At 65.6% G+C, this 52,532-nt stretch carries 52 protein-coding genes and 1 tRNA gene; 16 read left to right on the top strand and 37 right to left on the bottom strand.

The annotated features are described in order from the left end of the window. Window positions 1-518 precede the first annotated feature (518 nt). From F3J18_RS13920 to F3J18_RS13935, 4 genes are all read left to right on the top strand, one after another. Window positions 519-1,736: a DUF2863 family protein gene (locus F3J18_RS13920; RefSeq protein WP_013698833.1), complete on the top strand. Its 1,218-nt coding sequence runs from the start codon at window positions 519-521 to the stop codon at window positions 1,734-1,736. Window positions 1,737-1,917: 181 nt separating this feature from the next. Further along, on the top strand, window positions 1,918-2,754 hold the full coding sequence (locus tag F3J18_RS13925; protein WP_025102299.1) for a response regulator transcription factor: 837 nt from the start codon (window positions 1,918-1,920) through the stop codon (window positions 2,752-2,754). Window positions 2,755-2,814: 60 nt separating this feature from the next. Further along, window positions 2,815-3,489, top strand: a complete 675-nt coding sequence (locus F3J18_RS13930; RefSeq protein ID WP_025102298.1) for an energy-coupling factor ABC transporter permease — start codon at window positions 2,815-2,817, stop codon at window positions 3,487-3,489. 165 nt (window positions 3,490-3,654) lie between these two features. Further along, window positions 3,655-4,275 carry a hypothetical protein gene (locus F3J18_RS13935; RefSeq protein WP_013698836.1) on the top strand — a complete coding sequence of 207 codons (621 nt, stop codon included), beginning with the start codon at window positions 3,655-3,657 and terminating at the stop codon, window positions 4,273-4,275. A gap of 109 nt (window positions 4,276-4,384) precedes the next feature. On the opposite strand, the gene F3J18_RS13940 is transcribed toward F3J18_RS13935, so the two are convergent. Beyond that, the gene (locus F3J18_RS13940) at window positions 4,385-5,536 is read right to left on the bottom strand and encodes a M14-type cytosolic carboxypeptidase (protein WP_013698837.1); all 1,152 of its coding nucleotides are present in this window, start codon (window positions 5,534-5,536) and stop codon (window positions 4,385-4,387) included. Window positions 5,537-5,605: 69 nt separating this feature from the next. Next, entirely contained in the window at window positions 5,606-6,388 is a 783-nt protein-coding gene (gene yaaA, locus F3J18_RS13945; protein ID WP_036049891.1) for a peroxide stress protein YaaA, read from the bottom strand. A 57-nt stretch (window positions 6,389-6,445) separates the two neighbouring features. On the opposite strand from yaaA, the gene F3J18_RS13950 reads away from it, so the two are divergent. Both F3J18_RS13950 and F3J18_RS13955 read left to right on the top strand, forming a co-directional pair. After that, window positions 6,446-6,946, top strand: coding sequence for a putative toxin-antitoxin system toxin component, PIN family (locus F3J18_RS13950; protein ID WP_166913141.1), 501 nt, complete (start codon window positions 6,446-6,448; stop codon window positions 6,944-6,946). Between the two features lie 59 nt (window positions 6,947-7,005). Next, on the top strand, window positions 7,006-8,178 hold the full coding sequence (locus F3J18_RS13955) for a pyridoxal phosphate-dependent aminotransferase (RefSeq protein ID WP_025102128.1): 1,173 nt from the start codon (window positions 7,006-7,008) through the stop codon (window positions 8,176-8,178). A 77-nt stretch (window positions 8,179-8,255) separates the two neighbouring features. On the opposite strand, the gene F3J18_RS13960 is transcribed toward F3J18_RS13955, so the two are convergent. Beyond that, window positions 8,256-8,909 (bottom strand): glutathione S-transferase, encoded by a 654-nt coding sequence (locus F3J18_RS13960; protein ID WP_166913142.1) that lies wholly within the window; start codon window positions 8,907-8,909, stop codon window positions 8,256-8,258. Between the two features lie 181 nt (window positions 8,910-9,090). On the opposite strand from F3J18_RS13960, the gene F3J18_RS13965 reads away from it, so the two are divergent. The 4 genes from F3J18_RS13965 (at window position 9,091) to F3J18_RS13980 (ending at window position 13,061) form a co-directional block, all read left to right on the top strand. Then, window positions 9,091-9,882, top strand: a complete 792-nt coding sequence (locus tag F3J18_RS13965) for an enoyl-CoA hydratase (RefSeq protein WP_025102126.1) — start codon at window positions 9,091-9,093, stop codon at window positions 9,880-9,882. Between the two features lie 7 nt (window positions 9,883-9,889). Next, the gene (locus F3J18_RS13970; protein WP_166913143.1) at window positions 9,890-10,612 is read left to right on the top strand and encodes a histidine phosphatase family protein; all 723 of its coding nucleotides are present in this window, start codon (window positions 9,890-9,892) and stop codon (window positions 10,610-10,612) included. A 26-nt stretch (window positions 10,613-10,638) separates the two neighbouring features. Continuing rightward, window positions 10,639-11,745: a phosphotransferase gene (locus F3J18_RS13975; protein ID WP_025102124.1), complete on the top strand. Its 1,107-nt coding sequence runs from the start codon at window positions 10,639-10,641 to the stop codon at window positions 11,743-11,745. Between the two features lie 95 nt (window positions 11,746-11,840). After that, entirely contained in the window at window positions 11,841-13,061 is a 1,221-nt protein-coding gene (locus F3J18_RS13980) for an acyl-CoA dehydrogenase family protein (protein ID WP_166913144.1), read from the top strand. An 87-nt stretch (window positions 13,062-13,148) separates the two neighbouring features. Here F3J18_RS13980 and F3J18_RS13985 read toward each other — a convergent pair whose 3' ends face one another. The 28 genes from F3J18_RS13985 to F3J18_RS14120 form a co-directional block, all read right to left on the bottom strand. Next, complete coding sequence (locus F3J18_RS13985; protein WP_025102122.1) at window positions 13,149-13,655, bottom strand: MaoC family dehydratase; 507 nt, start codon at window positions 13,653-13,655, stop codon at window positions 13,149-13,151. Further along, window positions 13,652-14,110, bottom strand: coding sequence for a MaoC family dehydratase (locus F3J18_RS13990; protein WP_017918096.1), 459 nt, complete (start codon window positions 14,108-14,110; stop codon window positions 13,652-13,654). Before F3J18_RS13990 ends, F3J18_RS13985 begins: the two co-directional genes overlap by 4 nt. 27 nt (window positions 14,111-14,137) lie before the next feature. Beyond that, a complete protein-coding gene (locus F3J18_RS13995) occupies window positions 14,138-15,271 on the bottom strand; it encodes an acyl-CoA dehydrogenase (protein ID WP_166913145.1) in 1,134 nt (377 codons plus the stop codon). A gap of 10 nt (window positions 15,272-15,281) precedes the next feature. Then, a complete protein-coding gene (locus tag F3J18_RS14000) occupies window positions 15,282-16,478 on the bottom strand; it encodes an acyl-CoA dehydrogenase family protein (RefSeq protein WP_025096457.1) in 1,197 nt (398 codons plus the stop codon). Between the two features lie 64 nt (window positions 16,479-16,542). Beyond that, window positions 16,543-16,971, bottom strand: coding sequence for a DUF1178 family protein (locus F3J18_RS14005; RefSeq protein WP_013698850.1), 429 nt, complete (start codon window positions 16,969-16,971; stop codon window positions 16,543-16,545). Window positions 16,972-17,176: 205 nt separating this feature from the next. Next, window positions 17,177-17,767: an NUDIX hydrolase gene (locus F3J18_RS14010; protein ID WP_025096458.1), complete on the bottom strand. Its 591-nt coding sequence runs from the start codon at window positions 17,765-17,767 to the stop codon at window positions 17,177-17,179. 37 nt (window positions 17,768-17,804) lie between these two features. After that, window positions 17,805-18,104: a DUF2818 family protein gene (locus tag F3J18_RS14015; protein WP_013698852.1), complete on the bottom strand. Its 300-nt coding sequence runs from the start codon at window positions 18,102-18,104 to the stop codon at window positions 17,805-17,807. Window position 18,105: 1 nt separating this feature from the next. Continuing rightward, window positions 18,106-19,563, bottom strand: a complete 1,458-nt coding sequence (gene nuoN, locus F3J18_RS14020; RefSeq protein WP_025096460.1) for an NADH-quinone oxidoreductase subunit NuoN — start codon at window positions 19,561-19,563, stop codon at window positions 18,106-18,108. Between the two features lie 39 nt (window positions 19,564-19,602). Further along, complete coding sequence (locus F3J18_RS14025) at window positions 19,603-21,096, bottom strand: NADH-quinone oxidoreductase subunit M (RefSeq protein ID WP_166913146.1); 1,494 nt, start codon at window positions 21,094-21,096, stop codon at window positions 19,603-19,605. 21 nt (window positions 21,097-21,117) lie between these two features. Beyond that, window positions 21,118-23,166 (bottom strand): NADH-quinone oxidoreductase subunit L, encoded by a 2,049-nt coding sequence (nuoL, locus tag F3J18_RS14030; RefSeq protein WP_166913147.1) that lies wholly within the window; start codon window positions 23,164-23,166, stop codon window positions 21,118-21,120. A 17-nt stretch (window positions 23,167-23,183) separates the two neighbouring features. After that, on the bottom strand, window positions 23,184-23,495 hold the full coding sequence (gene nuoK, locus F3J18_RS14035) for an NADH-quinone oxidoreductase subunit NuoK (RefSeq protein ID WP_013698856.1): 312 nt from the start codon (window positions 23,493-23,495) through the stop codon (window positions 23,184-23,186). Window positions 23,496-23,513: 18 nt separating this feature from the next. Beyond that, window positions 23,514-24,176 carry an NADH-quinone oxidoreductase subunit J gene (locus tag F3J18_RS14040; RefSeq protein ID WP_013698857.1) on the bottom strand — a complete coding sequence of 221 codons (663 nt, stop codon included), beginning with the start codon at window positions 24,174-24,176 and terminating at the stop codon, window positions 23,514-23,516. A 114-nt stretch (window positions 24,177-24,290) separates the two neighbouring features. Further along, window positions 24,291-24,779 (bottom strand): NADH-quinone oxidoreductase subunit NuoI, encoded by a 489-nt coding sequence (gene nuoI, locus F3J18_RS14045; RefSeq protein ID WP_013698858.1) that lies wholly within the window; start codon window positions 24,777-24,779, stop codon window positions 24,291-24,293. A gap of 16 nt (window positions 24,780-24,795) precedes the next feature. Next, window positions 24,796-25,860 carry an NADH-quinone oxidoreductase subunit NuoH gene (nuoH, locus tag F3J18_RS14050; protein ID WP_025096464.1) on the bottom strand — a complete coding sequence of 355 codons (1,065 nt, stop codon included), beginning with the start codon at window positions 25,858-25,860 and terminating at the stop codon, window positions 24,796-24,798. Further along, window positions 25,861-28,194: an NADH-quinone oxidoreductase subunit NuoG gene (gene nuoG, locus F3J18_RS14055; RefSeq protein ID WP_166913148.1), complete on the bottom strand. Its 2,334-nt coding sequence runs from the start codon at window positions 28,192-28,194 to the stop codon at window positions 25,861-25,863. Between the two features lie 82 nt (window positions 28,195-28,276). Continuing rightward, window positions 28,277-29,596, bottom strand: a complete 1,320-nt coding sequence (nuoF, locus tag F3J18_RS14060) for an NADH-quinone oxidoreductase subunit NuoF (RefSeq protein WP_013698861.1) — start codon at window positions 29,594-29,596, stop codon at window positions 28,277-28,279. Next, window positions 29,593-30,078, bottom strand: coding sequence for an NADH-quinone oxidoreductase subunit NuoE (gene nuoE, locus F3J18_RS14065; RefSeq protein ID WP_013698862.1), 486 nt, complete (start codon window positions 30,076-30,078; stop codon window positions 29,593-29,595). Before nuoE ends, nuoF begins: the two co-directional genes overlap by 4 nt. Before the next feature lie 165 nt (window positions 30,079-30,243). Next, a complete protein-coding gene (locus tag F3J18_RS14070; RefSeq protein ID WP_013698863.1) occupies window positions 30,244-31,497 on the bottom strand; it encodes an NADH-quinone oxidoreductase subunit D in 1,254 nt (417 codons plus the stop codon). A 9-nt stretch (window positions 31,498-31,506) separates the two neighbouring features. Next, a complete protein-coding gene (locus F3J18_RS14075) occupies window positions 31,507-32,109 on the bottom strand; it encodes an NADH-quinone oxidoreductase subunit C (RefSeq protein WP_025096466.1) in 603 nt (200 codons plus the stop codon). A gap of 19 nt (window positions 32,110-32,128) precedes the next feature. Continuing rightward, the gene (locus F3J18_RS14080; protein ID WP_013698865.1) at window positions 32,129-32,608 is read right to left on the bottom strand and encodes an NADH-quinone oxidoreductase subunit B; all 480 of its coding nucleotides are present in this window, start codon (window positions 32,606-32,608) and stop codon (window positions 32,129-32,131) included. A 66-nt stretch (window positions 32,609-32,674) separates the two neighbouring features. Then, window positions 32,675-33,034 carry an NADH-quinone oxidoreductase subunit A gene (locus F3J18_RS14085; protein ID WP_013698866.1) on the bottom strand — a complete coding sequence of 120 codons (360 nt, stop codon included), beginning with the start codon at window positions 33,032-33,034 and terminating at the stop codon, window positions 32,675-32,677. Between the two features lie 155 nt (window positions 33,035-33,189). Next, a tRNA-Leu gene (locus tag F3J18_RS14090) sits at window positions 33,190-33,274 on the bottom strand. 110 nt (window positions 33,275-33,384) lie between these two features. Beyond that, the gene (gene secG / locus F3J18_RS14095; protein ID WP_017918089.1) at window positions 33,385-33,774 is read right to left on the bottom strand and encodes a preprotein translocase subunit SecG; all 390 of its coding nucleotides are present in this window, start codon (window positions 33,772-33,774) and stop codon (window positions 33,385-33,387) included. A gap of 79 nt (window positions 33,775-33,853) precedes the next feature. Beyond that, window positions 33,854-34,609, bottom strand: coding sequence for a triose-phosphate isomerase (gene tpiA, locus F3J18_RS14100; protein ID WP_025096467.1), 756 nt, complete (start codon window positions 34,607-34,609; stop codon window positions 33,854-33,856). A gap of 153 nt (window positions 34,610-34,762) precedes the next feature. After that, complete coding sequence (locus F3J18_RS14105; protein WP_166913149.1) at window positions 34,763-35,782, bottom strand: NAD(P)H-quinone oxidoreductase; 1,020 nt, start codon at window positions 35,780-35,782, stop codon at window positions 34,763-34,765. Between the two features lie 110 nt (window positions 35,783-35,892). Beyond that, window positions 35,893-38,031, bottom strand: a complete 2,139-nt coding sequence (gene pnp / locus F3J18_RS14110) for a polyribonucleotide nucleotidyltransferase (protein ID WP_013698870.1) — start codon at window positions 38,029-38,031, stop codon at window positions 35,893-35,895. Window positions 38,032-38,341: 310 nt separating this feature from the next. Beyond that, a complete protein-coding gene (rpsO, locus tag F3J18_RS14115) occupies window positions 38,342-38,611 on the bottom strand; it encodes a 30S ribosomal protein S15 (RefSeq protein ID WP_013698871.1) in 270 nt (89 codons plus the stop codon). Window positions 38,612-38,750: 139 nt separating this feature from the next. Continuing rightward, a complete protein-coding gene (locus tag F3J18_RS14120; protein WP_166913150.1) occupies window positions 38,751-40,025 on the bottom strand; it encodes a branched-chain amino acid ABC transporter substrate-binding protein in 1,275 nt (424 codons plus the stop codon). Window positions 40,026-40,226: 201 nt separating this feature from the next. Here F3J18_RS14120 and F3J18_RS14125 point away from each other — a divergent pair, with 201 nt between their 5' ends. From F3J18_RS14125 to F3J18_RS14135, 3 genes are all read left to right on the top strand, one after another. Then, the gene (locus F3J18_RS14125) at window positions 40,227-40,727 is read left to right on the top strand and encodes a hypothetical protein (protein ID WP_025096470.1); all 501 of its coding nucleotides are present in this window, start codon (window positions 40,227-40,229) and stop codon (window positions 40,725-40,727) included. 399 nt (window positions 40,728-41,126) lie between these two features. Then, a complete protein-coding gene (locus tag F3J18_RS14130) occupies window positions 41,127-41,789 on the top strand; it encodes a carbonic anhydrase (protein WP_025096471.1) in 663 nt (220 codons plus the stop codon). A gap of 89 nt (window positions 41,790-41,878) precedes the next feature. After that, on the top strand, window positions 41,879-43,414 hold the full coding sequence (locus tag F3J18_RS14135) for a SulP family inorganic anion transporter (RefSeq protein WP_230686065.1): 1,536 nt from the start codon (window positions 41,879-41,881) through the stop codon (window positions 43,412-43,414). A gap of 94 nt (window positions 43,415-43,508) precedes the next feature. Here F3J18_RS14135 and F3J18_RS14140 read toward each other — a convergent pair whose 3' ends face one another. The 6 genes from F3J18_RS14140 to F3J18_RS14165 form a co-directional block, all read right to left on the bottom strand. Then, on the bottom strand, window positions 43,509-45,050 hold the full coding sequence (locus F3J18_RS14140; RefSeq protein ID WP_013698876.1) for a 2-isopropylmalate synthase: 1,542 nt from the start codon (window positions 45,048-45,050) through the stop codon (window positions 43,509-43,511). Between the two features lie 347 nt (window positions 45,051-45,397). Then, the gene (gene pssA, locus F3J18_RS14145; RefSeq protein ID WP_013698877.1) at window positions 45,398-46,267 is read right to left on the bottom strand and encodes a CDP-diacylglycerol--serine O-phosphatidyltransferase; all 870 of its coding nucleotides are present in this window, start codon (window positions 46,265-46,267) and stop codon (window positions 45,398-45,400) included. 15 nt (window positions 46,268-46,282) lie between these two features. Beyond that, window positions 46,283-46,927: a phosphatidylserine decarboxylase gene (locus F3J18_RS14150; RefSeq protein ID WP_013698878.1), complete on the bottom strand. Its 645-nt coding sequence runs from the start codon at window positions 46,925-46,927 to the stop codon at window positions 46,283-46,285. Between the two features lie 119 nt (window positions 46,928-47,046). Beyond that, window positions 47,047-48,063 carry a ketol-acid reductoisomerase gene (ilvC, locus tag F3J18_RS14155; protein ID WP_013698879.1) on the bottom strand — a complete coding sequence of 339 codons (1,017 nt, stop codon included), beginning with the start codon at window positions 48,061-48,063 and terminating at the stop codon, window positions 47,047-47,049. A 92-nt stretch (window positions 48,064-48,155) separates the two neighbouring features. Continuing rightward, complete coding sequence (gene ilvN / locus F3J18_RS14160; protein ID WP_013698880.1) at window positions 48,156-48,647, bottom strand: acetolactate synthase small subunit; 492 nt, start codon at window positions 48,645-48,647, stop codon at window positions 48,156-48,158. 118 nt (window positions 48,648-48,765) lie between these two features. Then, window positions 48,766-50,529 carry an acetolactate synthase 3 catalytic subunit gene (locus F3J18_RS14165; RefSeq protein WP_025096473.1) on the bottom strand — a complete coding sequence of 588 codons (1,764 nt, stop codon included), beginning with the start codon at window positions 50,527-50,529 and terminating at the stop codon, window positions 48,766-48,768. Between the two features lie 346 nt (window positions 50,530-50,875). On the opposite strand from F3J18_RS14165, the gene F3J18_RS14170 reads away from it, so the two are divergent. The 3 genes from F3J18_RS14170 to F3J18_RS14180 form a co-directional block, all read left to right on the top strand. Next, window positions 50,876-51,439, top strand: a complete 564-nt coding sequence (locus tag F3J18_RS14170) for an RNA polymerase sigma factor (protein ID WP_013698882.1) — start codon at window positions 50,876-50,878, stop codon at window positions 51,437-51,439. Beyond that, entirely contained in the window at window positions 51,436-51,861 is a 426-nt protein-coding gene (locus F3J18_RS14175) for a DUF3619 family protein (RefSeq protein WP_025096474.1), read from the top strand. Before F3J18_RS14170 ends, F3J18_RS14175 begins: the two co-directional genes overlap by 4 nt. 32 nt (window positions 51,862-51,893) lie before the next feature. Beyond that, the coding region (locus F3J18_RS14180; RefSeq protein ID WP_166913151.1) for a DUF3106 domain-containing protein at window positions 51,894-52,532 on the top strand (639 nt) is incomplete at its 3' end.

The following is a 52,532-nucleotide window of genomic DNA, read 5'->3' on the forward strand; positions in this document are numbered from 1 at the left end:
TGTGAGACTCTTGATACTTTTGCTGACCTGATCCGGAGATCAGGACCGCTTCCATCAAGCGTCCACACTTATCGGCTGTAGATTTTTAAAGAGCGTGTCTGCGAAGCAACTTGGTTTCTTCAGCAGCGCTGCGTTTTCAGCAGCAGAGAAGCGAGATTATGATCAACATTTCGCAGCGCGTCAACTACTTTTTTCAGCGCCGCGATCAACAGACTTCGTCGATCACTTCTCAGCCAAACGAATCAGCGGCCAACTGCTCAGGCGCTCGACTTGTCCAACCTTGCTTCTTCTTTCGTGCCGCGTTTCCGTTAGCGCGAAAGAGGCGTGATTCTAAGCAGGCTTTAGCCAGCGCGCAAGGGGGAATCGAACATATTTTTTCGCCTCTCTCTCACCTCCCCCTCTCCTCGCTTCGCCAGCACGTACCGGAATTCTCGTAGCCGTCCGGACGACCCGCTGCTCCGCGCGGGAACCGACTAAAATGGCAGGTTCAAAGCACCCACCTCTAACTATCCAGATCTATGCGCCAGCGAACCGCCAAACGCCTCCCCCCCGATGCCGACAAACTGGTCGGCCTGTCGCTCGCGCTGTTCGCATCCGGCAGCCGTGTCGAGGACCGGTTCTGGGAAGCGAAGCTCGACGCGCTGCTCACGAAGGTGATCCGCAACGGCAATCAGACGACCCTCGACGCCGCGCTCGACCATCTGCAACAGAATCATCCCGATGCCTATGGCGCGCTCGCCGACATGGCGGAGACCCACAGCGAATCGCTGCTCGTCGAACACGAGGGGCAGACGCACGAAGCGCTGCTCGTCGCCGTGCCGATTCTCGCCTGGACGCGCTACATGATTCCGTCCGGGACGCTCAAGGCCGAAATCGCCGAGGTCCTGCGCACCCACCTGCAGGCACATGTGCTCGCGGAACACACGCACGTCGCGCTCGCCCCCTTCCTCTACAGCATCGACCAATTGCCGCGCCATCACGTCGAGGCTTATCGCCTCACGCAGCAGCTCGCACAAGCCGCGCTCGGCGGCCAGGCGCCCCGCCTCAACTTCGGCGACCTGCCTGAAACCTCGCCGATCCTGGCCGACCCCCGCTTCCTGCTGGCCGTGGTCGCGACGCCGGCCGGCTCGCCGATGTTCCGCTGGCAGGAAGAAGAGCAAGGCGCGCGCATCGAACGCGGCCAGTGCCTCGAGCAATGGACCAGCCAGGGCGGCGGCAATCTGGCCAACGCGCTGCCGGGCTGCGAATTCGAATGCCTGCTGCCGGACGCCTATTACTCGGCATGCCGCGACGCCGACGAGCGCGTGCGCCCGCATACGGTTCGCACCGCCATCCGTTACCTGTTCGACACGATCGGCGCTGCCCCGCAGGAACTGCGGGCTGTCGTCGCAGGCTTCGGCGAGCGCCGCATCGACGAATACCGGATCGGCTTCACGCGACGCGGCAGCAACGACGTGATCTACGGCGTCGTGTGGCCGCTGTATGGACGCGAGAACGGCGACATCGCCGTGGAGGACACGATGGTCGATGCCGAGGCCCCGGTCGACGGCCCGATCGAGGAAATCGTCTCGCTGCTGAAGGATACGGGCGTGACCGACATCCGCCGTCACGCCGGCCGCTTCGAACCGGAATACTGCGACGATTGCGGCGTTCCGCTGTATGCCGACCCGCTCGGTGAAATCGTCCACGCCGAAATGCCGGAAGACGCCTCCCCCGCCCAGCCGCATTTCCATTGAGCCGGCACGCCGCCAGGCTGTTTCACAGCGACAAAGAGCCGCCCGCGAGGCGGCTCTTTTTTTTCACATACTTGCACCTCTTCCTATGACGTTCGGCTAGGCCGACGCGACGTAATCGTTTTGTCATCATGTTCGCGACGCTAATCGTCATCACGCTACAAACCAAACGAAGGAGGCAGCGATGAGATTCCTGGTGTTGAGTCCTGACGCGGAGCGCCGCGACGGCTTGAAGGCGTTGCTGCGGCAGATCGATCGGCACGGCGGCTACAACGATGCCAAGGATTGGCGGCAGGCCATGCGCGTCGTCAGGCAGCACAGCTTCGACATGATCATCGTCGACGCCCCGCACGGGCCTCGTCTCGGCGATCTGCGCGCGCTGTGCGAGGCCAGCGCGCCGACGCCCGTCGCGGTACTGGTCGACGATACGTCGGCCACGGCAGCCCAGGAACAGTTCGCGACCGGCGCGCAGGGCGTGGTTCCGCGCAGCATGGGCTCCCACCTCGTGATCCGGGCCTTCGAAATGGTGCTGCTGGGCGGTTACTACATACCGCCCGGTGCGCTCGATCTCATCGAAGCACGCCTGGCCGGCGATCGTTCAGTCCGTATCGCCAGGAAGATCCCCCTGCGCCGCCAACCGAGCACCGGCGTCCTCTCACCCAGGCAAGCGCAGATCATGCGTTTCGTGCACATGGGCAACACGAACAAAATGATTGCCCGCACGCTCGGCATCAGCGAAGGCACGGTCAAGATCCATCTCGCCAGCATTTTCCAGCAGCTCGGCGCGGCCAACCGTGCCGCCGCCGTGGCAATCTACAACGGCTGGCTGCCGCCGCATCTGGAGGTGCTCGCGACGGCCCGCCAGACCCAGTCGCGCCCCTTGTTCGGCTCACCAGGCTCGATTCCGCCATCCCCACGCGCAAGCCGCAGGAAATATCCGCTGGTTGCCTACGAGGGGCCGCAGATCCCGGTACCCATGGCGGCCGAGCCGGAGCCGACGACGCCGAAACGCAACACCTGAGTCGGCACCGGGCGTCGAATCGGTTCCCATTTTTCAGCGTCAACGAGTAATATTCGAAGCATGGGCTTCCTCTACACGCCGCTTCCGCTCTGGGTCGCCGTCGGTGGCTGGATTGCCGCCGCGGCGGCGCTCGCGCTCGCGTCGTGGAAGCGTCCGTTCAGCCGCCTCAAGGATCCGACACTGCAGCACGTCTGGTGTGCGCTGATCGCCACGATCACCGTGCTCTGGGCTTCGAACGCCTGGCTCGACGACGGCCTCGTCATGCATCTGCTCGGCGCGACGCTGATCGCGACCCTGTTCGACTGGACGCTCGCCTTGATCGCGATGGGCGCCGTCACCGGCATCGCGGCCATCGTCTTCGATGCGAGCTGGCAGGGTGTCGGCCTGACCTATCTCGTCTACGGCGCCCTGCCGGTTGCCATTTCGACGCTGTTCCAGCGTGCCGCGGTTGCCTGGCTGCCCCACAACCTCCCGACCTTCATCGTCGGCCAGGGCTTCATCGCCCCGGCCGTCACCATCGGCGTCGTGGCCGCCGCAGCGGCAGGCGTGCAGATCGGCATCGCCGACGGCTCGGCCCTGGTGATTCCGGCCGGTTATGGCTTGAACACGCTGCTGCTCGCACTCGGCGAGGCCTGGTTCACCGGCATGGCCACCGCCCTGATCGCGATCTACCGGCCGGCCTGGGTGACCACCTTCGATGTGCGTCGCTACCGTCTCGGCGGCCCTCGCGCCTGAAAATATCCGCTGCGGCTCGGGCAATCGTGCCGGCTCGGTTCGCGAGCCGGCACTTTCGACCAGGCAAACAGCAGCATGTCAAAAAAATTGCGCTAAGATTGAACTCTTCGCCTTCGTCGGGCATCTTACGTGCCCGGCGACTCAATTCCGCACTCTCGAATCCTGATGGACAGCTTCCCCGCCCAGCGTCTATTCGGCGTGTTCGGCAAGCTGGCAGCCTGTGTCGCAGGCCTGTCGCTTGCGCTTTCCGCCCCCGCCTTCGCCGACCTGCTCGATCAGCGCACCGAACTGATCAACAAATACGTCACCGAAATGCATGCCGATCCGCTCGTCGCCGACTGCGCCGCGCACGGCAATTTCATTGCGAGCACATCGAGTGCATTCGATCACGTCGAATTCCCGCCCAGCGCATTCGACAGCGGCAATGCCACGATCACCCCCTGGAACGACTCGTTCGACGAGGGCAAGCAGCGCATCAAGGTCGACAGCATCGTGACGGTCGAAGGTCTCGGTATTTCGCAGAACGGCGGTGACCCGGCCAGCCTGAAATTCCGCTGCGGCTATGTCGGCAGCCAGATGCTCGCCTTCAGCTGGAACGACCCGGTCCCTCCCGCCAGGCCGCGCGCCGAGCGCAGCAGTTCGTCGAAGCGGCAATTGCACGGTGGTCATCGCGGCAAGGGCAAGGCCAAGGCGAGCGGCAAGAGCACTCGCAAATCGGCGACGGTGAAGAAATCGACGACGAGCAAGAAAGCCGTCAAGAAGAAGAGCACGGCGAAGAAATCCTGAGCTCCGGCGCCCTCGCGGCGCGTCACGATCGGCTCTTCATGCAAAAGGCCGGAATGCGTCGACATTCCGGCCTTTTGTTTTGCGCATTCAACGCCGAGGCATCGTCTCCTCAGGCAAAGCGCTGCAGATGGTTCAGGATCGGCAGCAGCATCGAGGCACCGAGCGCCGCGCTGCGCTCGCCGTTCCAGCCGACGCGCTCGTCCGGCAGGTTGGCGTTGTCCTTGAACGGCATTTCGAGCGTCAGCGACAGGCAGCCGAAGGCGTGGCCGATGTATTTCGAGGCCAGCTTGAGCGCATCCTCGCGATACTTGCTGGCCGCATAACCATGCTCGTCCTGGAAATCGGGGCTTGCCTGCTTGAACGCGGCGATGAACGCGTCCTGCTCCTCGCGCTGGCGATCGGTGAAGCCGGGCAGCATTTCCGAACCGGCCACGAACACGTAGGGCAGGTCCTCGTCGCCGTGGATGTCGAAGAACATGTCGCAGCCGATCGCGTGGATCGCATCGCGCACCACCAGCACTTCGGGGCTGCGCGCCGCGTCGGGTTCCATCCACTCGCGGTTCAGGTTGGCGCCGACCGCGTTGGTGCGCAGGTTGCCGTGCACGCTGCCGTCGGGATTCATGTTCGCGACGATATAGAAGGTCGCGTGATCGTAGAGCTTGCGCGCCACCGCGTCGCCCGCCCAGTCGCCCCAGCCGGCCAGACGCTTGACCAGCCCTTCCACGAACCATTCGGCCATCGATTCGCCGGGATGCTGGCGCGCGATGACCCATACCTTCTTCTTGCTGCCATCCTCGTCGGGCGTGCCGAGCACGAGCAGGGACATCGGCCGCCCCTCGACGGTGCGGCCCAGCTCGACCACGTTGGCCTGCGGCATCTGCTGGATCGCGCCGAGGAATTCCGAATGACGCTCCTCGCCATAGGGCTCGAAGTAGGCGTAATAGATGCTGTCGAATTCCGGCGTGTGATCGATCGTCATCACCTTGCCGTCGAAATCGGTCGGCACGCGGAACCAGTTCACGCGGTCATAGCTCGCCGCCGCGCGATAACCGCGCCAGCCCGCCGGGTAGGCGCTCTCGTGCGCGTTCTCGAAACGCATCACGCAGCGCTCGCCGCGCGCGCCCGACAGGCGGAAATAGAACCATTGCGCGAACTCGGATTGATTGTCGCCGCGAATCCGCAGGCGGATCTCCTCGGGACGCTCGCAGGACACGACGTCGATCGCGCCGGCATCGAACTGGGTGGAAATCGAGAGAGTCATCTTGTCTCCAGGTAGCCGCGCCCTCTTGAGGCACGGGATCAGATCGGAACCTCGGGGACGGCGCGTGGATTACGCGCCGATCCGCCGACGGAACACATAGGTGGAATCGTTCGAGGCCTCGGCGTCGAAGGCATACCCTTCCTCGGCGAAGTCCTTCAAATGCTCGGCCGACGCGATGCGCCGGGTCACCGCGTAACGCGCCATCAAGCCGCGCGCGCGCTTGGCGTGGAAGCTGATGATCTTGTAGCGGCCGCCCTTCCAGTCCTCGAACACCGGCGTGATGACCGGCGCGTCGAGCAGCTTCGGCTTCACCGACTTGAAGTACTCGGTCGAGGCGCAGTTCACGAGCACGCGTGCGTCGCCATCGCGCGAGGCCAGTTGCGTGTTCAAGGCCCGCGTGATGCGCTCGCCCCAGAAGGCATAGAGATCCTTGCCGCGCGGATTCTGGAAACGCGTGCCCATCTCGAGCCGATACGGCTGCAGCAAGTCCAGCGGGCGCAGCAGCCCGTAGAGGCCGGACAGCACGCGCACATGCTGCTGGGCATAGTCGAGGTCGGAGGCGGACAAGGTCCGCGCGTCGAACCCCTCGTAGACATCGCCATTGAAGGCGAGCACCGCCTGCTTGGCGTTGGCGGCCGTGAACTGGCGCGACCAATCCGCGTAACGCTGGAAGTTGAGACGGGCCAGCGGGTCCGAAATGTCCATCAGCGTGGAAATCTGCTGCGGCGACAGTTTCCGCAATCCCTCGATCAGCTCGGCCGCGTCTTCGATGAAGTCGGGCAGCGTGTGGGTCGGAATATGGGGCGGGGTCTCGTAATCGAGCGATTTCGCGGGAGAGAGAACGATTATCATAGAGGCTCGCCGGCACGCGGTGCGGTGCCGTCAGACGAAAACCACCGATTGTAACGAATGCCCAGCCCCAACGCTCCGCGAGACGGGCACCGCGTGGTGCTCGACTCGAACGTCTGGATCGACATCCTCGTGTTCGACGACCCCGCCGTGCGCCCGATCCGGGCCGCGCTCGAGAACGGCAGCCTGGTTGCCCTGATCGATGCGCGCTGCCTGAACGAACTCGAGCACGTGCTCGACTATCCGCAATTCGCCTCGCGCGCGCTCGACAAGGCCGCCGCGCTGGCCACCGTCGCCCGGCTCTCGCAAGCGGCCGACGGCTCGGCCCCGCTGCCCGAGGACGCGCCGCCGCTGCCGAAGTGCAAGGACCGCGACGACCAGAAATTCCTCGAACTCGCCCGGGCCGTCGATGCCGACTGGCTCGTGTCGAAAGACCGCGCGCTGCTGAAGCTCTCGCGCCGCACCGAACGCGACTTCCACTTCCAGATCGCGCAGCCGGCACCGTTCGTGAGCGCCTGCGGGCTCGAACCCGCCGAACCCACCGAGCCGACGTCGGCCTGAAGGCCGCAGCCCGCGCCGCGCTCGGCCCCGTCCACCCCATCGCATCCGCCCGACACACGATGAACGCACCGTCCGCCTCGCCCGTCACGCCCGCCATCGTTTCCCGCCTGCCGCAGGTCGGCACCACGATCTTCACGGTCATGAGCGCGCTCGCGGCCGAAAAGGGCGCGGTCAACCTGGGCCAGGGCTTCCCCGATTTCCATTGCGATCCGAGGATCATCGAGGCGGTCGCCGAGGCGATGCGCGACGGCCACAACCAATATCCGCCGATGACGGGCGCCGCGCCGCTGCGCGAGGCGATCGCCGACAAGATCGAACGGATCTACGGCCGCCGCTACGACGCGGCCAGCGAGATCACCGTCACGGCCGGCGCGACGCAGGCGCTGCTGACGGCGATCCTCTGCGCGGTCCACCCCGGCGACGAGGTGATCGTGGTCGAGCCGACCTACGACAGCTACCTGCCCTCGATCGAACTCGCCGGCGGCAAGCCGGTGTTCGTCACGCTGGAAGCGCCCGACTACGCGATCCCCTTCGACAAGCTGGCGGCCGCGATCACGCCGAAGACGCGGCTGATCCTGATCAACACGCCGCACAACCCGACCGGCACGGTCTGGCGCGAATCGGACATGCGCCAGCTCGAGGAGATCGTGCGCGGCACCGAGGTGCTGATCCTATCGGACGAGGTCTACGAGCACATGGTCTACGACGGCGAGCGGCACGAGAGCGTGGCGCGCTACCCGGAACTCGCGGCGCGCAGTTTCATCGTCTCGAGCTTCGGCAAGACCTATCACGTGACGGGCTGGAAGGTCGGCTACGTCGCCGCGCCGGCAGCGCTGACGGCCGAATTCCGCAAGGTCCACCAGTTCAACGTGTTCACCGTCAACACGCCGATGCAGGCCGGGCTCGCCAGCTACCTGCGCGATCCCGAGCCCTACCTGACGCTGCCGGCGTTCTACCAGAAGAAGCGCGACCTGTTCCGCGCCGGGCTCGCCTCGACGCGCTTCAAGCTGCTGCCCTGCGCCGGCACCTACTTCCAGTGCGTCGATTATTCGGCGATCAGCGACCTGCCCGAGGCGGAATTCGCCAAGTGGCTGACCGCCGAGATCGGGGTTGCCGCGATCCCCGTGTCGGCCTTCTATCACGAGCCGCACGAATCGGGCGTGGTGCGCTTCTGCTTCGCCAAGCGCGAAGACACGCTCGCGACCGCGCTGGAGCGCCTCTCGCGGCTCTAAGCGGGCCGCGCGGCGCCGGCAGCTTCCCGAGTTCGCGCCGCGGCTGCCCTGGCCCCAGCCCGCGCAGCCGCCCTGGCCTAGCGCCTGGCGCCGTTCGCCTCGAGATAAGCCTTGCGATCGGCCGTCACGCGCTGCGCGGCGGGACGCTCGCCCACCAGCTTCGAATACGCCTTCCAGTCGATTCCCGCCTCGACCACCAGATCGCGGCCATACACGGCCTTGGTCGCGAGCCCCACGATCGGCAGGTGGATATAGGCGGCCACGTCGGCCATCCCGTAGGTCTCGCCGAGCACGTAGGGCGCGAAGCGCGTCATCTTGCGAAACGCGGCCAACGCGCCGACCAGGCGCTTCTCGACGCGCCGCTGCGTCTCCTCGCTGGCCGTGCCGCCGAAAAATGCCAGCCCGTACAGGCTGCGCGCGACCCATTCGAGATACAGTTCGACGAAGACGGTGATTTCCCGCACCTTGGCCGCCTCGAACGGATCGGCCGGGAACAGGCCCTTCTCCGGATAACGCGCGGCAAGGTACTCGACGATCGCCTGCGATTCCGACAGCGAGCCGTGCTCGGTGCGCAGGAACGGCACCTTGCCGAACGGCGAGGCGTCGAGCGCCTCGTCACCGCTCAGCGGCAGCGTATGAATCTGCTCCTCGAAATCGATCTCGTGATCGAGCAGCACCAGCTTCACCTTGTTGTAGTAGTTCGATAAGGGCAAACCACAGAGCTGCAGCATCATCGTTCTCCTGTCCTGACGGGTTCGAGGCGCGAGCCCTGCTCGTGAAATCCGCGGCTCGTCGCGACATGCCGAATAGCACGTTCGTGCTAGTCTAAAGCACTTCGCAGCCCCGACCACCGGACGCGCGTTCATGCATTCGCCGCGCCGGCCAAAAGACCGACATCCTGGAGACATCCGCATGAGCGCCGAACTGCTCGCGTCCCGCCCCGCCGAAAGCGAATCGACCCTGGTCTTGACGCTATCGAATCCGGGCGCGCGCAACGCCCTGCATCCCGACATGTACGCGGCCGGCCTCGAGGCGATGAACACCGCCGAGCGCGATCCCTCGATCCGCAGCGTGGTGCTGACCGGCGCGGATCGCTTCTTCTGCGCCGGCGGCAACCTGAACCGGCTGCTCGAGAATCGCGCCAGGGATCCCGCGGTGCAGGCCGCCAGCATCGACCTGCTAGGCGAATGGATCACCGCGATCCGGACCGTCACCAAGCCGGTGATCGCGGCGGTCGAAGGCGCGGCCGCCGGGGCCGGTTTCTCGCTGGCGCTGGCCTGCGACCTGGTCGTCGCCGCCGAGGACGCGAAATTCGTGATGTCCTACGCGCGCGTCGGACTCACGCCGGACGGCGGCGGCTCCTGGTTCCTGGCCCGTGCACTGCCGCGCGCGCTGGCCACTGAAATCCTGATCGAGGGCAAACCAATCGTGGCCCAACGCCTGCATGATCTCGGCGTCGTCAATCGCCTCGCGCGTGCCGGCTCGGTGCTCGGCGAAACGCTGGCCTGGGCCGACGAGCTCGGCCGCATCTCGCCGAACGCCGTCACGCGCGTGAAGGCCTTGCTCGCCGACGCGCCCGAGCAGCCGCTCGCGGCGCACCTGGTGGCCGAGCGCGATCATTTCGTCGCCTCGCTCCATCATGCCGACGGGCTCGAAGGCATCACCGCCTTCCTAGAGAAACGGCCGCCCGTCTATTCCCGATGATCCCAGGATGACCACTATCTATACCCTGCCGACTCGCCGCCGCATCTACCTGATGCGACATGGCGACGTCACCTATTTCGATGCCCGGCAACAGGCGATCGACCCGGACGCGGTACCGCTCAACGAACTCGGCCGGGCCCAGGCCCGCGCGGCCGGCCGCGCCTTCGCCGCGCAATCGATCCGCTTCGACCGCGTGATCACCAGCGGCCTGAATCGCACCGTCGAAACGGCCTCGCTCGTGCTCGCGGAAACCGGACAGGCGATCGACGTCGAGATCGAACCGGCATGGCGCGAAATCCGCGGCGGCCATCTTGCCGACCTGCCGCCGGAGGATGTCGAGGCGGCCTTTATCGGCGCCTTCCACGGCATCGTCCCCGAACACGTGCCCTTCCTCGGCGGCGAAACCATTGGCGAGCTGATCGATCGCGTGCTGCCGCCGCTCGCGGCGCTGCGCGCCGATCCCGGCTGGGACACCGCGCTGCTGGTGCTGCACGGCGGCGTCAACTGTGCGCTGCTGTCCCATGCCACGCTGCCCGAGCAGCGGCTGTTCATCGGACGCTTCGCGCAATCGACCGCCTGCATCAACGTGCTCGACGTCGGCCAGCATGCGCACGACTGGGTGATCCGGCAACTCAACTACACGCCGCCCGATGCGCTGCATCGCGACGCTCGCAACACCGTCATGGAAGTGCTCTATCACCAATTCGTTCAGGCCAACGCGGGAAGCTGAACCCGCGCGGCGCCCCGGAGGCAAGGATGAGGCAAGCGCAGCAAGGAGCGGCAAAACCGGACGATTATTCGGCCTTCGAGGGCACAGCGCCGGTCAGCGCGGCCCAGCACATCGACACCGCGGCGCTCGACACCTGGCTCGCCGCCCATGTGAGTGGGTATGCGGGCCCGCTCTCGATCGAGCAGTTCCGCGGCGGGCAGTCGAACCCGACCTTCAAGCTCGTCACGCCGACGCGCCGCTATGTGCTGCGCGCCAAGCCGGCGCCGGTCGCCAAACTGCTGCCCTCGGCCCACGCGATCGAGCGCGAGTACCGCGTGATGGCCGCGCTCGCCGATACCGACGTGCCGGTGCCGCGCATGCTCGCGCTCTGCGAGGACGAATCGGTGATCGGCCGCGCCTTCTACGTGATGAGCTGCGTCGAGGGGCGGGTGCTGTGGGATCCTGCGCTGCCCGGCATGACGCAAGCCGAGCGCGCCGCCCACTACGACGAGATGAATCGCGTGATCGCCGCGCTGCACCGGCTCGACCCGCAGGCGCTCGGACTCGGCGACTATGGCAAGCCCGGCAATTACTTCGCGCGCCAGATCGGGCGCTGGAGCAAGCAGTACGCCGCCTCGGAAACCGAGCCGATCGAGGCCATGCACCGGCTGATCGAATGGCTGCCGCAGCATATCCCGGCCGCCGACGCAGCCCGGCAACGCAGCGCCATCGTCCATGGCGACTTCCGGCTCGACAACCTGATCTTCGCGCCCGACGCGCCGCGCGTGCTGGCCGTGCTCGACTGGGAACTCTCCACGCTCGGCGATCCGCTCGCCGATTTCTCCTATCACTGCATGACCTGGCATACCGAGCCGGGACGATTCCGCGGCATCGGCGGGCTCGACCTGGCCGCGCTCGGCATCCCCGACGAACGTCACCACATCGCCAGCTATGTCGAGCGCACCGGCTTCACGATCGAGGGCGACTGGCATTTTTATCTCGCCTACAACATGTTCCGGATCGCCGCGATCCTGCAAGGCATCATGAAGCGCGTGGCCGATGGCACCGCCTCCAGCGCGCGTGCGCTCGACGCCGGCCGGCAGGCACGGCCGATGGCGGAACTCGCCTGGCGCTACGCCCAGCAAGTGCGCTGAACACAATGGGCTCGGCAGCACATCGAGCCCGGCCGATTCTTCGTTCCGGTTCTTCGTTCCGATTCCGATCGACGCCCTACTCCAGCGAGGTGGCAATGGAATTCGATTACTCCCCCAAGGCCGAGGTCCTGCGCGAGCGGCTGCTCGCCTTCTTCGACACCCACATCTATCCGAACGAGCGCGTGTTCCATGAGGAGATCGCGCGCAACCGGCGCGACGGCAACGCCTGGCGCGCGGTCGGCCTGCTCGACACGCTGAAGGACGAGGCGCGCGCGGCCGGGCTATGGAACCTGTTCCTGCCCGAATCCGATCGTGGCGCCGGCCTGTCGAACCTGGACTACGCGCCGCTCTGCGAAATCATGGGACGCGTGCCCTGGGCGCCCGAGGTCTTCAACTGCAACGCGCCCGACACCGGCAACATGGAAACGCTCGAGCGCTACGCCAGCGACGATCAGAAACGCGAGTGGCTCGAGCCCCTGCTCGACGGCACGATCCGCTCGGCCTTCCTGATGACCGAGCCGGAAGTGGCTTCGTCGGATGCCACCAATATCCGCACGCGCATCGAGCGCGACGGCGACAGCTACCTGATCAACGGCCACAAATGGTGGTCCTCGGGTGCCGGCGATCCGCGCTGCAAGCTCTATATCGTGATGGGCAAGACCGATCCCGAGGCGCCGCGCCATGCGCAGCAGTCGATGATCCTGGTGCCGTCCAATGCGCCCGGCATCACGGTGCATCGACCGCTGAACGTGTTCGGCTACGACGACGCCCCGCACGGCCATATGGAGATCACGCTGGAGAACGTCCGGGTGCCGGCCGACAACCTGCTGCTCGGCGAGGGGCGAGGGTTCGAGATCGCGCAGGGCCGTCTCGGCCCGGGGCGCATCCATCACTGCATGCGCCTGATCGGGCTCGCCGAGCGCGCGCTGGAGTTGATGTGCCGGCGCACGCTGCAGCGCGTCGCCTTCGGCAAGCCGATCGCGCAGCAGACCGTGACCCAGGAGCGGATCGCCGAGGCGCGCTGCCTGATCGATCAGGCGCGCCTGCTGACGCTCAACGCGGCCTGGAAGATGGACAAGGTCGGCAACAAGGAGGCGCGCCGCGAGATTGCGATGATCAAGGTGGTCGCGCCGAACATGGCCTGCCAGGTGATCGACTGGGCGATCCAGGCGCATGGCGGCGGCGGCGTCAGCGACGATTTTCCGCTGGCCTACGCCTATGCCTCGGCACGCACGCTGCGTTTTGCCGACGGCCCCGACGAAGTCCACCGCAACGCGATCGCCAAGCTCGAACTCGCGCGCTACTCGGCAGCCTAGATGCGCAACGGCGGGACGGCGCCTGCGCGCCGCCCCGCCGTTCGGGCATGCCTTGGGCGGCAGCCGCGCCGCCTGCCGCCCGGAACTTCAGAACAGGTGCAAGGTGACGAACTCGGCCGCGCAGGCCAGCGCCGGCTCGCCCGACGAGTCGACCTGCACCGCGACCGACCAGGTGCATTGCAGGCCGCCCTGCTTGCCGTCGATCGCCGTCTTCACCGCGAACAGCCCGCGCACCTTCGCGCCGACCGGCACCGGCCGCAGGAAGCGCACGCGGTTCAGCCCGTAGTTCACACCCATTTTCTGCTCGAATTCGATCGCATCGGTCATCAGCGCCGGGATCAGGGACAGCGTCAGGAAGCCGTGCGCGATCGGGCCGCCGAACGGCGATTCGCGCGAGGCCCGCTCGGGATCGACGTGGATCCATTGATGATCGTTGGTCGCGTCGGCGAACTGGTTGACGCGCGACTGCTCGATCACGATCCACTCGCTCGCGAAACCATCCGCGCCGACCAGCGCGCGCAGCGCCTCGATGGACGCGATGCGCGGCCGCTCGGGCCGCTGCCCAGGCTGCTTCTCCGTCGAATCGCCGCTCATGCGCCCGCCTGCGGATTGCGCAGCCCGAAAATCACCTTGGAGCGCACCGTGATCACGGTTTCGCCGCTCTCGTCGGTGCCGACCCACTCCGTCGTCACGATGCCGCGATCGGGACGGCTCGCCGACAGCCGCTTGTCGAGGATCCGCTGCTGCATCGTGATGGTCGCGCCGGCGCGCACCGGCTTGATCCAGCGGATCTCCTCGATGCCGGGCGAGCCCATGCTGGTCGAGTCGTGCAGCACGTTGCGCACCAGCATGCCCATGAACACCGAGCAGGTGTGCCAGCCGCTCGCCACCAATCCGCCGAACGGCGAGGCCTTGCCGGCCGCCTCGTCGAGATGGAACGGTTGCGGATCAAAGCGCTGCGCGAATTCGATGATCTCGTCCGGCGTGAACGTGTGTTTGCCGACCTCGGTCAGCCCGCCGACTTCCAGATCCTCATAGCCGATCGTCATACCCATCTCCTGTCAGTTTGCGTGCTCTCAGGCCGCATCGTATTCGAAAAAATCCGGCAGCGAGGCAAATCGCGCCGTGTGGTGATCGACATCGCCGAGCGTCAGGTCGATGATCGACAGTCGCTTGAACAGATGGGCCGCCGCGACCTCGTTGGTCATGCCCATCCCGCCATGCAGCTGGATCGCCTGCTGCCCGACGAAACGCGCGGCTTGCCCCACCCGCACTTTCGCGGCGGATACCGCGCGGCGCCGTTGATCGGCGTCGTCGTCGGCATAGCGCAGCGCCGCCAGATAAGCCAGCGAGCGAGCCTGCTCGGTGTGGATCAACATGTCGACCATGCGGTGCTGCAGCACCTGGAAACGCGCGATCGGCGTGCCGAACTGCTCGCGCGTGCGCGTGTAGTCGAGCGTCGCGCGATTGAGCGCGTCCAGCGCGCCGATCGCCTCGGCACAGAGCAGCACGATACCGTAATCGGCGATCCGCTCCAGCGTTTCGGCACCGCGGCTGCCGTCGACGAGCCGGCGCGCGGGCGCGTTCGAGAAACGCAGCGTCGCCGCGCGCTGGCCGTCGATGGTTCGGTAATCCTCGACATCGGCACCGGCGGCACCGCGCTCGACCAGGAACAACGCGATCGCGCCATCGGGCTGCCGGGCCGGCACGATCCAGGCCTGCGCCTGGGCGCCGTGGCGAACCAGCGCCTTGCTGCCGCTGAGCCGGAAGCCGTCGCCGGCCGGCTCCGCACGCGAATCGATGGCGAGCAGCTCGTAGCGCGCGCCGGGTTCGTCGAAGGCAACCGCCAGGCGCGCCTCGCCGCCGGCCACGCGCGCCAGCAGCGCTCGATCGGCTTGATGCTCGCTGGCCGCGAGCCGCAGCGCCTCGGCGCCGACCGCCGTCGCCCAATACGGCTCGACCACCAGCGCGGCGCCCAGCGCCTGCATGGCTACCAGCATGTCGAGCGCGCAGCCGCCCAGGCCGCCGCTCGCCTCCGGTACCGGCAAGGCGGTCAGCCCCAGCTCCGCGAACGCGCGCCATTGCTCGTCGGATACGCCCTCGCGCGAGGCGACGATCGCCTGGCGCGTCTCGAAGCCGTAGCGCTGGCCGAGATAACGGCGCAACGCGTCGGCGAATTGCTGCTGTTCTTCGCTGAAAGTGAAGTCCATGCGTCGCTCCTCAGAGGCCCAGGATCATCTGCGCGATGATGTTCTTCTGGATTTCGTTCGACCCGCCGTAGATCGAGGTCTTGCGGAAATTGAAGTAATAGGCGGCAAGCGGTGCCGCGTCGTCGTCGCCGCTCACCGCGCGATCGCGCTCTCCGTCGAGGAAGGCCGGATCGAACGGCGCGGCGAGCGGCCCGATCGCATCGACCATCAGCTCGGTCAGCGCCTGCTGGATCTCGGAGCCCTTGATCTTCAGCATCGAGGCCTCGGGGCCCGGCCCTCGCCCGCTCGCTTCCTGGCTGACCACGCGCAGCGCGGTCACCTCCAGCGCCATCAGGTCGATTTCCAGCGAGGCCACGCGGGCGGCGAACACCGGATCCTCCAGCAGGGAGCGGCCGTTGCGGCGCTGCCCGGCCGCGATGCGCTTGAGGAAGCGCAGTTCACGCTTCGAGGTGCCGACGCGCGCGATGCTGGTGCGCTCGTGGCCAAGCAGGTACTTGGCATAGGTCCAGCCGCGGTTCTCCTCGCCGACGAGGTTCTCGACCGGCACCAGCACGTCCTCGAAGAACACCTCGTTGACTTCGTGCTCCTCGTCGAGCGTGATGATCGGCCTCACCGTGATGCCCGGCGTCTTCATGTCGATCAGCAGGAAGGAGATGCCCTCCTGCTTCTTCACGGCCGTATCGGTGCGCACCAGGCAGAACATCATGTCGGCATATTGGCCGAGCGTGGTCCAGGTCTTCTGGCCGTTGACGAGATAGTGATCGCCGCGCCGTTCGGCGCGCGTGCGCAGCGAGGCGAGGTCGGAACCCGAGCCGGGCTCGGAGTAACCCTGGCACCACCAGTCGCTGCCATCGAGGATGCGCGGCAGATAGTGGCGCTTCTGGGCCTCGTTGCCATATTTCATCAGCACCGGCCCGACCATCGACACGCCGAAGGTCAGCGGCGACGGCGTGCCCGCGCGGGCGCACTCCTCGTCCCAGATGAAGCGCCGCGTCGCGTCCCAGCCCGGGCCGCCGTATTCGACGGGCCAGGCGGGCGCCGACCAGCCGCGCGTCGCGAGCCGGCGATGCCAGTCGAGATAATCCTCGCGGGACAGACGTTTGTGATTGAGTACCTTGTCGCGCAGCGTGCGAGGCAGGTTGGCCTCGAGCCAGGTGCGAACTTCGACGCGGAACGCGTCGTCGGCGGGGGAATGGTCCAGATCCATGCGCATGTCTCCTGGCCGCGAGCCGGAGCGTCCGGCTGGAGACGACGCGCCGATCAGGAGACGATCATTGCAGCGGCTCTTTCAGTGCGGCCGGCACCGGTAGCGGCATCACGTCGATGCCTTCCTCGACGAGGGCGCGCGCATCCTCGGCCGAGGTCACGCCGCGAATATTGCGCGCGGGCGCCTCGTTGTAATGGATGCGTCGCGCTTCCTCGGCGAAGCGCTCGCCCACGTTCTCGGTCTTGTCCAGTACCTCGCGCAAGGCGCGCATCAGCTGCGCCTGCATCTGCCGCGGATCGGTTGCCGGCGCCTTTTCCTTCGTCGCGCCTGACAGGTTCAGGCGCGGCGCCGACGGCATCCGGCTGATTTCGGTCGCCCCGCAAACCGGACATTCGACCAGCTTGCGAGACAGCTGCGATTCGAAATCATCGGAAGACGCAAACCAGCCTTCGAAGCGATGGCCGTGCGTGCACTGTAAATCGAGGACCTTCATGCTGAATCGGGGCGTCTCGGGAGTGTACGCCCAATCGGAAGATTTAAGAACGACCGTGCTAAATCACGATCGAAATTCTCCGGGACGAGCCCGGACTGGCTGGATTGTAACGTGCGGGGGAATTTGGCGCCGAAGGTGGGTTCGGCGATGCGCGGCGGCAAGCAAGCACGGCCTCGCATCGCCGGGAATCAGCCGCTGCGTTTTATCAGGCGTGCTCGGCCGCGCCGAGCGGCCAGCTTCCCGACAAGGCCTTCTCCAGCCACATGGTGCCGATGATGGTCTTCACGTCGCTGATCTGGCCGGTGCGGATCCATTCCAGCAGCTCGGGCACGGTGGCCGTGAAGGTCTCGAGGAATTCGCCCTCGTCGAGCTGGCGCTCGCCGGCCGTCAGGCCCTTCGCGAGATAGATGTCGATGAATTCGGTCGAGTAGGAAATGATCGGGTGAATGCGCGTCAGGTAGAAATACTCGCGCGCCGTATAACCGGTTTCCTCGCGCAGTTCGCGCACCGCGCAAGCCAGCGAGCCTTCCTGCGGATCGAGCTTGCCGGCCGGATACTCGGCCATCACCTTGCCGATCGGATAGCGGAACTGGCTTTCCATCAGCACGCGGCCATCGTCGAACAACGGGATCACCATCACGGCGCCCGGATGGCGGATGTATTCGCGCGTCGCGTGCTTGCCGTCGGGCAGGCGCACCGTATCGCGCTTCACTTTCAGGAAATGGCCGTCGAGAATGGATTCGCTTTCGACGCAGACTTCGGTCAGTTTGTCGTCGTGATTCGGTAATTCGGCCATCGTCGGCTCCAAGGTTGGACGCGACGGCCGAGCGCCGTCAGCGTCGTTTGACGAGATACTGGAACGTGAAGCCGGGGAACGCGAACACCACGAACAGGCTGAAGGTGATCGCATAGAACTGCCAGCCCTGTTCGAAGCGGTTGCCGGCGCGGGACTCGAGCCAGAAGCCGAGCACGCCGACCACGAAGTACAGCACGATCATCTCGGCGATCCGCCACCACCCGCTCTTGCGGGCAGCGGCGCCGACCGGGATGAAGGCGAAGGCCCGCTGATTCACGAACGGCAGGTTGGCGCCCAGCAGCGCCAACAACACGATGAACCAACCGGCTGCCGACATTTCAGAGCGGCAGCGTATGGCTGATGGCCTGCAGGCAGACCTCCATCAGCTGGCCCGGCATGATGCCGAGCACGAGCACGGCCAGGCCGTTGAGCAGCAGCACCGCGCGGTTCGCCGTGTCGCTCATGATCGGGTTCGTATCCTGCGGCGCATCGAAGTACATCAGCTTCACGATACGCAGATAGTAGAACGCGCCGAACAACGAACTGATGACACCGAGGATCGCGAGCCAGGTCAGGCCGGCGTTGATGGTGGCCTCGAGCACCGCGAGCTTGGCGTAGAAGCCCACCGTCGGCGGAATGCCGGCCAGCGAGAACATCATCAGCATCATCACGAAGGCGAACACCGGGCTGCGCTTGTTGAGGCCCTTGAAATCCTCGAGCGTTTCCGCCTCGAAATCGCGGCGGGCCAGCAGCATCACGATGCCGAAGGCGCCGAGCGTGGTGAGCAGGTAGACGATTGAGTAGAACATCGCCGAGCTGTAGGCGGTGGCCGTGAAGGCCGGGCTGCCCTTCACCACGCCCGAGAGCAGGCCGAGCAGCACGAAGCCCATGTTCGAGATCGCCGAGTAGGCCAGCATCCGCTTGACGTTGCGCTGGACGATACCGGTGATGTTGCCGACGATCAGCGACAGCGCCGCCAGGATCACCAGCATCTGCTGCCAGTCCGCCGCCAACGGCAGCAGGCCCATCACCAGGAAGCGCAGGCCCCAGGCGAAGGCCGCCACCTTCGGGCCGCCGCCGGTCATGAGCGACATCGCCGTGGGCGCGCCCTGGTAGACGTCGGGCACCCACATGTGGAACGGCACCGCGCCGAGCTTGAAGGCCACGCCGGCGATGATGAAGATCACGCCGAACAGCAGCACGATATTGTTGATGCGCCCCGAGGCGACGGCATTGAGCACGTCCTGCAGCTCGAGCGAGCCGGTGGCGCCATAGACCATCGAGATGCCGTACAGCACGAAGCCGGAAGCCAGCGCGCCGAGCACGTAGTACTTCATCGCCGCTTCACTCGACTGGGCACCGTCGCGGCGCAGCGCGATCAGCGCGTAGAGCGACAGCGACATCAGTTCGAGGCCGAGGTAGAGCGTCAGGAAGTTGTTGCCCGAGATCATCACCAACTGGCCGAGCAGCGAGAACATCCCGAGCAGGAACACGTCGCCGCGGAACAGGCCCCGGTCCGACAGGTAGCGCCGCGAGTAGATCATCGAGGCCGCGAAGCCGATCGACACGACCGCCTTCATCACGCTAGAGAAGGCGTCGACCACCACCATCCGCGAGAAGAAGTAGTACTGGTGCGGGTCGAGCGCCTGGAACGCAAACCACACACCGGCGACAACGGACGAGACGACCGCGATCAGGTACGTGAGACGGCGGCCGGACTCGCCGGAGAGGGTGTCGTTGATCCACGCCAGAATGATGGCGAGCATCACGAGCGCGTCGGGCAACAAGGCATTCATAGGTGCGTTTTGCATGGTCTTGGTTTCCTCCGCCCACACTTACTGCTGGGCCAGCGGCAGCTTGGATTGCGCAACGTGAGAGAGGAGATTTTCTACGGAAACGTGCATCACGTCGGTGAAGGGCTTGGGATACAGGCCCATCAGCAGCGTGAACGCGGCCAGCACGGCGAGCATCGAGAATTCGCGCGCGCCGATGTCCTTCAGCGTCGTTACCTTCTCGTTGACCACCTTGCCGAAATAGACGCGCTTGTACATCCACAGCGTGTAGCCCGCGCCGAGAATCAGCGTGAGGCCCGCGCCGAACGCGATCCAGAAATTGAACTTCACCGAGGCGAGGATCACCATGAACTCGCCGACGAAGCCCGAGGTGCCGGGCAGACCGCAGTTCGCCATCGCGAACAGCAAGGCGAAGGTGGCGAACTTCGGCATCACGTTCACCACCCCGCCGTACTCGGCGATATTGCGCGTATGCAGGCGATCGTACAACACGCCGATGCAAAGGAACATCGCGCCGGACACGAAACCGTGCGAGATCATCTGCACGATCGCGCCCTCGATGCCGAGCTGGCTGAAGATGAAGAAGCCGAGCGTGACGAAGCCCATGTGGGCGATCGACGAATAGGCGACCAGCTTCTTCATGTCGGTCTGCACCATCGCGACCAGGCCGATGTAGATCACGGCAATCAGGGACAGCACGATCACGACCGGGGCCAGATAGTGCGCCGCATCGGGCGTGACGGGCAGGGAGAAGCGCAGGAAGCCGTAGGCGCCGAGCTTGAGCATGATCGCCGCCAGCACCACCGAGCCGCCGGTCGGCGCCTCGACGTGCGCGTCGGGCAGCCAGGTGTGGACCGGCCACATCGGCACCTTCACCGCGAAGGCGAGGAAGAACGCCCCGAACAGCAGCAACTGCGGCGTCATCGCCAGCTTGGCGCCCTGCCAGGCGGCGAGGTCGAAGGTATGCGTCTCGCGGTACAGGTAGATCAGCGCGATCAGCATCAGCAGCGAGCCGGCCAGCGTGTAGAGGAAGAACTTGAAGGCCGCGTAGACGCGGTTCGGGCCGCCCCAGACGCCGATGATGATGTACATCGGGATCAGCGTGGCCTCGAAGAACACGTAGAACAGCAGGCCGTCGGCCGCCGAGAACACCCCGATCATGATGCCCGAGAGCATCAGGAACGAAGCCAGGTACTGCGAGACGTTATCGGTGATGACTTCCCAGCCGGCCACCACCACGATGACCGTGATCAGCGCCGTGAGCACGACGAACCACATCGAGATGCCGTCGACGCCGAGGTGATACGAAACATTGAAGCGGTCGATCCAGATCGCGTTCTCTTCGAACTGAAGAGCCGCGGTGCTCGGATCGAAACCGGTGATGAGCGGAATCGTGACTGCAAACCCGAGCAGCGAACCGATCAGCGCGACCCAGCGGGCCACGCCGGGCTTCCGGTCGGTGCCCACGGCCAGGATGAGCAGGCCAAACACGATCGGAAGCCAAATGGCGGTACTGAGAATCGGAAATGCGGGCATGAGTGGGTTCCTCTCCTTTTCTTATTTGCCGCCGAGCGTAACAAACAGGGTAAGGAGACCCAACATGCCAATGATCATCGCGAACGCGTAGTGATAGATGTAGCCGGACTGCAGGAAGCGGATCACGCCGGCGAACCAGCTGACGAATCGCGCGCTCCCGTTGACGATTCCATCGATCACCACGACGTCGCCCTCTTTCCACAGGCCCCGGCCGACCGCGACCGAGCCCCTGGCGAACACGACCTCGTTGATCTTGTCCATGTAGTATTTGTTGTCAAGCAGCGTATAGATCGGACCGGCCGCGCGGCGGATAGCCGCCGAAAGGTCCGGGCGCTTCAGATACAGGAACCAGGCAACGACCACGCCTGCGAGCGCGAGCCAGGCCGGCAGGCCCGACACCGAATGCAGGCCCATCGCGGCCCAGCCGTGGAATTCATCGGCCATCTCGGCGAGCGCCGGATGGTTCTGGCCGATGAAGATCACCTTGTCGAACGCCACGCCGTGCTGGAAGAAGTCGCCGAACAGCATCGGGCCGATCGCCACGCCGCCGATCAGCACGGACGGAATCGCGAGCAGCACCAACGGCACCCAGACGACCCACGAGGTCTCGTGCGGTTCATGTGCGTGATCGTCGTGGCCGTGCGCGTCATGCCCATGCCCTTGCGCGGCGGCCTTGCCCATCGGCGAATCGGGATGCTTCGGCTTGCGGAAGCGCTCCTCGCCGTGGAACACCAGGAAATACATGCGGAACGAGTACAGCGCCGTCACGAACACGCTCGCGACCACCGCGAAGTACGCGAAACCCGAACCCGGCAGATGCGAGAGCTTGACCGCATCGATGATCGAGTCCTTCGAGTAGAAGCCCGAGAAGAACGGCGTGCCGATCAGCGCCAGCGAGCCGATCAGCGAGGTGATCCAGGTGATCGGCATGTACTTGCGCAGGCCGCCCATGTTGCGGATGTCCTGGTCGTGGTGCATGCCGATGATGACCGAGCCCGCCGCGAGGAACAGCAGCGCCTTGAAGAAGGCGTGCGTCATCAGGTGGAACACGGCGACCGGGTAGGCCGACACGCCCAGCGCGACCGTCATGTAGCCGAGCTGCGAGAGCGTCGAGTACGCGACCACGCGCTTGATGTCGTTCTGGATCACGCCGAGGAAGCCCATGAACAGCGCGGTGATGGCGCCGATCACGGTGATGAAGGAGAGCGCGGCGTCCGACAGCTCGAACAGCGGCGACATGCGCGTGACCATGAACACGCCGGCCGTCACCATGGTGGCCGCGTGGATCAGCGCCGAGATCGGCGTCGGGCCTTCCATCGAATCGGGCAGCCAGACGTGCAGCGGGAACTGTGCCGACTTGCCCATCGCGCCGATGAACAGGCAGATGCAGGCCACCGTCAGCAGGCCCCAGTCGGTGCCCGGGAAGTGCATCGCGGCCAGCGCGTTGCTCTTGGCGAACACCTCGCCGTAGTTCATCGAGCCGCCGTAGGCCAGCAGCAGGCCGATGCCGAGCAGGAAGCCGAAATCGCCGACGCGGTTGACGATAAACGCCTTCATGTTGGCGTAGATCGCGCTTTCCCGCGTGTAGTAGAAACCGATCAGCAGGTAGGACACGAGGCCGACCGCCTCCCAGCCGAAGAACAGCTGGAGGAAGTTGTTGCTCATCACGAGCATCAGCATCGAGAACGTGAACAGCGAGATGTAGGAGAAGAAGCGCTGGTAGCCGTCCTCCTCTTCCATGTAGCCGATCGTGTAGATGTGCACCATCAGCGAGACGAAGGTGACCACCACCATCATCATCGCGGTCAGCGAATCGACGAGGAAGCCGATCTCGAGCTTGAGCGGCCCGACCTGCATCCACTCGTAGATGGTGGCATTGAAGCTCGCGCCGTCCATCACCTGCAGGAACACCAGGCAGGACAGGACGAAGGAGATCAGGACGCCGAGGATGGTCACGCGGTGCGCGCCCTTGCGGCCGACGGTATTGCCGAACAGGCCGGCGATGATCGAGCCGGCGAGCGGCGCCAGCGGGATCGCCAGCAGCGTGGTTTCGTTGAGTGTGGTCGACATAGCAGACTCGCCTGAAATTAGCCCTTGAGCTGGTCGAGATCCTCGACATTGATGGTGTCGAGTTTGCGGAACAGCGTCACCAGAATCGCGAGGCCGATTGCCGCTTCCGCCGCTGCAACCGTGAGCACGAAGAACACAAAGATCTGTCCGTGCACGTCCCCGAGATAATGCGAGAACGCGACGAAGTTCGTATTGACCGCGAGCAGCATCAGCTCGATCGCCATCAGGATCACGATGATGTTGCGGCGGTTCAGGAAGATGCCGACGATGCTGATCGCGAACAGGATCGCGCCGAGCACCAGGTAGTGGGCAAGAGTCAGGTTCAACATGGTTGGGTTCTCCTCCGCTCAGCTCTTGGTGGCCGCGGCGGGATCGGCCGCGGCGGGTGCCGCTTCCGGCGCGGGCGGCTTCTCGGCCGCCATCTTCACGAGACGCACGCGATCCTGGCGGCGCACGCTGACCTGGTCGGACACGCGCTGGCGCTTGCGCTCCTTGCCGCGGCCCGAGGTCAGCGAAACCGCCGCGATGATCGCGACCAGCAGCACCAGGCCGGCGATTTCGAAGGCGAAGATGTAGTCGGTGTAGATCACCTTGCCGATCAGTTGCGTGTTGGTCATGTTGGCGAGCGCGCCGGAGGCGATCTCGCGCACCGGCGAGGACGTCGCGCCGTAGCCGCGCCAGAGGATCAGCGCGGTCTCGACCACGATGATCGCGCCCACCACGGTGGCCATCGGCACGAAGCGGCGGAAGTCGCGGCGCAGCACGTCGGTGTTGATGTCGAGCATCATCACAACGAACAGGAACAGCACCATCACCGCGCCGACGTAGACGAGCACCAGCAGGATGGCGAGGAACTCGGCCTCGAGCAGCATCCAGATCGCGGCCGCGTTGAAGAACGCGAGGACGAGGAAGAGCGCGGAAGCCACGGGGTTACGCGCGGTGATCACCTTCAGCCCCGAGATCACCAGCAGCAGCGAGAAGATGTAGAAGAGTACGGTCGTGAAGTCCATGGTTACCGGTTCATCGTTTAGGCCTTGGTCAGGCACGGTTCTCGGGCACTGCGACGTGCCGCGCACCGTTGCCGCGGCGGCTCGGGCCGGCCCCTGGGGCCGGCCGGTCCTGCATTAGCGATACGGCGCGTCGGCGGCCTTGGCGGCCGCGATGTCCTTCTCGTAGCGGTCGCCCACCGCGAGCAACATTTCCTTGGTGAAATACAGGTCGCCGCGCTTTTCGCCGTGGTACTCGAGGATCTGCGTCTCGACGATCGAATCGACCGGGCAGCTTTCCTCGCAGAAGCCGCAGAAGATGCACTTGGTCAGGTCGATGTCGTAGCGCGTGGTGCGGCGCGTGTTGTCGGCACGCACCTGCGATTCGATGGTGATCGCCATCGCCGGGCACACGGCCTCGCAGAGCTTGCAGGCGATGCAGCGCTCCTCGCCGTTTTCGTAGCGGCGCAGCGCGTGCAGCCCGCGAAAACGCGGCGAGATCGGCGTCTTCTCTTCCGGGAACTGCACCGTGATCTTCCGCTTGAAGGTGTAGCGGCCCGTCATCGCGAGCCCCTTCACCAGTTCGGTCAGGAAGAAGGTCTTAAAGAATTGTTGGATTGCCGTCATGATGGGATCCGCCCTCTCAATTCCAGATATTCAGCGGCGACATCATCCAGAAGCCGACCACGACCACCCAGATCACGCAGATCGGCAGGAAGATCTTCCAGCCCAGGCGCATGATCTGGTCGTAACGGAAACGCGGGAACGTGGCGCGCACCCAGATGAAGACCGACAGCAGCATGAAGATCTTCAGCACCAGCCAGACCACGCCCGGGATGAAGTGCAGGAAGCTGAACGGCGCGTCCCAGCCGCCGAGGAACAGCGTCGCCGCCAGCGCCGAGATCACGATCATGTTGATGTACTCGGCGAGGAAGAACAGCGCGAAGCCCATCCCCGAGTAATCGATCATGTGACCGGCCACGATTTCCGATTCGCCTTCCACCACGTCGAACGGGTGGCGGTTCGTTTCCGCGATGCCCGAGATGAAGTAGATGACGAACACCGGCAGCAGCGGCAGCCAGTTCCAGGACATGAAGTTGATGCCGTGATGCGCGAAGTAGCCGTGCTGCTGCGAGACCACGATGTCCGAGAAATTCAGGCTGCCGGCCGTCATCAACACCAGCACCAGGGCGAAGCCCATCGAGATTTCGTAGGACACCATCTGCGCGGCCGCGCGCATCGCGCCGAGGAACGCGTACTTCGAGTTGGAGGCCCAGCCGGCCAGGATCACCGCGTAGACGCCGATCGAGGAAATCGCCATCGCGTAGAGCAGGCCGGCGTTGATGTTGGCGAGCACCGCGCCGGCCTGGAACGGAATCACCGCCCAGATCGCGAAGGCCGGCACCACCGTCATGACCGGCGCGATCAGGTAGAGCCAGCGGCTGGCCGCGCTCGGCTGGATCACTTCCTTGAGCAGCAGCTTGAGCACGTCGGCGATCGGCTGCAGCAGGCCGCCGGGGCCGACCCGGTTCGGGCCGAGACGCACGTGCATCCAGCCGATCAGCTTGCGTTCCCAGAGAATCAGGTAGGCGACGCTGAGCAGGATCACCACGCAGACCACCAGGATCCGCACCAGCGCCCAGACGGTCGGCCATGCCGCGCCGAGCAGCTCGGTACCACCCGAATTGATCGTATCGAACAAGCTCATTTACGCCTTCTCCACCACGAGTTCACCGGACAGGCCGCCGAGTGCCGCACCGGCGGGCGTGGCAGCCGACACGCGGACCACCGTTTCGGCCAGGTTCGCGTCACGCACCGCCGGCAACTGCACCGAGCGGCCGCCCTGGCTGATGCGCACCGCATCGCCGTTGCTCAGGCCGAGGCGGTCGAACAGCGCGGCCGGCAGGCCCGCCGAATGCGCAGCCTTGGCCGCCACCGTCAGGTGCAGCGCGCCGGCACGGCGCGAGAGCGGATCGGCGTGATAGATCGGCACGTCGGCCAGGCGCTCGAAACCGCCGTTGGCCGATGCCGCCTGGGTCGCGCGGGCCGGCTGCGCGGCCGCGGCATTCGACAGGCGCGAGGCTCGGTCGCCGTCGCCGAGCGCGGCGAGCCGCACTTCGTCCGAGGTTTCGTATTCGAAGTTCGGCAGGCCCAGCAGGCTGCCCAGCACGCGCAGCACCTTCCAGCCCGGGCGCGTATCGCCGAGCGGGCGCACCACGCCGTTGAACGACTGGGCACGGCCTTCCGCGTTGACGTAGGTGCCGGCCGTCTCGGTGAAGGGCGCGATCGGCAGCAGCACGTCGGCGTACTCGGCACCGATCTTGAACGGCGACATCACCACCACCATCTCGGCCTGCTCGAGCGCGGCGCGCGCGGCGATCGGATCGGCCGTGTCGAACTCGGGTTCGACGTTGAGCAGCAGGTAGCCCTTGCGCGGCTGCGCGAACGCTTCCCGCGCGTTCAGGCCGCCCTCGCCCGGCAGCGCGCCGACCAGGTGCGCGCCGACCGTGTTGGCCGCTTCGGTCAGGAAACCGAGCGTGGCACCGCTGTGTTCGGCGATCCACTGCGCGACGGCATGAATCTGCGCGAACTGAGGATGCTGGACCACGCCGTTGCCGAGCAGCACCACGCGGCGTTCGCCGGTGGCAAGCGCCTTGGCCAGGCGCTGCGCCTCGGCCGAGGCCTCGACGCCTGCCAGCGATGCCGGCAGCTCGGCGCCGCTCGCCTGGGCGACCGCGGCGGCGATGCCGGCCAGCGTGTCGAGCCAAGCCGACGGCGCGGCGACGATGCGCTTCGCGCTCGGGATCAGGGCGTCGTCGCCCGTGGCATGCAGCAGGTGGATTTGAGCGCCGGCCTTGGCGGCCTGGCGCAGGCGCGCGGCGAACAGCGGGTGATCGCGGCGCAGCGTCGAGCCGACCACGAAGGCGGTATCGACATTGGTCAATTCGGCGATCGGCATGCCCAGCCACGGCGCACCCGACATCGGCGCCGAGAAATCGGTCTGGCGCAGGCGGAAGTCGACGTTCGGCACCTTCAGCTCGTGGGCCAGTTGCTTGACCAGGAACAGTTCCTCGACCGTGCTGTGCGGGCTCGCGAGCGCGGCCAGCGCATTGGCGCCGTGATCGGCCGCGATGCCCTTGAGGCCCTTCGCGACGTATTCGAGCGCGGTCTGCCAATCGGTCTCGATCCACTCGCCGCCCTGCTTCAGCATCGGCTTGGTCAGGCGATCCTCGCTATTGAGGCCTTCGTAGGAGAAACGATCCTTGTCGGAGATCCAGCACTCGTTGACGGCTTCGTTCTCGAGCGGCAGCACGCGCATCACGCGGTTGTTCTTGACCTGCACCACCAGGTTCGCGCCCACCGAATCGTGCGGGCTGACCGACTTGCGGCGCGACAGCTCCCAGGTGCGGGCGCTGAAGCGGAACGGCTTGCTCGTCAGCGCACCGACCGGGCACAGATCGATCATGTTGCCGGACAGCTCGGAATCGACAGTCTTGCCGACGAAGGTGGTGATTTCCGAGTGCTCGCCGCGGCCCAGCATGCCAAACTCCATCACCCCGGCCACTTCCTCGCCGAAGCGCACGCAGCGCGTGCAGTGGATGCAGCGCGACATCTCTTCCATCGAGATCAGCGGGCCGACGTTCTTGTGGAACACCACGCGCTTTTCCTCGCGATAGCGCGAGGCCGACTTGCCGTAGCCGACCGCCAGATCCTGCAGCTGGCACTCACCGCCCTGGTCGCAGATCGGACAATCGAGCGGGTGGTTGATCAGCAGGAATTCCATCACGGCCTGCTGCGCCTTGACCGCCTTTTCCGAGTGCGTGCGCACGATCATCCCGGCCGACACCGGGGTCGCGCAGGCCGGCACGGCCTTCGGCATCTTCTCGACGTCAACAAGACACATGCGGCAGTTCGCCGCAACCGACAGCTTTTTGTGGTAGCAGAAGTGGGGAATATACTTGTCTGCCTTGTGTGCAGCCTGGATCACCATGCTGCCTTCGGGCACCTCGACCGTCTTCCCGTCTATCTCAAGTTCAACCATGATGATGTATGGTCCTTAGCCTTTAGCGCTCGCTCGCGCTCTCGCCCGTCGGGGCGCTGATGTTCCGCAATCGGGTTTCGCTTCAGGCCGCCGCGGCGACGCTGCCGTGCGAATGCTCGCCGACCATGCAATGCTTGTGCTCGACGTGATACGCGAACTCGTCCCAGTAGTGCTTCAGCATGCCGCGCACCGGCATGGCCGCCGCGTCGCCGAGCGCGCAGATGGTGCGGCCCATGATGTTCTCGGCCACCGAGTTCAGCAGGTCCAGGTCCTCGACGCGGCCCTCGCCGTTCTCGATGCGCTTCACCACGCGATAGAGCCAGCCCGTGCCTTCGCGGCACGGCGTGCACTGGCCGCACGATTCCTCATGGTAGAAGTACGACAGGCGCATCAGCGAGCGCACCATGCAGCGCGTCTCGTCCATCACGATCACCGCGCCCGAACCGAGCATCGATCCCGCCTTCGCGATCGAGTCGTAGTCCATGTCGGTCTGCATCATCATCTCGCCGGGGATCACCGGCGCCGACGAACCGCCGGGGATCACCGCCTTCAGCTTGCGACCGCCGCGCATCCCGCCGGCCAGCTCGAGCAGCGCCGCGAACGGCGTGCCCAGCGGCACCTCGTAGTTGCCGGGACGCTCGACGTCGCCCGACACCGAATAGATCTTGGTGCCGCCGTTGTTCGGCTTGCCGATCTCGAGGTAGGCCTGGGGGCCGACCGTCAGCAGGAACGGCACCGCCGCGAAGGTTTCCGCGTTGTTGATGGTGGTCGGCTTGCCGTACACGCCGAAGCTCGCCGGGAACGGCGGCTTGAAGCGCGGCTGCCCCTTCTTGCCCTCGAGCGATTCGAGCAGCGCGGTTTCCTCGCCGCACACATAGGCACCGTAACCATGGTGCGCATGCAGCTGGAACGAGAATTCCGAACCGAGGATGTTGTTGCCGAGATAACCGGCTGCGCGCGCCTCTTCCAGGGCTTCCTCGAAGCGTCGATAGACCTCGAAGATTTCACCGTGGATGTAGTTGTAGCCGGCGGTGATGCCCATCGCATAGGCGCCGATCGCCATGCCCTCGATCACCGAGTGCGGGTTCCAGCGCAGGATGTCGCGATCCTTGAAGGTGCCCGGCTCGCCCTCGTCCGAGTTGCAGACCAGGTACTTCTGGCCCGGGAACTGGCGCGGCATGAAGCTCCACTTCAGGCCGGTCGGGAAACCCGCGCCGCCGCGGCCGCGCAGGCCCGAAGCCTTGACGTCGGCAATCACCTGCTCGGGGGGGATCTTTTCTTCGATGATGCGGCGCAGTTGCTTGTAGCCACCGCGCGCGACGTAGTCTTCGAGACGCCAGTTCTCGCCGTTCAGGTTGGCGAGGATCAGCGGTTTGATGTGACGATCGTGGAGGGACGTCATTTCGAAAGCTCCTCAAGAAGCTGGTCGATCTTCTCTCGGCTCATGAAGCTGCACATCTTGTGATTGTTGAGCAGCAGCACCGGCGCGTCGCCGCAGGCGCCGAAACATTCGCCTTCCTTCAGCGAGAACCTGCCGTCGGGCGTGGTCTCGCCGAAATCGATACCGAGCTTCTGCTTCAGATAGTCGGCCGTGGCCTCGGCGCCGCCATGCGGCCCGAGCTGGCACGGGAGATTCGTGCAGAGCGTGAGCTTGTGCTTCCCGACCGGCTTCAGTTCGTACATCGTGTAGAACGTCGCGACCTCCTGCACGGCGACGGCCGGCATGCCGAGATAATCCGCGACGAACTGCATCAGTTCGGGCGACAGCCAGCCGTGCTCGTCCTGAGCGACGGCCAGGGCCGACATCACGGCGGACTGTTTCTGATCGGCGGGATATTTCGCAATCACGCGATCGATTTCTTTCAGGCCTTCAGCTGAGATCATTTTCAGACACGACTCTTTCAATTCCTACCGAACGAACAACCTGCCGCGGGGATGCGGGACGGCAGACCTGGCGCTCACTATTGACTGCCCGCGAATACGCACCAGCACGGTGCGCAACGCGAAGCCTTACTGCTCGCCGCCCGCTCGACGCGGACGGCGTGACGATCAACGGTCGATTTCGCCGAACACGATGTCCTGCGTACCGATGATCGTGACCGCGTCGGCAATCATGTGGCCGCGCGCCATTTCGTTGAGCGCGGAGAGATGCGCGTAACCGGGCGCGCGAATCTTGAGCCGGTACGGCTTGTTCGCGCCGTCGGACACGAGGTAGATGCCGAATTCACCCTTCGGATGTTCAACCGCTGCGTAGGCTTCGCCTTCCGGCACATGAAAACCTTCGGTGAACAACTTGAAATGGTGAATCAGGTCCTCCATGTTCGACTTCATGTCGACACGTTTGGGCGGCGCAACCTTGTGATTGTCGGTCATCACCGGCCCCGGATTCTTCCGCAGCCACTCAATACACTGTTTCGCGATGCGGCAGGACTGGCGCATTTCCTCGACCCGAACCAGGTAACGGTCGTAGCAATCGCCGTTCACGCCGACCGGGATGTCGAAGTCGAGCCTGTCGTAGACCTCGTAGGGCTGCTTCTTGCGCAGGTCCCACTCGATGCCGGAGCCGCGCAGCATCGCGCCCGTCAAGCCGAGCTGCAGCGCGCGCTCCGGGCTCACCACGCCGATCCCGACCAGGCGCTGTTTCCAGATCCGGTTGTCGGTCAGCAGGGTTTCGTATTCGTCCACGCATTTCGGGAAACGCGTGAAGAAATCGTCGATGAAATCGAGCACCGAGCCCTGGCGGGCCTCGTTCATCTTCTCGAGGGCCTTGGCATTGCGGATCTTCGACGCCTTGTATTGCGGCATGACGTCAGGCAGATCCCGGTAGACGCCGCCCGGACGATAGTAGGCCGCGTGCATGCGCGCGCCCGACACCGCCTCGTAGACGTCCATCAGGTCCTCGCGCTCGCGGAACGCGTAGAGGAACACCGCCATCGCGCCGACGTCGAGGCCGTGCGAGCCGATCCACATCAGGTGGTTCAGCACGCGGGTGATTTCGTCGAACAGGACGCGGATGTACTTGGCGCGCTCCGGTACCTCGATACCGAGCAGTTTCTCGATCGCGAGCACGTAGCCGTGCTCGTTGACCATCATCGACACGTAGTCGAGGCGGTCCATGTAGGGCACCGACTGGATGAAGGTCTTGTTCTCGGCGAGCTTCTCGGTGGCCCGGTGCAGCAGGCCGATGTGCGGATCGGCGCGCTGGATCACCTCGCCGTCGAGCTCGAGCACGAGGCGCAGCACACCGTGCGCGGCCGGGTGCTGGGGACCGAAGTTGAGCGTGTAGTTCTTGATGTCAGCCATGCCGCCCTCTCAATGTTTCAGGCCGCCGTAGCGATCCTCGCGGATCACGCGCGGCGTGATTTCTCGGGGCTCGATCGTCACCGGCTGGTAGACGACGCGCTTTTCCTCCGGGTCGTAACGCATTTCGACGTAGCCCGAGAGCGGGAAGTCCTTGCGGAACGGATGCCCGATGAAGCCGTAGTCGGTGAGGATGCGGCGCAGGTCCGGGTGGCCCTCGAAGACGATGCCGAACAGGTCAAAGGCCTCGCGCTCGTACCAGTCCGCCGAACTCCAGACCTCGACCATCGAGGCCAGGATCGGCAGGTCGTCGTCGGGTGCGAACACACGCAGGCGCAGGCGCCAGTTGTTGGTGATCGACAGCAGTTGCAGCACCGCCGCGAAGCGGGGACCGTCGTAGGCGCCGTCGCCGTAGGTTTGATAGTCGACGCCGCAGAGGTCGATCAGCTGTTCGAAGCCGAGCTTGCGGTCGTCGCGCAACTGGGTGGCCACCTCGACATAGTCGCGCGCACGCACGACCAGGGTCAGCTCGCCGATCGCTTCGGTCAGGCTGACCACGCGCTCGCCGAGCGCGGCCTCGAGGTTGGCTTTCAGGGTCTCGATTTTGCTTGCCATATTGTGGGTGCTCGGGACTTTATTGACGGGCGATGGTGCTGGTCCGGCGGATCTTCGCTTGCAGCTGGATCACGCCATAGACGAGCGCCTCGGCAGTCGGCGGACACCCTGGCACGTAGACGTCGACGGGCACGATACGATCGCAGCCGCGCACGACGGAATAGGAATAGTGATAGTAGCCGCCGCCATTGGCGCACGACCCCATCGAGATCACCCAGCGCGGCTCGGCCATCTGCTCGTAGACGCGGCGCAGCGCCGGTGCCATCTTGTTGCAGAGCGTGCCGGCGACGATCATCACGTCGGACTGGCGCGGACTCGGACGGAACACCACGCCGAACCGGTCGAGATCGTAGCGGGCCGCGCCCGCGTGCATCATCTCGACCGCGCAGCATGCGAGACCGAACGTCATCGGCCACAGCGAGCCGGTGCGCGTCCAGTTGATCAGTTTGTCAGCCGTGGTGGTGACAAACCCTTCCTTCAAGACCCCTTCGATACTCATTGCTTTCCACTCCTGACAGGCGGCGGAGAGTGGCCGCCTCACGCAAACCGGTGACAAATCCGCCCGTTACTCCCAGTCCAGGCCGCCCTTTCTCCAGATGTAGGCGAAGCCGAACAGGAATTCGAGCAGGAAGATCATCATGGCCATGAAGCCGGGCCAGCCGATGTCGCGGAAGGCGACACCCCATGGAAACAGGAAAGCGGTTTCGAGATCGAAGATGATGAACAGGATGGCGACGAGGTAGTAGCGCACGTCGAACTTCATGCGCGCGTCCTCGAAGGCCTCGAAACCGCACTCGTACGGTGAGTTCTTTTCGCTGTTGGGCTTGTTGGGACCGAGGACCTTGCCAATGCCGACCAATGCCACTCCCAAACCAACGCCCACGATGAGGAACAGCAAGACGGGGTAATAGGCAGCGAGGTTCAAGGCAATCCTCTATCGGTTAGTTCTGATCGTTCCGGAGCATATCACCTTCCGGACAAAGGGTCATTTCGGACTGCACGCTATCCGGGGACAACGCAAATCGGAGCCTGAAATGAAAAATGCCAGCCGCTTGGAAGCTGGCTGGCATTGCGGAATCTTGGTGCCGACGGCGAGACTCGAACTCGCACAGCTTTCGCCACTACCCCCTCAAGATAGCGTGTCTACCAATTTCACCACGTCGGCACTACGGCAACTCGGGAAGAACTGCTGATTCCCGCGAATCGCTTCAAGAATTAAATTCTAACCCGTTTTCTTCTAGCTGATCAACTAGTATCGAGCGCTTTCTTGAATTTTTATTTCGGGACGTCCTGGCCCGAACTCGACGCGGCCGAGGCGGCGGCGGGCACGGATGCCGAAGGCGCCGATGCGGCAGCAGCCTGCGAGCCCGCTGCGGCCGATGCCGGCGCCGTGGCCGCGCCGAGCAGGCCGATCGACGGTGCCGACTTGTAGGAACCGAGATAGGTCAGCGCCAGCGTGGCGATGAAAAATATTGTTGCGAGAACCGCGGTGGTACGCGACAGGAAGTTCGCCGAGCCGGTGGCGCCGAACAGGCTGCCCGATGCGCCGCTGCCGAAGGCCGCGCCCATGTCGGCACCCTTGCCGTGCTGGAGCAGCACCAGGCCGATCACGCCGAGCGCAGACAGGATCTGCACCACGATAATCAAAACTTTCAGAAAGGACATCTCATTCACCCGAATTGTGGGACGCTGCGCGCCTCTCGCGCGGCCCCGGATTCACAAACCGACGGCGCCGGCCGCGCGCTTACTTCGCCGCGCGGCAGATCGCCAGGAAATCATTGCTCTTGAGCGACGCGCCGCCGATCAGGCCGCCGTCGATGTCCGGCTGGCCGAACAGTTCGGCCGCATTGTCCGGCTTCACGCTGCCGCCGTACAGCACCGACACCTGCTCGACACCCTTGGCGGCCAACCGCGAACGCAGGAAGGCGTGCACCTGCTGTGCCTGCTCCGAACTCGCGCTCTTGCCCGTGCCGATCGCCCAGACCGGCTCGTAGGCCACCACGATGCGCGCCGCCTCCTCGGCCGACAGCAGCGCGAGCACCGCGTCGAGCTGCGCGCCGACCACCTGCTCGGTCGCATTCGACTCGCGCTCGGCCAGGGTCTCGCCGACGCAGACGATCGGCGTCAGGCCGGCCGCCAGCGCGCGCTGCGCCTTCACGGCGACCAGGTCGCTCGATTCGCCGTGGTAGGTGCGACGCTCCGAATGGCCGACCAGCGCGTACTTCGCGCCGAACTCGACGATCATCGCCGCCGCGACCTCACCCGTGTAGGCGCCCTGCTCATGGGCCGACACGTCCTGCGACCCCGCCGTCACGCGGCTGCCCTGCAGCAGCTCGCCCACCTGGGCCAGATACGGGAACGGCACGCACACCCCGATCTCGACACCGGCCTGCACGTCCTTCGCGCCCTCGAGCACTTCGTTGAGCAGCGCGCGATTGCCGTCGAGACGGCCGTGCATCTTCCAGTTACCGACTACCCGCTTCACTCGTTGTGTGGACATCGTCTCTCGTATCTCGAACTGAATCCGAACTGATGAATCTCATCAAGGCCGCATCGCCTGGCGTCCGCCATCTCGAGAACGAGGACGGCCCCCACGGGCGCAGCAAACCGGCGATTTTACTTCGGCGCGCAAGAACCGGTCAAACCGCGAATGTCAAGCGCTCGCGCCCCATTCGAGCACGATCTTGCCGACATGCTCGCTGCTCTCCATCAGCGCATGGGCCTGGGCGGCCTCGGCCGCCGGCAGCACGCAGTGGATCACCGGGCGCACCGTGCCGGCCTCGATCAGCGGCCAGACGGTTTCCTTAAGTTGCGCGGCGATCCGGGCCTTGAACTCGACCGGACGCGGGCGCAGCGTCGAGCCCGTGATGGTGAGCCGCCGGCGCAGGATCTCGCCGAGGCTGACCTCCGCCTTGGCGCCGCCGAGCAGCGCGATCACCACCAGCCGGCCGCCGTCGGCCAGCGCGCTCAGCTCGCGCGGCACATAGGGGCCGGCCACCATGTCGAGGATCACGTCCACGCCGCGGTCGTTGGTCAGCGACTTCACGACATCGACGAAATCCTCGTTCCGGTAATTGATCGCCCGTTCCGCGCCGAGCGCCTCGCAGGCGCGGCATTTCTCGTCGGTGCCGGCGGTCGCGAACACGCGAAAACCGAGCGCGTGCGCGATCTGGATCGCCGTCACGCCGATCCCGCTGGAGCCGCCCTGCACCAGCAGCGTTTCCTGCTCGCCGCCCTCGCCACGACCGAGCCCGCCGCGATCGAATACATTGCTCCAGACTGTGAAGAAGGTCTCGGGCAGCGAGGCCGCCTCGACCTCGCTCAGGCCCGCCGGGACCGGCAGGCACTGCGCGAGGGGCACCGTCGCATACTCGGCATAACCGCCGCCCGCGAGCAAGGCGCATACGCGATCGCCGAGCTTCAAGCCGAACGGATTCGCGACGCCATCGTCGAATTCACCGCCGACGATCTCGCCCGCCACCTCCAGCCCGGGCAGGTCCGACGCGCCCGCAGGCGGCGCATAGGCCCCCTTGCGCTGGAACACGTCCGGTCGATTGATGCCGAACGCGGCCACCTTGATGAGCACTTCGCCGCGCTTCGGATCGGGCCGGGGCCGCTCGACGAGCTTGAGCACGTCGGGCGCGCCGAACTCGGTGATTTCGATCGCTTTCATTTGCGTCGCTCCAAGATAGGGACGGGCCTGCGCCGATTCACGACGCAGGCCCGTCCATCCTGCAGGAAAAACGGCCGGCGCGCTGACGCGGCCGGCCGCTTTCTTTCCGCTTACTGCTGCGGCGCGTCGCCCGATTGGGCGGCTTCGTTCAGCAGGGCCTTGGCCGACAGGCGCACACGGCCCTTCTCGTCGACCTGGATCACCTTGACCTTCACGACCTGGCCTTCCTTCAGGTAGTCGTTGATGTCCTTGACACGCTCGTTGACGATTTCCGAGATGTGCAGCAGGCCATCCTTGCCCGGCAGCAGGTTCACGATCGCGCCGAAGTCGAGCAGCTTGAGCACCGCGCCTTCGTAGACCTGGCCGACTTCGATCTCGGCGGTGATCTGCTCGATGCGCTTCTTGGCCTCGGCCATGCCTTCGCTGCTGGTGCTGGCGATGGTCACCACGCCGTCGTCGGAGATGTCGATGGTGGTGCCGGTTTCTTCCGTCAGCGCGCGGATCACCGAACCGCCCTTGCCGATCACGTCGCGGATCTTCTCCGGATTGATCTTGATGGTGATCATGCGCGGCGCGAACTCGGACAGCTGGGTGTTCGCACCCGAGACGGCGCCCTTCATCTTGCCGAGGATATGCAGACGGCCTTCCTTGGCCTGCTCCAGCGCGACCTGCATGATTTCCTTGGTGATGCCCTGGATCTTGATGTCCATCTGCAGGGCCGTCACGCCGGCTTCGGTACCCGCGACCTTGAAGTCCATGTCGCCGAGGTGGTCCTCGTCGCCGAGGATGTCGGTCAGCACCGCGAACTTGTTGCCTTCGAGGATCAGGCCCATCGCGATACCGGCGACGTGTGCCTTCATCGGCACGCCGGCGTCCATCAGCGCGAGGCAGCCGCCGCACACCGAGGCCATCGACGAGGAACCGTTCGACTCGGTGATTTCCGAGACGACGCGGATCGAGTAGCCGAATTCCTCGGCGCTCGGCAGGCACGCGACCAGCGCGCGCTTGGCCAGGCGGCCGTGGCCGACTTCGCGGCGCTTGGGCGAGCCGACGCGGCCGGTTTCGCCGGTCGCGAACGGGGGCATATTGTAGTGGAGCATGAAGCGCTCGCGGTACTCGCCTTCGAGCGCGTCGATGATCTGCTCGTCGCCCTTGGTGCCGAGCGTGGCCACCACCAGCGCCTGCGTCTCGCCGCGCGTGAACAGCGCCGAGCCGTGGGTGCGCGGCAGCACGCCGCTGCGGATCTCGATCGGGCGGACCGTGCGCGTGTCACGGCCGTCGATGCGCGGCTCGCCGTTCAGGATCTGCGAGCGGACGATCTTCGCCTCGATGTCGAACAGCACGTTGCCGACCGTGGCCTTGTCGGCCGGGGTCGTGCCGGCGGCAGCCGCATCGGCTTCCAGCTTGGCCGAGGTGGCGGCGTAGACTTCCTTCAGCTTGGTCGAGCGAGCCTGCTTGTCGCGGATCTGGTAGGCGGCCAGCAGCGGCTCCTGGGCAGCGGCCGTGATGCTGGCGATCAGCGCCTCGTCCTTCGGCGCCGGCTGCCAGTCCCACTCGGGCTTGCCGCCTTCGCGCACCAGCTCGTGGATCGCGTCGATCGCGACCTGCATCTGCTCGTGGCCGAACACCACGGCGCCGAGCATCACGTCTTCCGGCAGTTGCTGCGCTTCCGACTCGACCATCAGCACCGCGCGCTCCGTACCGGCGACCACCAGGTCGAGGCTCGATGCCTTGATCTGCTCGCGCGTCGGGTTCAGCACGTACTGGCTGTCGATGTAGGCCACGCGCGCGGCGCCGACCGGGCCGTTGAACGGCAGGCCGGAGACGGCCAGCGCTGCCGAGGCGCCGATCAGGGCGGGGATGTCGGCCGGCACTTCCGGGTTGATCGACAGCACGTGGATCACGACCTGGACTTCGTTGTAGAAGCCTTCCGGGAACAGCGGGCGCAGCGGACGGTCGATCAGGCGCGAGGTCAGCGTCTCGTGCTCGGACGGACGGCCTTCGCGGCGGAAGAAGCCGCCGGGGATCTTGCCGGCCGAGTAGGTCTTCTCGAGGTAGTCGACGGTCAGCGGGAAGAAGTCCTGGCCCGGCTTCGCGGTCTTGGCGCCCACCACGGTGGCCAGCACCACGGTGTCCTCGACGTCGACGATCACGGCGCCGCTCGCCTGGCGGGCGATCTCACCCGTCTCGAGACGGACCTTGTGCTGGCCCCACTGGAATTCCTTCACGACTTTATTGAACAGAGACATGGTCGCTCCTTGTTTTGTTCATGGATGGCATGCGCCGCGCGAGAAACACCGCGCGACGACGGTGCGACCTGGCGTGACGGGAAGGAGGTGTGTTTTTTATGCCATTCCAGGGCGTGGCTGGCGCAGGCGAGCCGCCGCGCTGGAATGACACAAAGCTCCACCCGGCGCACAGGCCGTTGGGCGGCGGTCCGCGACTTCGGACCTGGCGCCCGCGGTACGGGCAACGGCGAGACCTTGCGTACCGCTGAAAAACAAAATGCCTGTATCAGCGGACTGACACAGGCATTGGCGGGAGGCGAACGTCGCCCGCTTACTTACGCAGACCCAGCTTCTCGATCAGCGCGCGATAGCGGTCGGCATCCTTGCCCTTCAGGTAGTCGAGCAGCTTGCGGCGGCGGCTCACCATGCGCAGCAGGCCGCGGCGGCTGTGGTGATCCTTCGCGTGGGTCTTGAAGTGACCCGTCAGTTCGACGATACGCGCGGTCAGCAGCGCGACCTGGACTTCGGGCGAACCCGTATCGTTGGCGCCACGCGCGAACTGAGCAACAACATCCGACTTCTTGATATCTGCAACCGACATGTGATTTCCTTTCTAGCTAACAGGCGGACACGGAAGAATGGCCGTGCCGTGAAGGCTGTCGTGATTGACAACCGGCCGGCATTGTAGCACAAGTCCCGCGCCCGGCCAGCCCCTCCCCCGCGCCTGCCCCGGCAGGGCCTCAGGGGCGCGTCATCCGGCAGGTCGACGGCGGCTCGGTGCTCGCGGCCGGCAAGGCCAGCACGGTCCGGAAACCGTAACCCGACCCTTCGTTGTCGACACGCACGCCCGGCGTGCCGAGCCGATCCATTTCCATCACGTAAAGGGGCTGGATCGCCTGGTGATCGGACGCACGCATCCGGATCGGGTGGAAGCCGTCGTCGTAGCTCGCGCCTTCCAGCGCCCTGGCCACCGCGGCCGGGTCCGCCGAGCGCGCCCGCGTGATCGCCGCCGCCAGCATCTCCACTATCTCGCTCATGCGCCGCACCGGGTAATCGTCCTGGGCGGCGGGGAAACGGGTCCGGAATTCCCGGTAGAAGGCATCGGAGGCCGCGCCGCCCGCGTTCGGGTGCCAGTCGGCCACGGCGATCACGTGCTTGACGCCGGCCTCGCCGAGCGCGGCCGGCGCGCCGAGGCTGTTGCCGTAGAAGGTGTAGAACCTGGCGTCGAGCCCCTGCTCGCGCGCGGCCTTCACCAGCAGGCTCAGGTCGTTGCCCCAGTTGCCGGTGATCACCGCATCGGCGCCGCTGGCGCGGATCTTGGCGATATAGGGCGTGAAATCCTTGACGCGGCCGATCGGGTGGAATTCGTCGCCGACGATCGCCACGTCGGGCCGGCGCGTCTTCAGTTCCTCGCGCGCCAGCGTGCTCACGTCGTGGCCGAAGCTGTAGTCCTGGTTCAGCAGGTAGACGCGCTTCACGCCGCGGTCCTGCGCCAGCACCTGGGTGAGCGCGGCCATCCGCATCCCGGCATGGGCATCGAAGCGGAAATGCCAGAAGCTGCACTGCGCGCCGGTCAGCGCCGGATCGTCGGCGGAGTAATTGAGGAACAGCATGCGCGCATCGGGGCGGCGCGCGTTCTGGCGATCGATCGCGGTGACCAGCGCCGCCGCGACCGCCGAACCGTTGCCCTGCGCGATGAAGCCGATATGCCGGTCGGCCGCCACGCGCAGTTGCTGCAGCGCATCCTCGACGCCGCCCTTGCTGTCGAGCACCACCAGCTCCAGCGGATGCGCGCCGTCGGCGAGCATCACGCCGCCGCGCGCGTTGACGCGCTCGATGCCGAAGCGCAGGTTGCGCTCGACGGCGGCGCCGGCGTTGGCGAACGGCCCGGACATGCCCTCCACCAGCGCGATGCGCACCGGCTCGGCCGCCTGCGCGGCAGCACCGGCCGGCGCGGCGGCAGCCATCAGCGAAAGCGCCGCGCAGGCGGCGGCTAGGCGTTTCCATCCGGACATCGGCATGCTTCCTGTCATCGATCGGGAAGCGGATCATACCGGAGCCGCCGCCTGCCGTTCGCCTGCCGTTCGCCGCCCGCCCGGGCCGCGCCGCACCGGCGATGCGCGATCCGAAGCGGCCTCGAGAAATGCGCGCCGCCGCGCGAGCACACGGCTGCGCGTCGTGATACAACAGCGGCATCGCATCCGACGGAGACCAGCATGTTTCGACGACTTCCCGTACTGCTAGCCATCGCGGCCACGCTGCTGGCCGGTTGCGCGCAACCGTGGCAGCGCTTCCAGGCGGGCGAGGACCAGTCGGCGCTGGTCGCCCGGCTCGGGCCGCCGAAGGAAATCTACGACCTGCCCGACGGCGGCAAGCGCCTGATGTGGCCGACCCAGCCGATGGGCGAAACCACCACCGCCGCCGATATCGACGCGGCCGGCAAGGTCCGCAACGTGCGCCAGGTCCTGCAGCCGCTCGAGTTCTATCGCGCCGAGATCGGCAAGTGGAAGAAGTCCGACGTGCTGGTCAATTTCGGCCGCCCCGAGGAAACCGCCTACTTCCCGCTGATGAAGCGCGAGGTCTGGACCTATCGTTATCTCGAGGACAACGTCTGGTACATGCTCTACAGCTTCTACTTCGACGACCAGGGCATCCTGCGCCTCACGCAGAAGACGCCGGACCCGCTGCACGACCCCGATCGCCGCGTCGCATTCTGATAATCGAATTACTGTCAATTCCGACAGGATTTACCCAGGCCATTCCAGCTGATAAGCGGAATGGCCTTTTTGTCATCCAGGCATCACGAATTGATTTTCCAGCCGAAAGAATTGCGAAAATAAGCTTCGAATCATTTCGTCACCGAACCGGTCTGTATCGTCACAATTCAATAGGGGCGTCACTTTTCAGGTGATCGAATGCACCGGAATCCGGCAATTCGATTTCCGAAATGGTGCAAAACCAATTCACCCATCTCGAATTTGAAACAGAATGTTTCAAGGCCTCCACGTATCGAGGCAAACCCCTAATATCCCCAACAAGCTTTCAATCTAGAAAGCATTGCCGATACGGCTGCTCCGGCGCCGTTCGCGATCTCGTTCATTTATGAAGGATTCCTCATGAATCGCGCCAAAACCCTGCTCGCCGCCAACGTCGCCTGGGCGCGGGAAACCGCCGAACGCGCGCCCGGCTTCTTCGAGGCGCTGTCGCAAGGCCAGAATCCGCGCGTGTTGTGGCTGGGCTGCTCGGACAGCCGCGTGCCGGCCGAGGCCATCACGCACAGCGCGCCGGGCGAGCTGTTCGTCCACCGCAATATCGCGAACCTGTTCCACCCGAACGACGACAACAGCGTCAGCGTGCTGGAATACGCGGTGCGCGTTCTCAAGGTCGATCACGTAATCGTTTGCGGGCATTACGGCTGCGGCGGCGTGCGCGCCTCGCTGCTGCCGCCGCCGGCCGACCTGCCGCATGTGGCAAGGCGTATCGCGCCGCTCTGCGCGCTGGCCAGCCGGCATCGCGCCACGTTGGACGAACTGCCCGCCGATACCGCCGCGAATCGCCTGGCCGAGCTGAACGTGCTGGAGCAGGTGCGCCTGCTGCGCGAGCACCCGGTGGTACGCGACAGCCAGCCGGCGCCGCTGGTGCATGGCTGGATCTTCTCGCTGTCGGACGGGCTGCTCAACGTGCTGTCTTCCGGCTACGAGGCGGGCGCGACGCAGCCTGCCGAAACGGCACCGGCCGCCGCCGCGCATGCGCGCCACCGCGAGCCCCAGCCCGCCTGACGCACTCGAAACACGGCGCGGCCGGCCGCCCAGCCCGGCGCCGGTCGCGCCTCCCGCAGCACGCTCCCCAACGCCCCGCCTCGAACCCCATCATGAATTTACGCAACGCCTTCTCCACGTTTCCGCGCGACTTCGTCGCCGGCACCGTCGTGTTCCTGGTCGCGCTGCCGCTCTGCCTGGGCATCGCCAACGCCTCCGGCGTCGAGCCCTTCGCGGGCCTGATCTCGGGCATCGTCGGCGGCCTGGTGGTCGCCTTCCTGAGCGGCTCGCCGTTGTCGGTGAGCGGCCCCGCCGCCGGCCTGGTGGTGATCGTCGTCGACGGCATCGCCCAACTCGGCAGCTTCCCCGCCTTCCTGCTCGCGGTGGTCTTGTCGGGCCTGCTGCAGCTGGGTTTCGGCATGCTGCGCGCGGGCCAGTTGGCCGCCTACGTGCCCTCGCCCGTGATCAAGGGCATGCTGGCCGCGATCGGCCTGCTGCTGATCGTCAAGCAGGTGCCCTTCGCGCTCGGCCTGCACGGCGGCACCGCCGCGTTCAGCGCCCATGCGATCGGCGCGGCGCTGATCGCAATCGTCTCGCTGGCCCTGCTGGTGGCCTGGGACTCGAAGGCGCTGCGCCGCTTCGCGCTGGTGCGCAACGTCCCGGCGCCGCTGATCGTGGTGGTGCTCGGCATCGGCGCCACGCTGGTGCTGGGCGCCCTGCTGCCCGCGCTGGCGCCGCCGGCCGAGCATCGCGTGGCGCTGCCCGCGCTCGACTCGCTGGCCTCGCTCGGCGGCGCGCTCAAGAGCGTCGAGCTCGGCCCGCACTACGCCCAGCTCTGGAACCCCGATGTCTGGCGCGTCGCGATCACGCTGGCGATCGTCGCCAGCCTCGAGACCCTGCTCTCGCTCGAGGCGGTCGAGCAGATCGACCCGAAGCGCCGCCCGCCGATGCCGAACCGCGAACTGAAGGCCCAGGGAGTCGGCAACCTGGTGGCGGGCGCCTTCGGCGGCCTGCCGATCACCTCGGTGATCGTGCGCAGCTCGGTCAACGTCAACGCCGGCGCGCAAAGCCGCCTCTCGGCGGTGGTGCATGGCGCGCTGCTGCTGGTCAGCGTGTTCCTGCTGACCGAGCTGATCAACCTGATCCCGCTCGCCACGCTCGCCGCGATCCTGATCCACACCGGCTTCAAGCTCGCCAAGCCGGCGCTGTTCAAGGCCGTCGCGCAACAGGGGCCGGCCGCCTTCCTGCCCTTCGTCGCGACCGTTGCCGGCGTGCTGGCCATCGACCTGCTGGCCGGGATCGCGCTGGGCATCGTGTGCAGCGTGCTGGCGGTGGCCTTCGCCAACCTGCGCAGCCCGGCCACGCTGGCCCGCCACGACGACCACTACCTGCTGACCTTCCGCAAGGACGTGTCCTTCCTCGGCAAGGTGCAGGTCAAGCACTACCTGCGGCAGATCCCGGATCGTTCGATCGTGATCATCGACGCGACGCGCGCCGACTACATCGACCACGACGTGCGCGAGCTGATCGACGCCTTCATGGCCGATGCGCAGGCACGCGAGATCCTGGTCGACTACCGGCAGCCCACGCGCGCCGCGGCCAGGCGCTGGTCGATCTCGATGCTGCGCAGCCCCAGCGCGCAATAAGCGCGGCCCGCAACGGCAAAACGCCCCGCCGGCCTTCGGGCCGCGCGGGGCGTTTCATTGCCGGTCAACGGCCGGGCAAGCCGGCCGATCGGGCTCAGGAGCGTTGCGGGTTGAGCTTGTCGACGTCCGAGTGCAGCTTGTTGAGCGCCGACAGGTAAGCCTTGGCCGAGGCCGCGACGATGTCCGGGTCGGTGCCGACGCCGTTGACGATGCGCCCGCTCTTGGACAGGCGCACGGTCACCTCGCCCTGCGCCTGGGTGCCGGTGGTGATCGCGTTGACCGAGTACAGCAGCAGCTCCGAGCCGCTGCCGACTTCCGTCTCGATCGCGTTCAGCGTCGCGTCGACGGGGCCGTTGCCGCGCGCCTCGCCGGTCACCTCGCCGCCGTCGATCGAGAACACCACCTTGGCCTGCGGCTGCTCGCCCGTTTCCGAGCGCTGCGACAGCGACACGAACTTGTAGTGCTCGCGCTCGACCACCGCCGCCTCTTCCGACACGATCGCGATGATGTCCTCGTCGAAGATCTCGGCCTTGCGGTCGGCCAGGTCCTTGAAGCGCATGAAGGCCGCATTCAGCTCGGTTTCGCTGTCGAGCGAGACGCCCAGCTCCTGCAGGCGCTGCTTGAAGGCGTTGCGGCCCGAGAGCTTGCCCAGCACGATCTTGTTGGCGGTCCAGCCCACGTCTTCCGCGCGCATGATCTCGTAGGTGTCGCGCGCCTTCAGCACGCCGTCCTGGTGGATGCCCGAAGCATGGGCGAAGGCGTTGGCGCCCACCACCGCCTTGTTCGGCTGCACCACGAAGCCGGTGATCTGCGAGACCAGCTTCGAGGCCGGCACGATCTGCGTGGTGTCCAGGCCGACGTCGAGACCGAAATAGTCCTTGCGCGTCTTCACCGCCATCACGATCTCCTCGAGCGACGTATTGCCGGCGCGCTCGCCCAGACCGTTGATGGTGCACTCGACCTGGCGCGCGCCGCCGATCTGCACGCCGGCCAGCGAGTTGGCCACGGCCATGCCGAGATCGTTGTGGCAGTGCACCGAGAAGATCGCCTTGTCCGAGTTCGGGATCCGCTCGCGCAGCGTCTTGACCAGGTTGCCGTACAGCTCCGGCACGCCGTAGCCGACCGTGTCGGCGATGTTGATGGTGGTCGCGCCCTCGGCGATCACGGCTTCCAGCACGCGGCAGAGGAAGTCCATGTCGGAGCGGCTGCCGTCTTCCGGCGAGAACTCGACGTTGTCGGTGAACTTGCGCGCGAAACGCACCGCCAGCCGCGCCTGCTCGAACACCTGGTCCGGCGTCATGCGCAGCTTCTTCTCCATGTGCAGCGGGGAGGTGGCGATGAAGGTGTGGATCCGGAAGCTGTTGGCGGGCTTCAGCGCATCGGCGGCGCGCTGGATGTCCTTGTCGTTGGCGCGGGCCAGCGAGCAGATCGTGCTGTCCTTGATCAGCCCGGCGATGGTGTGGATCGCGTCGAAATCGCCGTTCGAGCTGGCCGCGAAACCGGCTTCGATCACGTCGACCTTCATCCGTTCGAGCTGCTTGGCGATACGGATCTTTTCTTCCTTCGTCATCGACGCGCCGGGCGATTGTTCGCCGTCACGCAAGGTCGTGTCGAAAATGATCAGCTTGTCTGTCATGGGGAGGCTCCAGGGGGATCTTGTGGGTACGGCAGAAACGATGGAGTTCGCGCCACCGCTGGCGACGCTCAACAACAGACGAGGCTTGACGGAGGGCGAAGACGGTCAGCGCGGCAGGCGCGCTAGCGCTAGTGCGCATAGGGGCGCACCGGCTTGAAGGAGGGAGAGGCGGAGAAATGCGGTCATGCCGAGGAATATAGCGGCATTCCGTAACACGTGCAATCGGACTGCACCCGGAACCCGCCCTGCCCCGCCGAGCCGGCCCCGGACGAAAAAACGGCGACCGGATCAGGGTCGCCGTCTTGCACCGAAATGGGGCTGGTTCGCGGATGAGGCGAGGCTCGCCCTCAGTGCTCGCGCTGGGACGAGCGGGCCGGATTGGCGCGGCCGCGGATCGCCATGTAGCCCCAGAACACATAGCCCGACAGGCCATACAGCACGAACAGGCCGAACAGCATCAGCGGCGGATCGGAGGACACCAGCACGAAGGCCACCACCACCAGCAGGATCGCCGCGAACGGCACGCGATGCCGCACGTCAAGCGCCTTGCCGCTGTAGAACGGCGCATTCGACACCATGGTCACGCCGGCATAGATGGTCAGCACGAAGGCCACCCAGGGCAGCCAGCCGAGCTTGAGCGGCACGCGGTTGTCGGTGGCCAGCCATACGAAGCCGGCGATCAGCGCGGCCGCGGCCGGGCTCGGCAAGCCCTGGAAGAAGCGCTTGTCGACCACGCCGATATTGGTGTTGAAGCGCGCCAGGCGCAGCGCGGCGCCCGAGCAGTAGACGAAGGCGGCCAGCCACCCCCAGCGGCCCAGGTCCTTCAGCACCCATTCGTACATCACCAGGGCCGGCGCCACGCCGAACGAGACCATGTCGGACAGGCTGTCGAACTGCTCGCCGAAGGCGCTCTGGGTGTGCGTCATGCGCGCCACGCGGCCGTCCATGCCGTCGAGCACCATCGCCACGAAGATCGCGATCGCGGCGATCTCGAAGCGCACGTTCATCGCCTGCACCACCGCGAAGAAGCCGCAGAACAGCGCGGCGGTGGTGAAGGCATTGGGCAGCAGGTAGATGCCGCGGGTGCGCAGGAACTGCTGGCGCGCGGCGCGGCGCGGCTCGACCGACGAATTGTCGGCGCCGAGCACCTTGTTGTGCCGGAACGAGCGCGGCAGGGACTTGCCGTTGCGCGACCGGCGCGGTTTGAATGCAGCCATCGAGCCTCCTGCCGCTTACTGCGGCAATTCAGCAAGAATCGTCGACGATGCGGACACCTTTTCGCCGATCGAGACGCGGGCGCGGCTGCCGATCGGCAGGTACACGTCCACGCGCGAACCGAAGCGGATAAAGCCGTAGCGCTGGCCGCGCGTGAGCGGCTCGCCGTTGCGCACGTAGCAGAGAATGCGCCGCGCCACCAGCCCGGCGATCTGCACCGAGGTAACGATATGGTTGCTGCCGGTGTGGATCACCACCGCATTGCGCTCGTTCTCGGTCGAGGCCTTGTCGATCGCCGCGTTCAGGAACGCGCCCGGGAAGTATTCGACCTTGGTGATCGCGCCGTCGACCGGCGAGCGCTGCGAGTGAACGTTGAACACGTTCATGAACACGCTGATCTTGAGCGCCTCGCGATTCGCGTAGGGATCGTGCGCGGTTTCCACCGCGACGATGCGCCCATCGGCCGGGCACAGCACCGCGTTGGCCTCGGTCGGGATCGGCCGGGCCGGATCGCGGAAGAACTGCACCACGAAGACGAGCAACAGCCAGAACGGCCAGGCCAGGCCGAAACCCGCGACTGCATGGATCAACAGCGCGATGACGGCAGCGATCGCGATGAACGGCCAGCCTTCGCGCGCGATGATCGGATGAGGGTAGTTCATGGTGTGATTCGGTGAATTGCAAAGGACGTAGCATAACAAAAGCCGCCCTCGGCACTGCGGCCTTCGGGCGGCTTTTCGTTGCCGACCCCGGAAAACCGGGGCCGTCGCTCAGCGAACGCTTAGTTCTTCGACTGGTCGACCAGCTTGTTCTTGGCGATCCAGGGCATCATCGCGCGCAGCTTCGAGCCGACCTGCTCGATCTGGTGCTCGGCCGTCAGGCGGCGGCGCGATTGCAGCGTCGGGGCGCCGGCCTTGTTCTCCAGGATGAAGCTCTTGGCGTATTCGCCGGTCTGGATGTCGGTCAGGACCGCCTTCATGGCCTTCTTGGTCTCTTCCGTGACGATGCGCGGGCCCGTCACGTATTCGCCGTACTCGGCGTTGTTCGAGATCGAGTAGTTCATGTTGGCGATGCCGCCTTCATAGATCAGGTCGACGATCAGCTTGAGCTCGTGCAGGCACTCGAAGTAGGCCATTTCCGGCGCGTAGCCGGCTTCGACCAGGGTTTCGAAACCGGCCTTGATCAGGTCGACGGTACCGCCGCACAGCACGGCCTGCTCGCCGAACAGGTCGGTTTCGGTCTCTTCGCGGAAGTTCGTCTCGATGATGCCGGCACGGCCGCCGCCGTTGGCTGCCGCGTACGACAGGGCCACGTCGCGCGCCGCGCCCGACTTGTCCTGGGCGACCGCGATCAGGTGCGGCACGCCGCCACCTTGCGAGTAGGTGCCGCGCACCGTGTGGCCCGGGGCCTTCGGGGCGATCATGATGACGTCCAGATCGGCGCGCGGGATCACCTGGCCGTAGTGGACGTTGAAGCCGTGGGCGAAGGCCAGCGCCGCGCCCTGCTTGATGTTGGCGTGCACTTCCTTGGCGTAGACCTCGGCGATCTGCTCGTCGGGCAGCAGCATCATGACCACGTCGGCGCCCTTCACCGCCTCGGCGACTTCCTTGACCGTCAGGCCGGCGTTCTCGGCCTTGCTCCACGACGCGCCACCCTTGCGCAGGCCGACCGTCACGTTCACGCCGCTTTCCTTCAGGTTCAGCGCGTGGGCGTGGCCTTGCGAGCCGTAGCCGATGATGGTGACTTGCTTGCCCTTGATGAGGGAGAGGTCAGCGTCCTTGTCGTAGAAAACTTTCATGATGATTCCTTTCGCTAAATGCAGTGAGTTCGTTCAATGAGTAAGGCTACCGGGGCATGACGGCGCCGCCGGCTTCGTTCGATACGGCCGCATCAGACCTTCAGGATGCGCTCGCCGCGACCGATGCCCGAGCTGCCGGTGCGCACGGTTTCGAGAATCGCCCCCGCGTCCAGCCCCTGGATGAATGCGTCGAGCTTGTCGCTCGCGCCCGTCAATTCGATTGTGTAGGTCTTTTCGGTAACGTCGATGATGCGGCCGCGGAAAATGTCCGCCATCCGCTTCATTTCTTCGCGTTCCTTGCCGACCGCTCGCACCTTGATCAGCATCAGCTCTCGTTCGATGTGGGCACCGTCGGTCAGGTCCACCACTTTCACCACCTCGATCAGGCGGTTCAGATGCTTCGTGATCTGTTCGATCACGTCGTCCGAGCCAATGGAGACGATGGTCAGCCGCGACAGCGAATTGTCTTCGGTCGGTGCCACCGTCAAGGTTTCAATGTTGTAGCCGCGTGCCGAGAACAGGCCGACCACGCGCGAGAGCGCGCCCGGTTCGTTTTCCAGCAGCACGGAGATGATGTGTCTCATGTTCGCTTCTTCCCGATGATGTCTCGACTAATCCAGTTCGAATGCCTGCCGCGCGCCGCCCGGCGCGGCCCGCTCCTCGTGGAAGCGGGCGCCGAGCGCGCGGCGCGCGGGCACGCCGTTACAGATCTTCCGATCCGAGCAGCATCTCCGTGATGCCCTTGCCGGCCTGGACCATCGGCCAGACGTTTTCGGTCGGATCGGTCTGGAAGTCGAGAAACACGGTGCGATCCTTGAGACGCAGCGCTTCCTTGAGCGCCGGCTCCACATCGGACGACTTTTCGATGCGCATCCCGACGTGGCCGAACGCCTCCGCCAGCTTCACGAAATCGGGCAGCGCGTCCATGTAGGAATGGGAATAGCGCTTGCTGTATTCGATCTGCTGCCACTGGCGGACCATGCCGAGGTAGCGGTTGTTGAGCGAGATGATCTTGACGGGCGTGTCGTACTGCTTGCAGGTCGACAGCTCCTGGATGCACATCTGGATCGAGCCCTCGCCCGTGATGCAGACCACGTCGTCGTCGGGATGGGCCATCTTGACGCCCATCGCCGCCGGCAGGCCGAAGCCCATGGTGCCGAGGCCGCCCGAGTTGATCCAGCGGCGCGGCTTGTCGAAGCGGTAGAACTGCGCGGCCCACATCTGGTGCTGGCCGACGTCCGAGCAGACGAAGGCATTGCCGCCGGTGAGCTTCCAGAGCGTCTCGACCACGTGCTGCGGCTTGATGATCTCGCTCTCGCGGTCGTACTTCAGGCAGTCCTTGGCGCGCCAGCTCTCGATGTCCTTCCACCATTGCGCGAGCGCCTCGGTGTCGGGGCCGTGCTCGGCCGTCTGCAGCTGCTCGATCAGTTCCTTGAGCACTTCCTTGACGTCGCCGACGATCGGGATGTCGACCTTGACGCGCTTGCTGATCGAGGACGGATCGATGTCGATGTGGATGATCTTGCGCGGACGCGAGGCGAAGTGGGCCGGGTCGCCGATCACGCGGTCGTCGAAACGCGCGCCGATCGCGATCAGCACGTCGCAGTGCTGCATCGCCATGTTCGCTTCGTAGGTGCCGTGCATGCCGAGCATGCCGAGGAACTTGGGATCCGAGGCACGGTAGCCGCCCAGGCCCATCAGCGTGTTGGTGACCGGGTAGCCGAGCAGGTCGGCGAACTGGTTCAGCTCGCGCGAGGCATCGGCCAGGATGATGCCGCCGCCCGTGTAGATGTACGGGCGCTTGGCCGTCAGCAGCAGCGACACGGCCTTGCGGATCTGGCCCGAATGGCCCTTGGTGACCGGGTTGTAGGAGCGCAGCGCGACGCTCTTGACCGGCACGTATTCGCAGGGCGTCTTGGAGACGTCCTTCGGGATGTCGATCAGCACGGGACCGGGACGGCCGGTGCGGGCGATGAAGAACGCCTTCTTGACCGTTTCCGCGAGGTCGCGGACGTCCTTCACGAGAAAGTTGTGCTTGACGCAGGGGCGCGTGATGCCGACCGTGTCGCATTCCTGGAATGCGTCCTGGCCGATCGCGGCCGTCGGCACCTGGCCGCTGATCACCACCAGCGGGATCGAATCCATGTAGGCGGTGGCGATGCCGGTCACGGCATTGGTCACGCCCGGGCCGGAGGTCACCAGGCACACGCCGACGTTGCCGGTCGCGCGCGCATAGGCATCCGCCGCATGCACGGCCGCCTGTTCATGGCGCACCAGCACGTGCTGGATCTTTTCCTGCTTGTAGAGTTCGTCGTAGATGTAGAGGACCGAGCCGCCGGGATAGCCCCAGATGAATTCGACGTTCTCGTCGGCCAGTGCCTTCATCAGCACGGTACCGCCGATCGAGTCGCTCGAGGGGGCAGAAATAGGTTCCGACGTGGAGAATTCCGCGCTGGGCATGTTCATATCGACCTTTCGAATTTTCGGCAAAAAATTGATCGGGTGCTCTCTGCCGAACTTGTGGCTCGGGTTCAAGCGGCGCGTCCAGTTGACGAGCTGGCTTCTTGGGCCAGCCTCAATTGAGACCATCACTTATGTTGCGAACCGGTGACGATATCTTGGCGAAGTCAAGTGGTCAAGAAAAAAATCCCTGCTGCCGGGAGGCTGATCATAAAACCACAGGCTGGCGCCATCCCGCGCACCCTCGTGGCGGCACCCGGGATGCCGATCGGCACGAAAATTTGTTAGCATCCGCCCCGTTTACAGAATTTTTCGTCCTTCCAGGCCCTTCGAGCGCAGACCTTTTCACGGAATGGCATCAGACAAGGAACTCGCCGACTTTCTGGCGGGCGTCGAAAGGCGCGCGTTCAAGCAGGCCGCCTACGCGGTTCGCGACGACGACGCCTCGCTCGACATCGTGCAGGACGCGATGATCCGGCTCGCCGAGAAATACGGCGACCGCCCGGCCGCCGAACTGCCCCTGCTTTTTCAGCGGATCCTGCAAAACGCGATCCACGACTACTTCCGCCGCCAGAAGGTCCGCAACACCTGGGTGAGCCTGTTTTCCTCGCTCGGCGGCGCCGATGACGACGACTTCGATCCGCTCGAAACGCTCGACACGGCCGACAACGGCAGCGGCATCGAGAGCAGCGAATCGCGCCTGGAGCGGGAGCAGGTGCTGTCGCTGATCGACGACGAAATCCGCAAGCTTCCGGCGCGTCAACGGGAAGCCTTCCTGATGCGTTACTGGGAAGATATGGATGTCGCCGAAACAGCCGCTGCCATGGGCTGCTCCGAAGGCAGCGTCAAGACGCATTGCTCACGGGCCACGCACGCATTGGCACAAGCGCTCAAGGCCAAAGGAATCACGCTATGAGCTCCGCTCCCGAACTCAAAGAACTGGAATTCGCCCTGAAGATCCGCCGCGCGCTGGACGAACGCGCGGCCGAGCTGCCCCCGTCGGCCGCCGATCGGCTGGCCGCCGCGCGCCGGGCCGCGCTCGCGCGCAAGAAACCCGATGCCGCCATCGTGCTGGTGCCCGCCCTCGCGGGCGGCGGCACCGGCAGCTTCGGCCTGGTGCGCGGTCCGGCCCCGCGGCCGGTGTCGCTCACGCGCCGGATCCTGCGCGCGGTGCCGCTGGTGGTGCTGCTGGCCGGCATCGTCGGCATCGCCTACTGGGAAAACCTCGAGCACACGGCCGAGCTCGCGGACATCGACGCCGCGATGCTGAACGACAACCTGCCGCTCAACGCGTACCTCGACCACGGGTTCAACGCATACCTGTCACACACGCGCTGAGCGCGACCAGAGAGAGAAGGACGCACGGGGCGATGCAGAAACGGGGACTGGCGATATTTTTCGGGAGCGCGATCGCGCTCGTGGTTGCCTACGCGGCCACCTACCCCCGTTTTTTCGAGACCCCGGCGCCGGTCGCCGCCGCGCCGGTGGCGGCCTCCGGCACCACGCCGCCCGCCCAGCCCGCCGTCAGCCTGTCCCTGCCCAATGCATTTCCGACGCTGGCGCCCGCCAGCCCGCTGTCCTGGGCGCGCCTGAGCGCGCAGCAGCACGAGGCGCTGGCGCCCTTCGAACGCCAATGGGATGGCTTCAGCGATGCGCGCAAGCGCAAATGGCTGCGGATCGCCGCACGATTCCCGAAGATGTCGCCCGAAGAGCAGAAACGCCTGCATGAGCGGATGACCCAGTGGGCCAACATGACGGCCGAGGAACGGCGCGTCGCGCGCGAGAACTACCAGGCCTCGCAGGATCTGCCCGCGCAGGCCCGCGAACGCGCCTGGAAGGACTACCAGAAGCTGTCGCCCGAGCAGAAGGCCAAGCTGGCCGCCGCCGAGCGCCGTCGCCGGCCGACCGTGGTCAGCGCGCCGCCCTCGGGCAAGAGCGACCGCGACATCAACCGCCTGGTCAACGCGCACGACCACCCGGCCAACGCGCCCGCCAAGCCGCTCACGCCG

The sequence above is a fragment of the Burkholderia sp. Ax-1720 genome (genome assembly GCF_011753035.1).
In the GTDB taxonomy this organism is placed as follows: Bacteria; Pseudomonadota; Gammaproteobacteria; order Burkholderiales; family Burkholderiaceae; genus Burkholderia; species Burkholderia gladioli.

Coding starts and splice junctions, on each gene's coding strand:
- F3J18_RS13925 (WP_025102299.1), top strand. CDS start 1,918: ATGAGATTCCTGGTGTTGAGTCCTGACGCGGAGCGCCGCGACGGCTTG.
- ilvC (WP_013698879.1), bottom strand. CDS start 48,063: ATGAAAGTTTTCTACGACAAGGACGCTGACCTCTCCCTCATCAAGGGC.
- F3J18_RS14005 (WP_013698850.1), bottom strand. CDS start 16,971: ATGAAGGTCCTCGATTTACAGTGCACGCACGGCCATCGCTTCGAAGGC.
- pssA (WP_013698877.1), bottom strand. CDS start 46,267: ATGGCTGCATTCAAACCGCGCCGGTCGCGCAACGGCAAGTCCCTGCCG.
- nuoH (WP_025096464.1), bottom strand. CDS start 25,860: ATGAGCTTGTTCGATACGATCAATTCGGGTGGTACCGAGCTGCTCGGC.
- F3J18_RS13985 (WP_025102122.1), bottom strand. CDS start 13,655: ATGAGCGGCGATTCGACGGAGAAGCAGCCTGGGCAGCGGCCCGAGCGG.
- nuoE (WP_013698862.1), bottom strand. CDS start 30,078: ATGATCTCAGCTGAAGGCCTGAAAGAAATCGATCGCGTGATTGCGAAA.
- F3J18_RS13980 (WP_166913144.1), top strand. CDS start 11,841: ATGGAATTCGATTACTCCCCCAAGGCCGAGGTCCTGCGCGAGCGGCTG.
- secG (WP_017918089.1), bottom strand. CDS start 33,774: ATGTCCTTTCTGAAAGTTTTGATTATCGTGGTGCAGATCCTGTCTGCG.
- F3J18_RS14150 (WP_013698878.1), bottom strand. CDS start 46,927: ATGAACTACCCTCATCCGATCATCGCGCGCGAAGGCTGGCCGTTCATC.
- F3J18_RS13965 (WP_025102126.1), top strand. CDS start 9,091: ATGAGCGCCGAACTGCTCGCGTCCCGCCCCGCCGAAAGCGAATCGACC.
- F3J18_RS14170 (WP_013698882.1), top strand. CDS start 50,876: ATGGCATCAGACAAGGAACTCGCCGACTTTCTGGCGGGCGTCGAAAGG.
- pnp (WP_013698870.1), bottom strand. CDS start 38,031: ATGTCTCTGTTCAATAAAGTCGTGAAGGAATTCCAGTGGGGCCAGCAC.
- F3J18_RS14125 (WP_025096470.1), top strand. CDS start 40,227: ATGTTTCGACGACTTCCCGTACTGCTAGCCATCGCGGCCACGCTGCTG.
- F3J18_RS13970 (WP_166913143.1), top strand. CDS start 9,890: ATGACCACTATCTATACCCTGCCGACTCGCCGCCGCATCTACCTGATG.
- nuoK (WP_013698856.1), bottom strand. CDS start 23,495: ATGTTGAACCTGACTCTTGCCCACTACCTGGTGCTCGGCGCGATCCTG.
- nuoF (WP_013698861.1), bottom strand. CDS start 29,596: ATGACGTCCCTCCACGATCGTCACATCAAACCGCTGATCCTCGCCAAC.
- F3J18_RS13960 (WP_166913142.1), bottom strand. CDS start 8,909: ATGCTGCAGCTCTGTGGTTTGCCCTTATCGAACTACTACAACAAGGTG.
- F3J18_RS13955 (WP_025102128.1), top strand. CDS start 7,006: ATGAACGCACCGTCCGCCTCGCCCGTCACGCCCGCCATCGTTTCCCGC.
- F3J18_RS13930 (WP_025102298.1), top strand. CDS start 2,815: ATGGGCTTCCTCTACACGCCGCTTCCGCTCTGGGTCGCCGTCGGTGGC.
- F3J18_RS13920 (WP_013698833.1), top strand. CDS start 519: ATGCGCCAGCGAACCGCCAAACGCCTCCCCCCCGATGCCGACAAACTG.
- F3J18_RS13940 (WP_013698837.1), bottom strand. CDS start 5,536: ATGACTCTCTCGATTTCCACCCAGTTCGATGCCGGCGCGATCGACGTC.
- nuoL (WP_166913147.1), bottom strand. CDS start 23,166: ATGTCGACCACACTCAACGAAACCACGCTGCTGGCGATCCCGCTGGCG.
- F3J18_RS14070 (WP_013698863.1), bottom strand. CDS start 31,497: ATGGCTGACATCAAGAACTACACGCTCAACTTCGGTCCCCAGCACCCG.
- F3J18_RS14010 (WP_025096458.1), bottom strand. CDS start 17,767: ATGGCCGAATTACCGAATCACGACGACAAACTGACCGAAGTCTGCGTC.
- F3J18_RS13990 (WP_017918096.1), bottom strand. CDS start 14,110: ATGACGATCGGCTATGAGGATCTGGAAGTCGGCGGGCTGACCGAGGTC.
- F3J18_RS14165 (WP_025096473.1), bottom strand. CDS start 50,529: ATGAACATGCCCAGCGCGGAATTCTCCACGTCGGAACCTATTTCTGCC.
- tpiA (WP_025096467.1), bottom strand. CDS start 34,609: ATGTCCACACAACGAGTGAAGCGGGTAGTCGGTAACTGGAAGATGCAC.
- F3J18_RS13975 (WP_025102124.1), top strand. CDS start 10,639: ATGAGGCAAGCGCAGCAAGGAGCGGCAAAACCGGACGATTATTCGGCC.
- F3J18_RS14130 (WP_025096471.1), top strand. CDS start 41,127: ATGAATCGCGCCAAAACCCTGCTCGCCGCCAACGTCGCCTGGGCGCGG.
- F3J18_RS14025 (WP_166913146.1), bottom strand. CDS start 21,096: ATGCCCGCATTTCCGATTCTCAGTACCGCCATTTGGCTTCCGATCGTG.
- F3J18_RS13950 (WP_166913141.1), top strand. CDS start 6,446: ATGCCCAGCCCCAACGCTCCGCGAGACGGGCACCGCGTGGTGCTCGAC.
- rpsO (WP_013698871.1), bottom strand. CDS start 38,611: ATGTCGGTTGCAGATATCAAGAAGTCGGATGTTGTTGCTCAGTTCGCG.
- F3J18_RS13995 (WP_166913145.1), bottom strand. CDS start 15,271: ATGGACTTCACTTTCAGCGAAGAACAGCAGCAATTCGCCGACGCGTTG.
- F3J18_RS14140 (WP_013698876.1), bottom strand. CDS start 45,050: ATGACAGACAAGCTGATCATTTTCGACACGACCTTGCGTGACGGCGAA.
- F3J18_RS14105 (WP_166913149.1), bottom strand. CDS start 35,782: ATGAAAGCGATCGAAATCACCGAGTTCGGCGCGCCCGACGTGCTCAAG.
- nuoG (WP_166913148.1), bottom strand. CDS start 28,194: ATGGTTGAACTTGAGATAGACGGGAAGACGGTCGAGGTGCCCGAAGGC.
- F3J18_RS14175 (WP_025096474.1), top strand. CDS start 51,436: ATGAGCTCCGCTCCCGAACTCAAAGAACTGGAATTCGCCCTGAAGATC.
- nuoI (WP_013698858.1), bottom strand. CDS start 24,779: ATGACGGCAATCCAACAATTCTTTAAGACCTTCTTCCTGACCGAACTG.
- ilvN (WP_013698880.1), bottom strand. CDS start 48,647: ATGAGACACATCATCTCCGTGCTGCTGGAAAACGAACCGGGCGCGCTC.
- F3J18_RS14080 (WP_013698865.1), bottom strand. CDS start 32,608: ATGAGTATCGAAGGGGTCTTGAAGGAAGGGTTTGTCACCACCACGGCT.
- yaaA (WP_036049891.1), bottom strand. CDS start 6,388: ATGATAATCGTTCTCTCTCCCGCGAAATCGCTCGATTACGAGACCCCG.
- F3J18_RS14000 (WP_025096457.1), bottom strand. CDS start 16,478: ATGGATCTGGACCATTCCCCCGCCGACGACGCGTTCCGCGTCGAAGTT.
- F3J18_RS13935 (WP_013698836.1), top strand. CDS start 3,655: ATGGACAGCTTCCCCGCCCAGCGTCTATTCGGCGTGTTCGGCAAGCTG.
- nuoN (WP_025096460.1), bottom strand. CDS start 19,563: ATGAATGCCTTGTTGCCCGACGCGCTCGTGATGCTCGCCATCATTCTG.
- F3J18_RS14040 (WP_013698857.1), bottom strand. CDS start 24,176: ATGGACTTCACGACCGTACTCTTCTACATCTTCTCGCTGCTGCTGGTG.
- F3J18_RS14120 (WP_166913150.1), bottom strand. CDS start 40,025: ATGTCCGGATGGAAACGCCTAGCCGCCGCCTGCGCGGCGCTTTCGCTG.
- F3J18_RS14075 (WP_025096466.1), bottom strand. CDS start 32,109: ATGGCAAGCAAAATCGAGACCCTGAAAGCCAACCTCGAGGCCGCGCTC.
- F3J18_RS14015 (WP_013698852.1), bottom strand. CDS start 18,104: ATGTCGGCAGCCGGTTGGTTCATCGTGTTGTTGGCGCTGCTGGGCGCC.